41 protein-coding genes and 3 pseudogenes are annotated in these 56,207 nt (G+C 72.2%); 14 read left to right on the top strand and 30 right to left on the bottom strand.

Features of this window, described 5'->3' with window-relative positions; all coding sequences use genetic code 11:
* The 3 genes from ACFWBB_RS23050 to ACFWBB_RS23040 form a co-directional block, all read left to right on the top strand.
* On the top strand, nt 1-264 hold a 264-nt coding region (locus tag ACFWBB_RS23050; RefSeq protein ID WP_385275499.1), incomplete at its 5' end, for an ATP-binding protein.
* Nucleotides 265-565: 301 nt separating this feature from the next.
* Nucleotides 566-1,774 carry a sensor histidine kinase gene (locus ACFWBB_RS23045; RefSeq protein ID WP_385275496.1) on the top strand — a complete coding sequence of 403 codons (1,209 nt, stop codon included), beginning with the start codon at nt 566-568 and terminating at the stop codon, nt 1,772-1,774.
* A 52-nt stretch (nt 1,775-1,826) separates the two neighbouring features.
* Nucleotides 1,827-2,510: a response regulator gene (locus tag ACFWBB_RS23040; protein WP_385275493.1), complete on the top strand. Its 684-nt coding sequence runs from the start codon at nt 1,827-1,829 to the stop codon at nt 2,508-2,510.
* 314 nt (nt 2,511-2,824) lie between these two features.
* On the opposite strand, the gene ACFWBB_RS23035 is transcribed toward ACFWBB_RS23040, so the two are convergent.
* The 5 genes and pseudogenes from ACFWBB_RS23035 to ACFWBB_RS23015 all read right to left on the bottom strand — a co-directional run bounded on the left by ACFWBB_RS23035 (nt 2,825) and on the right by ACFWBB_RS23015 (nt 7,389).
* Nucleotides 2,825-3,124 (bottom strand): hypothetical protein, encoded by a 300-nt coding sequence (locus tag ACFWBB_RS23035; protein WP_385275490.1) that lies wholly within the window; start codon nt 3,122-3,124, stop codon nt 2,825-2,827.
* Nucleotides 3,125-3,541: 417 nt separating this feature from the next.
* Nucleotides 3,542-4,993 (bottom strand): HupE/UreJ family protein, encoded by a 1,452-nt coding sequence (locus ACFWBB_RS23030; RefSeq protein WP_385275487.1) that lies wholly within the window; start codon nt 4,991-4,993, stop codon nt 3,542-3,544.
* Nucleotides 4,990-6,270: a DUF3500 domain-containing protein gene (locus ACFWBB_RS23025; RefSeq protein WP_385275484.1), complete on the bottom strand. Its 1,281-nt coding sequence runs from the start codon at nt 6,268-6,270 to the stop codon at nt 4,990-4,992. The genes ACFWBB_RS23030 and ACFWBB_RS23025 overlap by 4 nt, the downstream gene beginning before the upstream one ends.
* Before the next feature lie 293 nt (nt 6,271-6,563).
* Nucleotides 6,564-6,902: pseudogene (locus tag ACFWBB_RS23020) on the bottom strand (alpha-glucosidase); the annotation flags it as partial.
* Nucleotides 6,877-7,389 (bottom strand): SRPBCC family protein, encoded by a 513-nt coding sequence (locus ACFWBB_RS23015; protein ID WP_385275480.1) that lies wholly within the window; start codon nt 7,387-7,389, stop codon nt 6,877-6,879. The gene ACFWBB_RS23015 and the pseudogene ACFWBB_RS23020, both read right to left, overlap by 26 nt.
* A 132-nt stretch (nt 7,390-7,521) precedes the next feature.
* On the opposite strand from ACFWBB_RS23015, the gene ACFWBB_RS23010 reads away from it, so the two are divergent.
* The 4 genes from ACFWBB_RS23010 to ACFWBB_RS22995 all read left to right on the top strand — a co-directional run bounded on the left by ACFWBB_RS23010 (nt 7,522) and on the right by ACFWBB_RS22995 (nt 11,806).
* The gene (locus ACFWBB_RS23010; protein ID WP_385275477.1) at nt 7,522-8,421 is read left to right on the top strand and encodes a helix-turn-helix domain-containing protein; all 900 of its coding nucleotides are present in this window, start codon (nt 7,522-7,524) and stop codon (nt 8,419-8,421) included.
* Between the two features lie 211 nt (nt 8,422-8,632).
* The gene (locus ACFWBB_RS23005) at nt 8,633-9,604 is read left to right on the top strand and encodes a hypothetical protein (RefSeq protein ID WP_385275474.1); all 972 of its coding nucleotides are present in this window, start codon (nt 8,633-8,635) and stop codon (nt 9,602-9,604) included.
* A gap of 653 nt (nt 9,605-10,257) precedes the next feature.
* Nucleotides 10,258-10,902, top strand: a complete 645-nt coding sequence (locus tag ACFWBB_RS23000) for a dihydrofolate reductase family protein (protein WP_385275471.1) — start codon at nt 10,258-10,260, stop codon at nt 10,900-10,902.
* 496 nt (nt 10,903-11,398) lie between these two features.
* Nucleotides 11,399-11,806, top strand: a complete 408-nt coding sequence (locus tag ACFWBB_RS22995) for an amphi-Trp domain-containing protein (protein ID WP_385275468.1) — start codon at nt 11,399-11,401, stop codon at nt 11,804-11,806.
* 357 nt (nt 11,807-12,163) lie between these two features.
* On the opposite strand, the gene ACFWBB_RS22990 is transcribed toward ACFWBB_RS22995, so the two are convergent.
* The 4 genes from ACFWBB_RS22990 to ACFWBB_RS22975 all read right to left on the bottom strand — a co-directional run bounded on the left by ACFWBB_RS22990 (nt 12,164) and on the right by ACFWBB_RS22975 (nt 19,222).
* The gene (locus ACFWBB_RS22990) at nt 12,164-13,579 is read right to left on the bottom strand and encodes an MFS transporter (protein ID WP_385275465.1); all 1,416 of its coding nucleotides are present in this window, start codon (nt 13,577-13,579) and stop codon (nt 12,164-12,166) included.
* 573 nt (nt 13,580-14,152) lie between these two features.
* On the bottom strand, nt 14,153-16,906 hold the full coding sequence (locus tag ACFWBB_RS22985; protein WP_385275462.1) for a bifunctional YncE family protein/alkaline phosphatase family protein: 2,754 nt from the start codon (nt 16,904-16,906) through the stop codon (nt 14,153-14,155).
* A gap of 4 nt (nt 16,907-16,910) precedes the next feature.
* The gene (locus ACFWBB_RS22980; RefSeq protein ID WP_385275459.1) at nt 16,911-18,266 is read right to left on the bottom strand and encodes an ABC transporter permease; all 1,356 of its coding nucleotides are present in this window, start codon (nt 18,264-18,266) and stop codon (nt 16,911-16,913) included.
* Complete coding sequence (locus ACFWBB_RS22975) at nt 18,263-19,222, bottom strand: ABC transporter ATP-binding protein (RefSeq protein WP_385275456.1); 960 nt, start codon at nt 19,220-19,222, stop codon at nt 18,263-18,265. Before ACFWBB_RS22975 ends, ACFWBB_RS22980 begins: the two co-directional genes overlap by 4 nt.
* Before the next feature lie 534 nt (nt 19,223-19,756).
* On the opposite strand from ACFWBB_RS22975, the gene ACFWBB_RS22970 reads away from it, so the two are divergent.
* The gene (locus ACFWBB_RS22970) at nt 19,757-20,269 is read left to right on the top strand and encodes a carboxymuconolactone decarboxylase family protein (RefSeq protein ID WP_385275453.1); all 513 of its coding nucleotides are present in this window, start codon (nt 19,757-19,759) and stop codon (nt 20,267-20,269) included.
* Nucleotides 20,270-20,449: 180 nt separating this feature from the next.
* Here ACFWBB_RS22970 and ACFWBB_RS22965 read toward each other — a convergent pair whose 3' ends face one another.
* From ACFWBB_RS22965 to ACFWBB_RS22950, 4 genes are all read right to left on the bottom strand, one after another.
* Nucleotides 20,450-21,484 (bottom strand): LacI family DNA-binding transcriptional regulator, encoded by a 1,035-nt coding sequence (locus ACFWBB_RS22965; protein ID WP_385275450.1) that lies wholly within the window; start codon nt 21,482-21,484, stop codon nt 20,450-20,452.
* A 76-nt stretch (nt 21,485-21,560) separates the two neighbouring features.
* Entirely contained in the window at nt 21,561-22,397 is an 837-nt protein-coding gene (locus tag ACFWBB_RS22960) for an ATP-binding cassette domain-containing protein (protein WP_385275447.1), read from the bottom strand.
* Nucleotides 22,394-23,389, bottom strand: a complete 996-nt coding sequence (locus ACFWBB_RS22955) for an ABC transporter permease (RefSeq protein WP_385275444.1) — start codon at nt 23,387-23,389, stop codon at nt 22,394-22,396. Before ACFWBB_RS22955 ends, ACFWBB_RS22960 begins: the two co-directional genes overlap by 4 nt.
* A gap of 471 nt (nt 23,390-23,860) precedes the next feature.
* Nucleotides 23,861-24,877: a sugar ABC transporter substrate-binding protein gene (locus ACFWBB_RS22950; RefSeq protein ID WP_385275441.1), complete on the bottom strand. Its 1,017-nt coding sequence runs from the start codon at nt 24,875-24,877 to the stop codon at nt 23,861-23,863.
* 380 nt (nt 24,878-25,257) lie between these two features.
* Here ACFWBB_RS22950 and ACFWBB_RS22945 point away from each other — a divergent pair, with 380 nt between their 5' ends.
* Nucleotides 25,258-26,220, top strand: coding sequence for a carbohydrate kinase (locus ACFWBB_RS22945; protein ID WP_385275438.1), 963 nt, complete (start codon nt 25,258-25,260; stop codon nt 26,218-26,220).
* 252 nt (nt 26,221-26,472) lie between these two features.
* The gene (locus ACFWBB_RS22940) at nt 26,473-26,775 is read left to right on the top strand and encodes a putative quinol monooxygenase (RefSeq protein WP_385275435.1); all 303 of its coding nucleotides are present in this window, start codon (nt 26,473-26,475) and stop codon (nt 26,773-26,775) included.
* A 456-nt stretch (nt 26,776-27,231) separates the two neighbouring features.
* On the opposite strand, the pseudogene ACFWBB_RS22935 reads toward ACFWBB_RS22940, so the two are convergent.
* The 6 genes and pseudogenes from ACFWBB_RS22935 to ACFWBB_RS22910 all read right to left on the bottom strand — a co-directional run bounded on the left by ACFWBB_RS22935 (nt 27,232) and on the right by ACFWBB_RS22910 (nt 34,280).
* Nucleotides 27,232-28,311, bottom strand: a pseudogene (locus ACFWBB_RS22935) (LacI family DNA-binding transcriptional regulator).
* Between the two features lie 196 nt (nt 28,312-28,507).
* Nucleotides 28,508-29,092, bottom strand: coding sequence for a class F sortase (locus tag ACFWBB_RS22930; protein WP_385275554.1), 585 nt, complete (start codon nt 29,090-29,092; stop codon nt 28,508-28,510).
* A 475-nt stretch (nt 29,093-29,567) separates the two neighbouring features.
* Nucleotides 29,568-29,963: a sortase-dependent protein gene (locus ACFWBB_RS22925; protein ID WP_385275432.1), complete on the bottom strand. Its 396-nt coding sequence runs from the start codon at nt 29,961-29,963 to the stop codon at nt 29,568-29,570.
* Nucleotides 29,964-30,232: 269 nt separating this feature from the next.
* Nucleotides 30,233-32,353 (bottom strand): sensor histidine kinase, encoded by a 2,121-nt coding sequence (locus tag ACFWBB_RS22920; RefSeq protein WP_385275551.1) that lies wholly within the window; start codon nt 32,351-32,353, stop codon nt 30,233-30,235.
* 25 nt (nt 32,354-32,378) lie between these two features.
* Nucleotides 32,379-33,170 carry a response regulator transcription factor gene (locus ACFWBB_RS22915; RefSeq protein ID WP_385275548.1) on the bottom strand — a complete coding sequence of 264 codons (792 nt, stop codon included), beginning with the start codon at nt 33,168-33,170 and terminating at the stop codon, nt 32,379-32,381.
* Between the two features lie 204 nt (nt 33,171-33,374).
* Nucleotides 33,375-34,280, bottom strand: a complete 906-nt coding sequence (locus ACFWBB_RS22910) for an LLM class flavin-dependent oxidoreductase (RefSeq protein WP_385275545.1) — start codon at nt 34,278-34,280, stop codon at nt 33,375-33,377.
* A 148-nt stretch (nt 34,281-34,428) separates the two neighbouring features.
* Here ACFWBB_RS22910 and ligA point away from each other — a divergent pair, with 148 nt between their 5' ends.
* A complete protein-coding gene (ligA, locus tag ACFWBB_RS22905) occupies nt 34,429-36,576 on the top strand; it encodes an NAD-dependent DNA ligase LigA (protein WP_385275429.1) in 2,148 nt (715 codons plus the stop codon).
* Between the two features lie 360 nt (nt 36,577-36,936).
* Here ligA and ACFWBB_RS22900 read toward each other — a convergent pair whose 3' ends face one another.
* From ACFWBB_RS22900 to ACFWBB_RS22865, 8 genes are all read right to left on the bottom strand, one after another.
* Nucleotides 36,937-38,004, bottom strand: coding sequence for a glycoside hydrolase family 5 protein (locus ACFWBB_RS22900; RefSeq protein WP_385275426.1), 1,068 nt, complete (start codon nt 38,002-38,004; stop codon nt 36,937-36,939).
* Nucleotides 38,005-38,547: 543 nt separating this feature from the next.
* Nucleotides 38,548-39,585, bottom strand: a complete 1,038-nt coding sequence (locus ACFWBB_RS22895; RefSeq protein WP_385275423.1) for a rod shape-determining protein — start codon at nt 39,583-39,585, stop codon at nt 38,548-38,550.
* Nucleotides 39,586-39,822: 237 nt separating this feature from the next.
* Entirely contained in the window at nt 39,823-43,584 is a 3,762-nt protein-coding gene (locus tag ACFWBB_RS22890) for an SAV_2336 N-terminal domain-related protein (protein ID WP_385275420.1), read from the bottom strand.
* A 37-nt stretch (nt 43,585-43,621) separates the two neighbouring features.
* On the bottom strand, nt 43,622-44,665 hold the full coding sequence (locus ACFWBB_RS22885) for an AAA family ATPase (protein WP_385275417.1): 1,044 nt from the start codon (nt 44,663-44,665) through the stop codon (nt 43,622-43,624).
* A gap of 161 nt (nt 44,666-44,826) precedes the next feature.
* Complete coding sequence (locus ACFWBB_RS22880; RefSeq protein WP_385275414.1) at nt 44,827-46,554, bottom strand: trypsin-like peptidase domain-containing protein; 1,728 nt, start codon at nt 46,552-46,554, stop codon at nt 44,827-44,829.
* Nucleotides 46,551-46,877 carry a CU044_2847 family protein gene (locus tag ACFWBB_RS22875; RefSeq protein ID WP_385275411.1) on the bottom strand — a complete coding sequence of 109 codons (327 nt, stop codon included), beginning with the start codon at nt 46,875-46,877 and terminating at the stop codon, nt 46,551-46,553. Before ACFWBB_RS22875 ends, ACFWBB_RS22880 begins: the two co-directional genes overlap by 4 nt.
* 83 nt (nt 46,878-46,960) lie before the next feature.
* Nucleotides 46,961-48,571: a carboxyl transferase domain-containing protein gene (locus ACFWBB_RS22870; protein ID WP_385275408.1), complete on the bottom strand. Its 1,611-nt coding sequence runs from the start codon at nt 48,569-48,571 to the stop codon at nt 46,961-46,963.
* Nucleotides 48,568-50,067, bottom strand: coding sequence for an acyl-CoA synthetase (locus tag ACFWBB_RS22865; RefSeq protein ID WP_385275405.1), 1,500 nt, complete (start codon nt 50,065-50,067; stop codon nt 48,568-48,570). Before ACFWBB_RS22865 ends, ACFWBB_RS22870 begins: the two co-directional genes overlap by 4 nt.
* Before the next feature lie 551 nt (nt 50,068-50,618).
* Here ACFWBB_RS22865 and ACFWBB_RS22860 point away from each other — a divergent pair.
* The gene (locus ACFWBB_RS22860; RefSeq protein WP_385275402.1) at nt 50,619-51,503 is read left to right on the top strand and encodes a RimK family alpha-L-glutamate ligase; all 885 of its coding nucleotides are present in this window, start codon (nt 50,619-50,621) and stop codon (nt 51,501-51,503) included.
* 72 nt (nt 51,504-51,575) lie between these two features.
* Here ACFWBB_RS22860 and ACFWBB_RS22855 read toward each other — a convergent pair whose 3' ends face one another.
* Entirely contained in the window at nt 51,576-52,196 is a 621-nt protein-coding gene (locus tag ACFWBB_RS22855; protein ID WP_385275399.1) for a hypothetical protein, read from the bottom strand.
* A gap of 163 nt (nt 52,197-52,359) precedes the next feature.
* Between ACFWBB_RS22855 and ACFWBB_RS22850 the strand changes: the two genes are divergently transcribed.
* Both ACFWBB_RS22850 and ACFWBB_RS22845 read left to right on the top strand, forming a co-directional pair.
* Nucleotides 52,360-53,133 (top strand): IclR family transcriptional regulator, encoded by a 774-nt coding sequence (locus ACFWBB_RS22850; protein WP_385275396.1) that lies wholly within the window; start codon nt 52,360-52,362, stop codon nt 53,131-53,133.
* Complete coding sequence (locus tag ACFWBB_RS22845) at nt 53,130-53,990, top strand: SMP-30/gluconolactonase/LRE family protein (RefSeq protein ID WP_385275393.1); 861 nt, start codon at nt 53,130-53,132, stop codon at nt 53,988-53,990. The genes ACFWBB_RS22850 and ACFWBB_RS22845 overlap by 4 nt, the downstream gene beginning before the upstream one ends.
* 427 nt (nt 53,991-54,417) lie before the next feature.
* On the opposite strand, the gene ACFWBB_RS22840 is transcribed toward ACFWBB_RS22845, so the two are convergent.
* Both ACFWBB_RS22840 and ACFWBB_RS22835 read right to left on the bottom strand, forming a co-directional pair.
* Nucleotides 54,418-55,950, bottom strand: coding sequence for a pyridine nucleotide-disulfide oxidoreductase (locus ACFWBB_RS22840; protein ID WP_385275390.1), 1,533 nt, complete (start codon nt 55,948-55,950; stop codon nt 54,418-54,420).
* A gap of 52 nt (nt 55,951-56,002) precedes the next feature.
* Nucleotides 56,003-56,207 (bottom strand): annotated as a pseudogene (locus tag ACFWBB_RS22835) (hypothetical protein); the annotation flags it as partial.

The raw sequence follows: 56,207 nt of genomic DNA, 5'->3' as shown, positions 1-56,207 counted from the left end.
GAAGCTCTCACCAACGTCATGAAGCACGCGCCGGCGGCGAACGCGAGCGTCACGGTGCACTACGACGAGGCCGCGGTCCGCGTCCGGGTGGTCGATGACGGACAGGAGGCGATTCCCCTTGGCACCACCGCGGGGTCCGCCGGCCATGGTTTGATCGGGATGCGTGAGCGGGCCGGTATCTACGGCGGGACGGTGACCGCCGGCCCCGGCCCGCAGGGCGGGTTCGAAGTCGAGCTGACCGTTCCGGTGGCCCGCGACAGGTGAGGAAGCGTCTCGGCTCCCGGCCGGGCAGCCGCGAGGAAGGCGACACCATGCCTGTCCACCGTGCTCGTCGATTTGCGCGGAGATCCGCGACCACGAGTCGTCCAGGCTGACCTCCGGCGAGGGGAGCGCGCACATCAGCCCTGGCCGCTTGACGGCCGGCGGCTCCACGAGGACCACCCCGCAGGCTCAGTCGTCCAGCGAATGCCGGGAGCCTGCCCGGACCGGTTGCCGGTGTACAACCTGGGGTGTAGCTGTGGTGGAAAGCGGGGTGGAGCGATCGCTCGGGGCCTACGCTCGGACGATGTTCGCGCAGCGCACGTGGGGCGGGGCGGTTCGCCAGGCCTTCCCGCAGGTGGCAGACATCGTCTACGCGATGGTGTCGGTCGGCATCATGGGCACCATGCTGCGCAACTGGCCGAACTCGCAGGGCTACTGGCGGCAGACCGATGTATGGGCCTACGTGCTGCTCGCCCTGGTCTACCTTCCGCTCGCCGTACGCCGCCGGGCTCCCCTGACCGTGCTCGTCAGCACGGCGGCCTGCACGCTGTGCTATTTCACCCTGGGCTACTACCACGTGGTCGTCGTCTGCGGACTGGGCCTGGCGTTCTACACCGTCGCGGCGTTGTGCCCGCGCAGGGTCGTGGCGAAGTGCGCCGCGGGGTCGCTGCTCGTGCTGCTGTGGGGCACGCGGCTCGCCGAGCCCGGGATCGGCCCGCTCAGTGTGGTCTTCGTGACCGTGACGGTCGCCGTCCTGTGGGTGACCGGCGACCGGTCCCGCCGGCTCGCGGAGCGCGGCGAGCGCCTCGCGGTGCTCAGCGAGCAACTGCGCCTGGAGCAGGAGGAGAAGGCGCAGCGGGCCGTCATGGCCGAGCGCATGAGCATAGCCCGTGAACTGCACGACGTGGTGGCCCACCACGTGTCTGCGATCTCTGTGCAGACCGGCCTGGCCGGATATGTCTTCACCTCCGATCCGGGGACGGCCCGCGAGGCGCTGAAGACCATCGCGGGCAGCGCCCACGAGGCCATGGCGGAGATGCGCCGCATGCTGGTCGTGCTCAGAGAAGGGACCGAGCGCGCCCAGGAGGAGGAAGGAACGGGTGACCACAACGCGAGCCCCGGACTCGGGCGGCTGGACCAACTGGCCCGGCGCGTCGAAGCCGCGGGTGTCTCCGTCGAGGTCCGGATCACGGGCGCCCCGTTCGCGCTGCCGCCAGGCGTCGGCCTGTGCGTCTACCGGGTCATTCAGGAAGCTCTCACCAACGTCATGAAGCACGCGCCGGCGGCGAACGCGAGCGTCACGGTGCACTACGACGAGGCCGCGGTCCGCGTCCGGGTGGTCGACGACGGACAGAAGCCAGTTCTGGCCGGCACCACCGCGGGGTCCGCCGGCCATGGTTTGATCGGGATGCGTGAGCGGGCCGGCATCTACGGCGGGACGGTGACCGCCGGCCCCGGCCCGCAGGGCGGGTTCGAAGTCGAGCTGACCGTTCCGGTGGCCCGCGACAGGTGAGGAAGCGTCTCGGCTCCCGGCCGGGCAGCCGCGAGGAAGGCGGAAACCACGCATGCCCACAGTGCTCGTCGTAGACGACCAGTTCCTCATCCGCTCGGGACTCGTCGCACTCCTGCGGGCCGCACCGGGAGTCGACGTCATCGGCGAGGCGGAGGACGGAGAGGAGGCGATCGAGCTCGCAGCGAAATCCAGACCCGACGTCATCCTGATGGACATTCGGATGCCGGGCATCAGCGGGATCACCGCCACCGAGCGCATCCTTGCCCAGGCCGCGCCTCCGCTCCCCAAGATCCTCGTCCTGACCACCTTCGACCTCGACGAGTACGTCTACGGCGCGCTGAAGGTCGGCGCCTGCGGCTTCCTGCTCAAGGACACCCCACCGGACCGGCTGCTCGCCGCCATCGACACCGTGCACGCCGGCGACATGCTGTTCAGCGCCTCAGTGATCAAAGGGCTCATCGAGACCTACACCCTCCGTCCGGCCGCGTCCGAGGCGCGCTTCGGGCTGGACACGCTGACTCCCAGGGAGTTGGAAGTCCTCGGGCTGGTCGGGGCCGGAATGTCCAACTCCGACATCGCCCAGCGACTCGTGCTCAGCACGGCGACCATCAAGACACACGTCCACCGCTGCATGAGCAAGCTCACGCTGAACAGCCGGGCACAAGCGGTGGTCTTCGCGTACGAGACCGGACTGATCTCCCGCGGCCCCGCAGCCCGGGGCACGGACAACACCTGAGGCCTTGGAACCGCTATGTCGTCAAAGGCGCCCGGGAGCGACAAAAGAGCGTGACCGAGGCCGGGCCCTCGTGGCCTGGCACGGTGAGTGGGAGATAGTCCTCGACGCCATCGAAGCGGGGCCCGACGCCGTCTCATGGACGGCCTCCGATACGAGGGTGCCCCGTTCCGGCATTCGAGCTGCCGGGACGGGACTCTTCGCACTCTCCCTGACCAGGGCTCCGGCAGAGCTCCGGGCGTCCCCGGCCGTCAGCGCCGGGCGGCGTCTGACGCGCGGGCCGACACGCAGTCGGCTGCCCTACTGCTGGCCCACACCTACGCCGGGCTTCCGCCCCAGACACGCGGGCTGGCGAGTGAGGAGTTGTAGCTCGTGCAGTATGCGTAGGACGTCGTCCCGGAAGCGGCAGTGGCGCCAATCGCGTACTGGTTGTTTTTGCACTTCGCGAACCCGTTGAAGGCGCTGCCGGTGCACCTGATCCCCGCCGTGTTGCCGTCGTCGAACACCTTCACGCACGTGAAAGCGGACGCGGCGGCGGAGGCGCTGTTCGCCGTGACCGCGAGGCCGGAGCCGGCCAAGGCCAGGATGGCGAACGTACTCATGAGCTGTCGCTTCATTCCTAGTTCCCTTCAGTTCCCGGATGCAGGGGAGCCCGTCCCCCAGCGGCGGTTCGGTTGCCCGCCCGGGGCGACGTTGTCCGGGTACATGGAAAACTAGCTGGCAGGACTGTTCCCTCTCGCCCAACCAGGGGTTGAACTGCGCCTGCAACCAGGGTGGTTGCCGGTGTGCAACCACGGGTGTAGCTGTGGTTGCACACCGGGTGGAGTGATTGCTCCTGGCCTACGTTCACCAAGAGCTACGGCGCGAAGATCACCGACGATCGGGAGGAGCTGCTGGTGTTCTACGACTTTCCGGCAGGACCCCTATGGTCGCGGCCGGGGGAATGTCCTGGTTCTCCACCCTGGAGACCGACAAGGGACCGCGAGGACGGGAACCAACCGACAGGGACCGCGCAAGACCGACCCCGGACGGCTCTACGTCGCCGCTGAGCCGGCGGTATCCGCCGACTGGTCCCGAACGTACGGCTCACACGTTGTCGCTGCGTGTCGCCCTTCGCACTCGGGGCATGTCGCTGCGGGGGGCTCGGCTGTTCCGGGCCGTGCTTTCCGGCGGGTGGCCAGCGTCCAGGCGGTGGCGGTGAGTGCGGTCACCGTGAGGACGGTCAGCAACAGCGTGGTGTGGGATCCGGCGCTGTCGGCGGCCCGGGCGACGGGGTTGGGCAGGCCGAGGCGGTCGGCCAGCCAGCCGACGGCCGCCGTGCCGGTGAGCCCCGCGCCGGTCAGCCGCAGCGCGGGCTGGATGCGCAGGCGCGCGAGGACCAGCAGTGAGGGCAGGGCGAGGCAGACCAGCAGGAGCTGGACCAGCTCGATGCCGAGGTTGAAGCCGAGCAGGCTGGTGACGAGCTGCCCGGTGGACAGCTGCATCTCGGCCAGGACGAAGGAGAACGCCATGCCGTGGCCGAGCCCGAAGAGCCCGGCCACGAGCGCCTCCTTGCCCGGGAAGAGGGGGCGGACGGCGTGGATCGCGCCGACGAGGATGCTCGCGGCGATGAACGCCTCGACCGGTCGGCCGGGGATGTCCAGGCGGCCGAGGGCGGTGGCGGTCAGCGCGACGGAGTGCCCCGCGGTGAAGGCGAGCGTGATGCCCCCGATCCGGCGGAGCGCGGACCGGGCGCCGACCAGGCTGTCCCAGCGCCGTCCGGTGGCCGCGAGCGGCGCGGGCAGGAGCAGGATCAGCAGGAACAGCAGGTGGTCGGTGCCGGTGAGGATGTGGTCGCCGCCCAGCTTCACCATGGCGAGGAAGCCGCGCCAGGCGCTGCCGTCGTCGAGGTCGACCTTGAGGGCCGGGACGGTCATGGTCCGGGTGTCGATCCGGATGGTGCCGACCTGGGTGGTGCCCTTGCCGTCGACCTGCCCGGTGGACCAGTCCTGACGTATCGTCACCAAAGCTGTGTGCGTGACGACTTGGTGGACTATGACGTCGTAGCCGAAGGTGAAGTGGCGTACGTCGGTGCCGGCCGGCGGGGTCAGTACGGCCTCTGCGACCAGCTCCCGGTAGGGGCCGGTGGAGGTCTGCTCGGTGTTGCTGAGGCTGAGGCTGCCCACGCTGACCTGCCAGGCCTTGCCCTGGGAGGTGGTCGGGCGGATGTGCTTGGCGAGATAGGTCCGGATGGCCTTGGCCTTCCCGGACAGCGTGGCCTGGGTGGCGTTGCTCAGATCTGTCCCGCTGGCCCGGGAGAAGTCGTCGGTCGGCAGTTCCAGACGGGCACTCACCGAGGCCCGGTACACGTCGAGCTCCACCACCGAGTGCGGCATCGGATGCGCGGCGGCCGGCGACGCCCCTGCGAGGAGCGCCGCCGGTACCACGATCGCGATTCCGGCCACCAGACGCAGTGCTGCGGTCAGCCAGTTTCGCGGTCGGGTCATGAGAAGGAGAACTCGCTGCCGTAGTCGCGGGTGTGGTCCCGGTACACGGTGTGGTAGTGCACCTTGCCCTGGTAGACGAAGCCGTTCTGGCAGACGAACTCGACCCACACGCTGGGGCCGTCGATGCGGACGTAGTCGCCCTGGGTGTCCAGGCCCGTGCCGCCGGAGTAGGCGACGAAGGTCTCGTCGAGCTCACGCGCGTACGTCTTCGTGAGCTGCTTGGCGGTGGCGTCGTCCACGTCGGCGATCCACGGGTGGATCGCCTCCAGGACCAGCTTCTTCTGCTTGGGCGACAGCGAGCTGGCCTTGATGCCTTCCTTGGTCGCCGGGAACTGGCCGTCCTCGCCCGGGCCCAGCAGCACGTCGCTGAAGGACTGGGACAGCTTGGCCTTGGCCAACTGCTCCGTGCTGAGGCTGCTGGTCAGCTTGAGCAGGCCGTCGCGGAAGTTCGCCAGCGGCTCGTACGTGGTGCCGTCCTCCGCGGTCCAGCTGGTGGGCTCGACGCCGGTGAAGAACGGGCTGGCGCCGGACACCTTGCCGTCCTTGTAGGTGATGTTCACGGCGAGGTGGTGGCCGCCGAAGTGCAGCTGCCAGGTGCCGTCCGCCGACGGGGTGCCCAGGAACGCCATGAAGTAGATGTCACTGCCGTACCCGCCACCGCCGGCACCGCCACCGGGGGCGCCGGACGGCGGAGCGCCCGTCGGGGCGTCGGTGGCAGTGGCGCTCGGGTCGGCAGAGGCGGTGGCCGACGGGTCGGCCGAGGCGGAGGGGTCGGCCGAGGTGCTGCCCGAGGGCGCGGAGGGACCGGAGCCGGAGCTCTCCGCCGAGGCCAGCTGGTCGTCGGCCAGGAGGGTCTGCAGGACGTGTTCGTAGCCGGTGTCCTTGCCGGTCCCCAGGGCCACCTTCAGCACGTTCTTCAGGGCGGTCAGCTGCGCGTCGCTCAGCGAGCCGGTCTGGATGCCCGGCCGGCAGGACGAGCCGCATGGCAGGTTCGACCACGAGGTCGCGTTCGCCTGGGAGAAGTCCAGGACCGTCGCCGCCTGCTGGTCGGCGTCCAGCGTGTTCAGGAACGCGTTGGCGGCGCTGACCACGGCGGCGACCCCGCCGGCCTTCTTGTTGACCGGGTAGTGGACGCCGGCCTTCTTCGCGTCGCCCGTGGTCGTCGCCGCGTTGGCCGCCACGAAACCGCCACCGACGAGGACGACACCGGCGGCGACGCCGGCTATCCCTCGCCAGGTCCGGCGGCTACGCGCCTGACGTGTTCTTTCTTTGCTCACGAACAGCTCCCTGAAGGCAAGAGTGGGGGACGGTGCGCCGACTCGGAGAGCGGCACCGTCCAGGACACGCGCGTGATGGCAGAGAACTATCAGCAACATTGTTGACACCTCAATGCGTGAGCCTCGGAGCGCGTCCCATTTGGATGGCGCACGCCGCATATTGAGGAGAAACACTGGGCTGGTTGACAGGTTGCGCTTATCGCGGCTTCAGCAGCCGAGAAGGACTCGCGGCGGGAGAAGACCGTCGTCCCGACCTCCGCTCCACCGGTTCGGCTCTGCCGCGACCTGGCCATGGAAGACCAGGGGAGGGGGACGCGGCGGCCGTCGCGACCTCGGATCGTGTGCCCGGAGCGTTCCCGGGTGGGGTCCTGAAGCGCGGACCCGGGGGAGGCCTTCGACCTCGTACAGGCCGGGTTCCTCGCCCTGGTAGATGTACGCGCCTCCAGGGAGGGCCAGCTCAGCAGGGCTGCCGCTCGGGCCCGGCGGGTGCCGAGGGTGAGGTCGGTGGGGTGGCCCTGGTCGCGCAGCGGGGTCGTGACGCCGGTGTGGGCGCGGCCGTAGCGGGTGACGTGGCGGCGGCGTCGTGTCGGAGACGGGTCCGAGTTGTCAGCGAGTGCGGTGGCCGGCGATCCACTCTGCCAGGGCGAGCAGAGTGGACTCCGCGCTGGCGGCCATGTGGTCCCGCAACGAATGGACGTCCTGGAGGGTGTCGCCCAGGACCGGATCAGTGCGCAGCAACTGCCAGGACTGCTGGACGACGCTGCCCCTGCCCCGCTCGTGGAAGTGCCAGTCCCAGCGCACGATGCCGTCGTCGGCCCCGCCGACGATGAAGGCGAACGCCATGCCCGGATCAGCCCGCACCACCTCGGAGTGGGTGACCCATTCGCGCCCGTCCCGGCGGTTGCGGCCGTTGAACCGGGCGCCGACCCATGGACCGTCGCCCGGCGCGTAGCTCACCCCGGCGGCGCTCGGACTCCACGTCTCGATCAGTGACACGTCGCTGATGAGGTTGTAGACAACGTCCGGCGTGGCGTCGACCCAGCACAGCCGGGTGAAGGTGAAGGGAGTGACGTCGAGCCCGGCCAGCGCGTGCCGGGGGTCGGAGGTGGTGGCGCTCATGGATTCTCCCGGAAAGCGGTGAAGAGGAACGCGGCCCATCCTGGAGACCGGAGCCGGGCCGAGCCAGACCCTGCCGGTCCCTACCCCAGCGGGGTGAGGCGCGGGTCGTCGGCGGTACGCATACTCGGTTCCATGAACAAGCACGGGCACCTCGCCGACTTCCTCCAGGCACGCCGTAGCCAACTGCGTCCCCAGGACGTCGGGTTGGAGACCTACGGCGAACGGCGCCGGGTGCCTGGGCTGCGGCGGGAGGAGCTCGCGATGCTCGCAGGCATCAGCGCGCCCTACTACACCCGCCTGGAGCAGGGCCAGTCACGCAACGCCTCGCGCGAGGTGCTCGACGCGGTGGCGAGCGCCCTGCGACTGGACGAGTCCGAGCGTGCCCATCTGCACACACTGGCCCGTGCACCAAGAAGGTCCGGGACGACCGGCCGGCCGCCTGTCGAACGTGTCACCCCGACAACGCTCGCCTTGCTGGCGGCCATGGAAGGCACACCCGCAGTCGTCGTCGGCCGCCGCAGCGATGTCCTGGCCTGGAACCGGCCGGGTCACGGACTGTTCGCGGGTCATCTCGATCCGGACGGTCCCGACGACCCGCGCCGACGGCCGAACATGGCCAGGCTGGTGTTCCTCGACGCGCACACCCGTGAGCTGTACACCGATTGGCCTGCCAAGGCCCGCGCCGTGGTGGGCAATCTGCGCCTGACGGCCGGCCGCTTCCCGGACGATCCGCTGCTTGCCGGACTGATTGGCGAACTGACCATGCGCAGCCCGGAGTTCGCCACGATGTGGGCCGATCACCGGATCCTGGCCTGCGATGTCGCCGACTACGAAATGCGCCACCCGCTGGTGGGGACACTGGCAGTCACCCAGCAGACACTGCAGAGCCCGCAAGGATCCGGACCGTCCCTGGTGGTGGCTACGGCCGCCCCCGGCTCCCCGTCGGCGGCAGCCTTGACCCTGCTCGCCCACACCACCGCACCGCGGGAATCGACCCAGCCGCGCCCCGGCGCCGAAACCCGCGTCCCCTGACCCGAGCCCTCGTCGCCCGGCGCGTGGGTATCCGCCGGGACAGCCCGCTGCCGGGCCGTTCCTCTCGCCGGAACGCTCGGCCGGGAAACCTCGCCACATGTAACGCTCCCGCGCCCGTCGGCCGGCATCACGATCACGGCCGCCCCCTCAGCACCTCTCGCCCACGGCACCGCACCGCGGCTGCCGCATGCCCGAAAACAGTGAAGGAACCATGTCCAAGCGAAGCATCAAACTGATCATGTCAGCAGTCGTGGTGGCCGCGGCCGCCTTTACAGCGGCTGTGCCTGCCGACGCGGCGTCCGCCAGAGGACCGCTGGCAGATGTGCGGATCGCCACCCACTTCGACCTGTCCGCGGGCCAGATGCCCGAGAACATCACCCTGTTGCCCGACGGCACGGCGGATGTCACCTTCGCGGCCAGCCGCCAGGTGGCTCAGGTCAGCCCCCGGGGCGCGACGCGTGTCCTGGCGACGCTGCCCGCGCCCGCCGACGGCGGAGCCGGCACACCGGTCCTCGGCTTCCCCCTGGCCACCGGCATCGTCCATACCTCGGACGGCACCGTCTACGTGCTGTACGCGACCGGCACGGCCGACCTGACGGGGTTGTGGCGGCTGCGCCCCGCACAGCCGCCGCAGCGCATCGCCGCACTGCCCGCGGGCGGCCTGCCCAACGGGCTGGCACTGGACGAGCGCAGCGAACAGCTCTACATCACCGACTCGGTACTCGGCACCGTATGGACCGTCCCCGTCACCGGCGGCACACCCACCGCGTGGTCCACCGCCCCTGAACTCGCCTCGACCGGCTTCCTCGGAGCCAACGGCGCGAAAGTACACCGAGGCGCGCTGTGGGTGACCAACCTCGACCAGGGCACACTGCTGCGCATTCCGATCCGTTCGGGAAACCGGGCGGGAGCACCGCAGGTCAAGGCATCGGGCATGGTCAGTATCGACGATTTCACCTTCACCGGCCGCGGGGACGAGATCCTCGCCGCCCTCAACGCCCCCAACAAGGTGGTGCGCATCCGGCCCGACGGCACCAGCACCACCGTTCTGGACGCCACCGACGGACTTCAGAATCCCACCTCCGTCGCGCTGCGCGGTAACGACGTATACGTACTCAGCGCCGCCTACACCACGGCCACCGACCCCAATCTCCTGCGCGCCCGCCTGAGCGGCCACCGGTAGGACCCGGCCCGATACGAGTAGAGGAGCCCGGCCCGACCGTATGCCCGTGCCGGCCGATTCCTGCCGGTACGGGCATACCGCGGCTCGGCTGATGTGGACAGGTGCGGCACGCGGCGGAGCGTCGGCGCCGTGAGCGGCAGTGCAGACGGAGAATGCTCGCGGGCGGACGGGACTTCGCCGTGCAGCCGGGCGACTTCGCCCGGCCGACCGAGGGCACGGCCGCTTGCGAGCCCGGGGAACGCGCCGCCCTCCGCGCCGCCCGTGGCAAAGGCCCGCCGAGGCCCGAGGCCCGCCCCACCCGGTCCCGCCGCTGGAACCCGCCGACGGGGACACCCCACCCCTACCGGTCGCGGGCCGGGCTGGCGACAGGGCGGTGCCGAGGACCTCGGGCGTCACCGCCCCGGCGCAGTGGGTCGAACGTCCGCGCGCCTACGTGCCGGCCTGCGTAAGTCGGCCTTGAGGCTCCGCTTTCGAGTACCGGGGCGGAGCCTCTGCGCGTTGCGGCGGAACCGACCGCGGGACAGGGTGGTGACCGATGCACCGGGCGAGGCGGTCGACGAGTACGAAGCCGGGTGCCGTCGCAGCGATGAGTCTGCCGGCGCCCACAGGTCCACCTTCCCGACCGGGACGACCAACTCATCGGGAGCGGGACAATGGGCCTCATCCACATCGAGCTGTTCGCAACCCTCGACCTCGTCGGGCAGGCGCCCGGCGGTCCCGACGAGGACCCGGTGGGGTTCCCGTTCGGCGGCTGGCAGGCACCCCTGCTCGACGAGGTCACCGGGGCGCAGGTCGCTGCCGCGTACGAGGGCACGGACGCCCTCCTGCTCGGCCGGCGGACCTATGACATCTTCGCCGCCTACTGGCCGCACCAGGGAGGCGGCGAGGACAACGAGATCGCCACGCTCTTCAACAGCGTCCCGAAGTACGTGGCCTCCCGCGGCAGGCCCGACCTCTCGTGGGCCGGGTCCACGCGGCTCGGCCCGGATCTGGCCGACGCGGTGCGCGAGATCCGTGAGCGGCACGAGCATGTGAAGGTCGTCGGGAGCCTGAACCTGGTGCAGACCCTCCTGCGCGAGAAGCTCTTCGACCGACTCGACCTCTGGGTGCACCCGATCGTGCTCGGCGTCGGCAAGAAGGTGTTCGACGGTGGCGCGGTGCCCACGAACGTCACGCTCCTCGAACCGCCCGTAGCCGGTCCGAAGGGCACCGTGCGCCTGCGCTACGGGCTCGCCGACGGCACGCCCGGCACGGGGGACATGAGCGCACCCGATCGCGGTGCCGGGCGCGACGCCTGAAGCCGCCCCGCGCCGGGCCCGAGGCCAGTCATCCCGTTCCGCGATCCGGCGATCCGGCAGGTGGAGGAGGACGTAGGCGGGGCCGCCCTCCTGGACACACCCTCCTGGACACACCTTCCTGGACGCACCGGGAGATGGTGCTCCAGTTGGCGCGTGAACGGTTCGCGGTCCTGAATCCGGCCACACGGCCGGCCCCGCGTCGGAGGCGTTGCCACCCACGCCCGGTGCGCACGGCGGTGGCGCTCTTCGGCTCTGCGGTGCTCGCCCGCGTCGACGACAGGATCCTGGCCGACCGGGACCGCCCGAGGATCGATGTCGACGGCCCGGGAGGAGACCGACCGGGTCTTTGCCGCATCGGTGAGGCGGTGTCGCCGCCCGGTTCAGGACCGGCGGTGCGGGTGCGGGCGCTTCGCCCGGCCATCCATGCGGATGTCCGATCCCGTACATGGCCGCAGAATTGGCGTTACAGCCTGTTTGTCCGGAATCGGAGGCGTCCATGAGGGATCTCAAGTTCGAGCAGAAGAGTTCGCTGTCCCGCCTGGAGGCGGCTGACCGGCTCACGGCACTCGCCACCGCGCTGAGGGAAGGCGGGGATGCCGAAGTGGAACTCGGCGCCGGGACGCTGAGTCTGCGCATTCCCGAGGACCTTCGCACCGAGATCGAGGTCGAGATCGGTGGCGGGGAGATCGAGCTGGAGATCGAGTTCAAGTGGCCGACCGCATCGACCCGGACCGCACCCACCCGGACGGCGGCATCGCGGACGGCCGAGGGCAAGGACACGGACACGGACACGGACGCGGCCACGGCCACGAGGCGGAAGACCGCGCAGGCGGAGCCCGGTCGAAGCGGCACGGCGACCAGCAGGAGCAAGAACGCGAAGCGGACTGCCGCGAAGACGTCCTGAGTCGTGCCCGGGACGGGACCCGGGCTGACCGTCACGCCCTGTCGCCGCGGACGCGCGTCGCCCCTCGCGGCGGCCTGCCGGCGCGACGAACAGGGCCGGCGCGACAGACAGGGCCGCCACCACCCGGGCCGACCGGGCGGCCCGGGCGGCCCGGTCGGCGGCAGAGTGCCCGCGGTCCCCGGACCGGATCAGACCGGACCAGACCCGGACCCCGGACCGGATCAGACCGGATCAGACCGGATCGCATCGGATCGGGGCTGACCCGCAGCCCGCATGAACCTCGCCCACCGTGGTACCTCGCCCACCGTGGGCTGGACACACCTCACGTGGGCTGGGCACACGTCACGCGGAGACAGCTCACGTGGGTTCGTGCGACGGGGAAGGAGTGGTGTTCGACGCCAGGCTCCGGGGGAGGAACACCGCGGCGGCGAGACCGCCGAGCCCGAGGACCGCCAGTGTGATCATCGCGGCGCCGTAGGCATGGGTGGTGAGGCCGGCGACGAGGATGGTGCCGGCGATCGCGGTGCCGAGCGAGGAACCGAGGTTGGACACGCTGCGGGACAGCCCCGAGATCTCGCCCTGCCGCTCGTCGGGGAAGCTCGACTGCACCACGTTGACCGACGGGGTCAGACTCAGACCGAGTCCCAGGCCGATCAGCAGCAGTCCGGGCGCGAAGGCCCAGGGGCTCGGAGAGCCGCTCGCCAGGGCCAGCAGGACGCCGATTCCGGCGATCGTCACGACGAAGCCCGTCACGATGAGGGTGCGCTGTGGCCACCGCTTCGCCAGGCGTTCGGCCGGCAGGGACGACGTGAGCAGGCCGAGCGTGGCGGCCGTGAAGATCACGCCGGTCTGGATCGCGTCGTATCCGCGTACCACCTGGAGATAGGTCGCGACGACGAACGACGTCCCCATGAGCAGCAGCCACTGGATGTTCTGCGTGACGAGGCCGAGGTTGGAGGTGCGGTTGCGGAACAGGCTCGTCGACAGGAGCGGCTCCTGGCCCGCCTTCTCCTTGGCACGTGCCGATCGGAAGAACCACAGCAGTACGAGCGCACCGAGGACGATCAGGCCGATCATCAGCCAGACGTTGTTGTCGGCTGCCAGGATCCCCATGACGATGAGGATGAGGCCGACGGCCGAGAGGACCGCTCCGGCGGTGTCGAAGTGGCGCGTGGGATCCGGTGGCAGGGGGTCCCTGATCCGGCGGCTCAGGATGATGATCGATGCGATCACCAGGGCCTGGAACACGAAGGCGGCCCGCCAGCTGATGGCGGACGTGATGAGTCCTCCGAGGAGCGGTCCCGCGGCCGCGCCGATTCCTCCCAGCGCCATGACGGCCCCGAACGCGCGGGCACGTGAGGTCACTTCCGTGAAGAGGAGCGTCGTGAGGATGTAGACGGGCGGGATGAGCAGCGCCGTGCCGACACCTTCGAGGATCGAGTTGCCGAGGATGAGGACGCCCAGGCCCGGGGCGGCCGCGCTCAGCAGGGCGCCGACGCCGTACACGGCGAGACCGGCCAGGAAGCACCGCTTGCGGCCGTAGCGGTCGGTGACCTTGCCGCCCGGGATCATCAGCGCCGCCATGACCAGGAGGAAGATCGTGATCGCGAGCTGCACTCCCTGCACGGTCGTGTCCAGGTCCTCGCTGATGTCGTTGATCATCACGTTCATGTTCGAGCCGGCGAAGCTGCAGATGAACTGGGCCAGGGCGAGTGGGACCAGCACGCCGCGCGTCGCACCGGACGGGCGTCCCGAGGTATCCGCTTCAGCCACCGGAGCTGTTCCCTTCTTCCTCGTCGCGCTGCTCACCACCCGTCGATCGGGCCCTCGGACGACGCCGGCGCGGCAGTCCGGAGGTCGCCGACCATCCCGCGATCGGCGACAGGCGGGCTGGCGAGCAGGCGGGCAGGCGTTCACGGAAGGCTCCCTCGCCCGACGGAGCGGACCGCTTCAGCGTCCTGCCGTCCCCTGTCCGATCCCGCGACGACCCCCGAGCGACCGGGTCCCACCGGGCCCGGGCCGTCACCTCGGTCTCCTGCCACAAGAGTGCGCCGCGGCTGGGCGCATCGCACTCCGGACAGGGAGGCCGTTCGGGACGCGCAGGGCCGTCCCGGCTTCGTCCCGGGCGCCCCTGGAGTGGTTCTTCCGACGCGACGACCGGTTGGGGCGACGGCAGCGCGCGGTCGGGCGGGGCCGGTCCTGCCCGCCCGCCGACCACGTTCAGGAAATCGTCCGGACCCGGGCGCATCGCGCATCGTGCGGGGCGTGGGGCGTGGGGCGTGGATCGGAACGGCCCCCTGGCCGGCGTCGACGCCGGCCAGGGGGCCCTGTGGTGATCGGCGGGGGTCAGCCGTCGGACTCCGGCGACGGGAGGTAGGCGCCCGGCACGTCGTTCGGCGCGTAGATCTTGCTGTCGCCCGGGTAGGGCTTGTTCCAGTTGTGCGTCTCGTACCACGTGAGGCGGTTCATCTGGACGGGGTTCGCGTAGTCGGGCACGGCGTCGGGGCCGGTCAGCCGCTGGTGCGACTCCCAGGTCTTCCACTGCGCCGCGACCTTCTGCCTGTCCGCCGGCACCTTCTTCGTCGTCGGCGCGGGCACCGCGTCGGGATCCTGCGGGGCCGGGACGTCCGCGCCGCACGAGGGCTGGGTGCTCAGCCCGTCGGTCAGCGAGGTCCGGTTGGCCACCGCCTTGAACGGCGCGTCGTCCGCCTTCCTGGTGAAGGCCCCGGACATCGGGGTGGCCGCGCTGTCCTTCTGGTTCATCGGGTGGATCCCGAGGATCTGCTCGACGGTGCGGATCATCGTGATCTGCGAGTAGTAGTGGTTGTCGACCTTGCCGCGCTGAGCCCAGGGACTGATGATCTGGACCGGGGAGCGGTGGCCGTCGACATGGTCGAGACCGGCCTGGGAATCGTCCTCGACGACGAAGATCGCCGAGTCCTTCCAGTACGTGCTGTGCGAGATCTCGTCGACCATCCTGCCGACCGCGAGGTCGTTGTCCGCGACCTCGGCGGCCGGGCTCGCCGGGCCACCGGTGTGGTCGTTGGAGAACCAGAACATGTTCAGGTTCGCCGGACCGTTCTTCTCGAAGTCCTGCTTCCAGATCTGGTACTTGTAGACGTCCGGGACGGTGAGGTCGAACAGCGGGAAACCGGGCACCGACACCTCGTTGAGCGAGGGGATCGCCGAGCCTGTCCGGATGGGGTAGGCGGTGTCCTGTCCCGTCGCGTCCATGTTCTTGGCGTCGCAGTACAGGTTCTGCCAGGTCGCACCGGACGGCTTGCTCTCGATCGACTGGAACTCGCCGAAGTCCTTGACCGACTTGCCGGCCGCCTGCGCACCGGTCCAGAGGAAACCGGACTTCTGGTGGCCGAGCGCATCGTCCTCGGTGTCGTAACTGCGCGCGTACTCACCGGCCGAGGACTCGGTGTACTCCGGGTCGTCGGCCTGCATCAGCCAGTTGTGGCCCTCGGCCGAGTTCGTGCCGATGTCGTAGAAGTTGTCGTACAGCCCGAACTGCTCGGCCAGTGCGTGCTGGTTCGGCGTCACGTTCTCGCCGAACTGGGTGAGCGAAGGGTCGCCGTCGCCCTGCGGCAGGTCACCGAGGACCTGGTCGTAGGTCCGGTTCTCCTTGACGAGCAGGAAGACGTGCTTGATCGTCGAGGGGTCGCCGAGCCGCGCCGGGACCGGCGCAGACCGGGCGCGGCTCTTGCCCCTGGCCGAGGTGACCGAGCCGGGCGTCCAGCCGTTCTGCCGGAAGACCCTGGCCGTCTGAGCCCGGATGACACTGTCGTCCGGCAGCGTGAACTGCGTCAGGCTCGACGTCGTGTCGTGGGTGCCGTGGCCGGCGCTGTCGGGGCGGCGGGCGTCGATGCCACGGGTGTGGGAGATCACCACCTTCCCGCCCACGGCTGTGATCTCGGCGGGGAAGTAGTCCGTGGGGAGCAGGCCGATGTAACTGGCGGGCTCCTGGGCGGACTTGTACCGGTAGACGGCGACCGCGTCGGCGCGGCCCAGCGTCACCAGCAGATGACCGTCGTCGGTGAGCGTCACCGCGTCGGGCTCGTAGCCGACCGACGCCTCCGGCCACGGCTGGGTGGCGATGGTCTGGACGACCTCGTCCTTGCGGGTGTCGATGACCGACACGTTGTTGTCGGCGGTGTTGGTGACGAACACCGCGCCCTTCCTGGCGTACACCGCGGTCGGGTGCAGACCGACGTCGATGCTCCTGACGGCGGCGGACGGGTTCGCCAGGTCGATGACGCCGACCGTGCCGGTGGTGGTCGCGCCGGTCTTCGGGTCGGCCGGCACCTGGGTGCCGTAGGAGTTCATCGTGGTGTCGCCGGCCCTGGCCGGACGCCCGCCCTCGTTGCCGACGTAGAGCTTGTTCCCGGCCAGGGCGATACCGCGGGGGGCGTTGCCCACGGCCCAGCTCTGCCTGACGGTCCCGGTCGCCGCGTCGATGGCGACCACCCGGTTCTGGCCGTTGACCGCGGAGTACACGGTGGAGCCGTCGGCCGAGAACACGGCCGCGCCCACGAGGGCGTGCTTGGAGCCGTCGGCCGGAATGGGGACGGCCGTCGGGTGGGAGAGGGTGCCGTCCGCGTTCACGGTGAACCTGGTGTAGCCGTTGCTCTGGCCCAGCCACAGCTGCGAGCCGTCGGGCGAGTACGTCGGGCCCTCCTGCCCGACGGCACCGCTGCCGATCTTCAGGTCGTCCGCCGAGGAGGTGCCGACGCGCTGCTTCACCTCTCCGGTCTTGAGGTCCATGACGACCAGGGACGCGTCACCGTCGGTGATCGAGGCGGCGAGATGGCCGCCGTCCGGACTGACCGAGGACGACATGATCTTGCCGTCGTCGATGAGGGTGCGGCTGCCGTACGGCTTGATGTACTGGTCGCTGGAGACGACCTGGCCGTCGGCGGTGCTCTGGCCGACCTGCTCGGTGCCGAACCGGTGCGTCGAGGCGACCGCGGTGCCCGTGACGCCGAGGGCGACCGCGATGCCCGCCGTCACCAGCGTGGTCCGGCGGCCGACGCGTCTGCCGAAGAGGCTGACCCACTGCTTCTCCCTGACCCGGCGCTGCCGTGTTACCTGCATGGAACTATCCCTCCGAGGTGGTGTCGAGCAGTTCGACGCTGCCGTCGATCTGCCAGAGCGGGTTGGGGGCGTCCTCGGTCGAAGTCCGCACCAGGAAGTAGCCGTTGACTTCCTTCGGACCGTCGCCGTCGGCCACGAACCGCCCGTCCGAGCCGATGTCGAGCTGGTAGACGGCGGTCCCCGCGACCGGGACGCCGGGGAGACGCCAGGTCACGACGCAACGCCAGTCGTTGCCCGGCCCCTCCTGGGCGCCTCGGCCGGCGCTCTTGGTGCACGCCGCCGTGGCCCGCAGCTGCGCCTCGGTGACGGCGGGACGGTGGAGCTGCTCGGTCTGCAGGCGGTAGAGGTGGGCGAATGCCGTGGCGAGGGACCGCTGTACCTTGTCCTGCCGGATTCCCGAGCCCATGGACGGTGTCGTCACGGCGACGACCGTGACCGTGAGGGCGAACAGTCCGACCAGCGGCAGGAGTCCGAGGGCGATCGCGCGGTGCCCCGAGCCGTCGTAGGTGGCGTTGGTGAAGTCGCGCCGCAGGAACAGCAGTCGGGCCAGCGCGGTCGCGGAGACCGCCCAGGTCAGGCTGACAGCGATGCCGATCAGGAGCGGGCCGATCTGCGCCGGGCCGGTGAACAGGCCGTTCCAGGCGATGAAGGCATGACCGGGCAGGGCGAGGCGCAGGGCGACGGGCAGCGGCAGCATCTGGGCGACCTGCATCGCGAGCGCGACGAGCGCGGGCAGCAGCAGCCCCATCGGGGACCGTCCGAGCGCGACCGACCCGAGGAACCCGATCGCGGCGAGGGCCAGGGTCGGGGCGAGCACGCAGGCCCAGGCGAGGAAGACCCTCCCGGCGGCGTCCGCCGGCGCCAGCAGGTGGCCGTCGAGGCCGACCAGCGGCCGGTTGCCGACCGTCACGATCCCGCCGAGCGTGCCGGAACAGGCCAGCCCGGTCACGAGCAGCAGGATGACGCTGAGGCCGGCCAGTACCTTCGCCGCGAAGATCCGCCGAGGCGACCGGACCGCGACGAGCAGATGGCGCCAGGTGCCGAGCCGGTCCTCGGAGGCGAACACGTCGCCCGCGACCACCGAGGTCAGCAGCGGGAGCGCCCAGGTTCCCGCGAAACCGAGGATCACCAGCGGTCCGGCCCACCCCGTGGCGTGCATCCAGCGGCCGAAGAGGGTGTCGGAGGGGAGCGTGCTCTGCTCGCTCACCGCGGCGACGAACAGCGCCGGCGTGATCCAGCAGGCCAGGACGAGCAACCGGATCCGCCACTGCGAGAGCAGCTTGACCAGCTCGAAGCGGTAGCCGCGCACCACCGTGACCCGGCGGGCGGTGGCGCGGTCGAGGGCCATGGCCGCGGTCATCCGCCGTCCTCCCGCCGCTCGGTGAGGGCGAGGAAGGCTGCCTCCAGCGGCGACACCACCGGGGCGAGCTCGCGCACCGCGATGCCCGCCCGGACGAGTCGCACCACCAGTTCGTCGAGAGCGGGCACCAGGGCGCGTACGACGAGCCGTCCCTCGAAGGCCCCGTGCCGGGACCCGGCGTCGTCGACGAGGTGGATGCCGGCCGTGTCGGAGGCCACCCGGCGGGCGGCCTCGGCGTCGGAGGTGAGCAACCGGTAGCCCAGCTCACGGTTCTCGGCGGCCAGCTTGCTCAACGGTCCGGAGAACACCACCCGTCCGGTCGCGAGGATCGTGACCTCGGAGCACAGGGCCTCCAGGTCGTCCATCCGATGACTCGAGAGCACGACGCTGGTCCCGTCGGCCGCGAGTCTTTCGAGGACGCCGTGTACGTGCCTTTTGCCGGCCGGGTCGAGACCGTTGGAAGGCTCGTCGAGCACGAGCAGCCGGGGCTTGGTGAGCAGGGCGGCGGCGAGCCCGAGCCGCTGACGCATTCCCAGGGAGAAGCCGCGGGTCCGGTCGTCGGCGACATCGGTGAGCCCGACCTGGTCGAGCACGTCGTCGATTCCCGTCACCCGCGCCTCTGTCCGCGCGTCGTTGCCGCGGAGGGCGGCCAGGGCGGCGAGGTTCTGCCTGGCGGTGAGCGAGGGGTAGAGCCCCGGCCCGTCCACGAAGCCGGCCACACCGTCGGGAGCGGCGAGGGTCCGGCCGGTCGGCGTACCCAGGATTTCCAGCCGGCCGCTGTCGGCGACGGCCAGACCCAGCAGGAGGCCGAGCAACGTCGTCTTGCCGGCGCCGTTCGGGCCCACCAGGCCGTGTATCTGACCCTGCATCACGTCAAGGTCGATTCCGTCGAGTGCGACGACGTCACCAAAGCATTTGCCGATCCCGCGAGCCCGGACTGAAAGGAGTGTGTCCATGGGTCCCTTCTCTCGAAGCCTTCAGGGACCTTAGGGACTGCATAAAGCGCTCACAGGAACGGTGAATTGAACGTTGCTGGAACGGGAGAAGATCCGGCCGCGGCTGGGCCGGTGACCTGCTGAAATGATCCGCACCTTTGCACGTCTGGATCGCGGGGAGATCGCTCCGTCGCATATCCGCAACCGCGGACGACGTCACCGCCCTGATCCTTGTCAGGGCAAGGCGACGGCAAATTCGAGTACATGGATCAGTCGGCAGAGAGCCAGGACTGGGCAAAGCCCGGACGGAGATGGTCCGTTCGAACTACCGTGCCGAAGTTCGGCGCGCCGGACGCATGGAGCGTGCGTGCGCGGCGCACTGTGCGGGTGCCGCGGAGGGCGGCGTCCACGGCGCCCCGCGCGGGGGGTCGCGCAAGCGCCGAGCGGCCGACCGCGGTGAGGTCCTCGCGGTGCTCCGTGTCCTCGCGGCACAGTGGGAAGGTACCGATCCCATCCGGAAGTTGGGCCGATCCGCCCCGGACGAAGGAGTCCACCATGGAGTACCCCGACCTGTCGGACCTGCCGGCGGAACTGCGGGATGCCGTCGTCGAACGCGGGTCGCTCAACGTCTACCGCATGATCATGCACTCGCCCGGACTCGCCCCCGGCCTCCTGAAGATGAGTGACGCGATCTTCCAGAACAACTCGCTCCCGGACCAGTGGCGCGAGCTCGCCATCGTGCGCGTCGGCCACGCCCACCGGGCGCCGTACGAGGTCCACCACCACCAGAACCTCAGCCGTCTGGTCGGCCTGAGCCAGGCCGCGATCGCCGCCGCAGCGACCGGTTCCACGGAGGGGCTGCCGCAGGAGGAGGCGTTGATCCTCCGCTGCACGGACCGTCTGCTAGCCCGGCACACCCTGAGCGACACCGAGCGCGCGGAAGCGCTGGAGTTCCTGACCGTGAATCAGCTCGCCGACCTCGTCATCACGGTCGGCTTCTACCAGCTCGTCACCAACTTCCTCAACACCTTCGACGTGACGACCGACGGCGAGACCGACCCGTACTGAGCCACCACGGAGCCGCCTCCCCCGCCCGAAAGCCCCGGCGCGGGCGGGCGGGGTCGAGTGCTGGTCACCGCCCCGACCGAGCGGGTGACCGGCGCGGGCACGAATGGCTGCCCGCTCCCGTATCCGGGATACCCCGGCGCGGGACGGCCGGTCGTCAGGCCGACCTCCCCGGCCCAGCGCTCAGGCCTCCTGGAGGAGTGCAGGGACGGGGAGTTCGCCCGAGCCTCGGACGATCAGGCGGGTGGGGACGGTGATGGTGCGGGTTCGGGTGCGGTCGCCGTCGAGTCGGGTCAGGGCGGTGGTCGCGGCGGCTCTGCCGAGTTCTTCCGGGTCCTGGGCGACGACGGTCAGGGCCGGTTCGAGTGCCTCGGCCAGCGATACGTCGTCGAAGGCGACGACGGCCACCTGCTTGCGCCTGCTGCGGGCCAGTTCGGCGACTATCCCCAGCGCCATGATGTTGTTGCCGGCGAAGAGGGCGGTGGGAGGATCGGCCAGGCCGAGGAGCTGGGCGGTCGCGGCCTCGGCGCCCCGCTGGTCGTGGGCGTTGGTGACGAGCGCGCGGTCCTGGGGGATGCCGGCCGCCTCCAGCGCCGAGCGGTAGCCGGCCAGCCGTTCGCGCCGGGTGTACAGCTTCGGGGGCAGGTCGCCGACGAAGCCGATGCGCCGGTGGCCGTGGGCGACGAGGTGGGCGACGCCGTCGTGGGCTCCGGCGCGGTTGGAGCTGACGATGCTGTCCGTCAGCAGGCCGACTCCGGGGCGGTCCAGGAAGATCACGGGTAGTCCCGCCGTGCGGTGGGACCTGAGGTGGGTGTGGTCGGCGCCGACGGACGGGACGACCATCAGGATGCTGACCCGGCGGGCGAGGAACTTGTCCGTCAGGGCGCGTTCGCGCTCGGGGTCGTCCGCGGAGGAGCCCATGAGCAGGGTCAGTCCGCGCTCGCGGACGGTGTCCTCGATGGCGCGGGCCACGGCTCCGAAGAAGGGGTTGGCGAGGTCGGGAATGACCAGGCCGATGGTGGTGTCCGGGCCGCCGACGCGGATGTTGCGGGCCATGAGGTTCGGCTGGAAGCCGAGCTTGGCCACTGCGGCCAGTACCTGTTCCCTGGTCTGCGCGGAGGCGGGCCCGTCCTCGTTGAGGACCCGGGAGACCGTCTTGGCGCTGACGCCGACTTCTCGGGCGACGTCGGCCAGGGTAGGGCGGCGGTTCGCTGCCATGGAGGAAACCGTCTCCTGAGGGCTCTCGGTTCCGGCCGCGGCCTCGGCCGGAATCCGCGAGAGCGGGTTCGTGCTGTCAGGTGGCCTGGACTCCGGCGGCCTTCGCGGCCTCCGAGTCCGCTACGACAGTATCTCCGGCCTCGTCCACGGTGAGAGCGCCGGTCATGATGGCGACGACCTCGGCCATGGAGTAGTCGGAGGGCTTGATCACGGCGGCGCGCCGGCCGAGGCGGTGCACGTGGATCCGGTCGGCGATCTCGAAGACGTGGGGCATGTTGTGGCTGATCAGAACGACCGGCATGCCCTTGTCCCGGACGCGCCGGATCAGGTCGAGAACCTGGCCGGACTCCTTGACGCCCAGGGCGGCGGTGGGTTCGTCCATGACGACGACGCTGCTGGCCCAGGCGACGGAGCGGGCGACCGCCACGGCCTGGCGCTGTCCGCCGGAGAGCGTCTCCACCGACTGTGTCAGCGAGCGCAGGCCGATCTTCAGGTCGGCCATGTGCTCGGCCGCCTCCTGGCGCATGCGCTTCTTGTCCAGCATGCGGAAGACACTGCCGAGGACGCCGGGGCGGCGCAGCTCCCGGCCGAGGAACATGTTCGAGGCGATGTCCATCGAGGCGGCCACGGCGAGGTCCTGATACACCGTCTCGATGCCGTGGGCGCGGGCGCTCTGCGGACCGGAGAAGGTGATGGGTTCACCGTTGAGCCGTATCTCCCCCGCGTCGGGGACCACCGCGCCGGTGAGGGCCTTGATCAGGCTGGTCTTGCCGGCGCCGTTGTCGCCGATGACGGCGAGGACCTCGCCGGGGAGCAGGTCGAAGTCGGCGCCGTCGATGGCGGTGACCTGGCCGTACCGCTTGACCAGGCCGCGGGCCTGCAGAACGGGCGTGAGGGCGGTGGTGGCGGTCATCGGGCCTTCCTCCGGGAGATCTGGTCGACGGTCACCGCGAGGATCACCAGGACGCCGGTGATCAGGGTCTGGTAGATGGAGGCGACGCCCATCAGCTGGAGTCCGTTGCGGAACACACCGACGATGAGGACACCGATGAAGGTGCCCAGGACCGAGCCGCGGCCACCGAACAGGCTCGTGCCGCCGAGGACCACGGCGGTGATGCTGTCGAGGTTGTCGGTCTGCCCGGCCTGGGGATCGCCGACCCCGGTGCGGGAGATGAGCAGCAGGGCGGCGATGCCGTACAGCAGACCGGCCACGGTGTAGATGCCGATGGTGAGGCGGGAGGTACGGATGCCGTTCAGCCGGGCCGCCTCGGCGCTGTTGCCCAGGGCGTAGACGTGCCGGCCCCAGCCGGTGCTGCTCAGCGCGTAGGCGAGGAGGAGGAACAGGGCGATGGTGACCAGGGAGCCGTAGGTGATGTCGGTGTGGCCGAGGGGGAAGGTCTCCCCGAGGGCGGTCAGCGAGCCGGGCAGGCTGGTGACCGTCTGCTCCTCGGAGTAGATGTGGGTCAGCGCGAACGCCACGTTGAGCATGCCGAGGGTCACGATGAACGGAGGCAGCGGGATCTTCTGCACCAGCAGCCCGTTGAGCAGGCCGAAGCCGCCGCAGACGACCAGGCCCAGCGTGATCGCGACGAGCGGCGGGACGGAGCCCTCGGCCGCCATCTTGGCGATCACGATGCTGCCGAACGCCATCACCGCCCCGCACGACAGGTCGATCCCCGCCGTCAGGATGATCAGGGTCTGTCCGATGGCGAGGGTGCCCACGACCATGACCTGCTGCACGATCAGCGAGAAGTTCCCGCCGGTCAGGAACTGGTCGGTCGAGAAGGAGAAGAAGGCGCAGGCCAGGAGGAGGGCGACCAGGGGTCCGGTGGTCGGCGCCGTGAGCAGTCTGCGGGCCGTGGTCGGTGCTTTGAGCTCCGAGTACGGCGTGGTCGTGGCTGTCATGCGAAATCCTTGTCGGAAGACAGATGTCCTTGTCGGGGGCGGAAGCGGTACTCCCTGCCGACGGGGGCGAGGGCATGAGCTCCCGCCGTCGGCGACGGGAGCCCAGCCCGGTAGCCGGGCGGCGGGGGAAAGCCGAGCCCCCCAACCGGACGGCGGGAGGAGCCGATCCCCGCAACCGGACGGCGGGAGCCGAGCCCCGCAACCGATAACGGGAGCCGAAGTCGTCGTCGTCCGGGGCGGGCGCCGAAGTCCCTGCCGTGCGGGGACGGGAGCCGTGGCCCTCGCGCCCCGGGGGCGGGAACCGTAGCCCTCGCGTCCCGAGGGCGGGAGCCGAAGTCCTCGCCCCCCAAGGCGACGGCGTCAGGTCCGTCGCCGGGACGAGGGGGCGGTCGTTCCCCGTCGGGGGAGGGCTGGGGTGACCGCCCCGCCGAGGGGAGTGGCGGTGTCGTGTTCACGGTCCCAGGGGGCGGCTCAGCCCCAGCAGTTCTCCAGGCCGTAGCCGGTGTCCTTCGAGGTGACCCCGTCCTGCGCCTTGTCGGTGATCAGCGTGACGCCCGTGTCGGTGTAGCCGGACGCCTTCTTGCCGTCCTTGGCGTACGTCACGACGGCCTTCACGCCCTCGGCGGCCATCTTCAGCGGGTACTGCTGCGAAGTCGCGGCGATCTTGCCGTCCTTGACGGCCTGGGTGCCGGTGCAGCCGCCGTCGACGGAGACGATCAGGACGTCCTTCTCCCGGCCCTTGGCCTTCAGCGCGGTGTACGCACCGAGGGCCGCCGGTTCGTTGATGGTGTAGACGACGTTGATCCCGGGCGACTTCTGCAGACAGTTCTCCATCGCGGTCTGGCCCTTGGCCTGGTCGCCGCCGGTGTCCTGGGCGCACACGACGTCCTTTTCGGTGGCGCCGAAGCCCTTCAGGAAACCGTTGTGCCGCTGGACGCCGACGGAGACGCCCGGCGCCAGGTCGAGGGCGGCGATCTTCGCCGTCTTGCCCTTCATGGCAGCCTTGGCGTACTCGCCGATCAGCTGGCCGGCCTTGAGGTTGTCGGTGGCGAAAAGGGCGTCGACCGCGCTCTCCGGCTCGGTCGGGGTGTCCAGCGCGATGACCAGAACACCCTTGGCGCGGGCCTTCTGGATCGCGGGCACGATCGCCTTGGAGTCGCTCGGGGTGATCAGGATGCCCTTCACCCCGGCGGCGACCATGTTCTCGATCGCGGTGACCTGCCCGGCGTTGTCCCCGTCGAACTTCCCTGCCGCGGTGGACAGTTGGGCACCGTTCTCCTTGGCCGCCTTCTCCGCGCCCTCCTTCATCTTCACGAAGAACGGGTTGGTGTCGGTCTTGGTGATCAGACCGACCTTGACCTCGTCCGAGCCGGAGCTCGAGGAGCCCGAGCCGGAGCCGGAACCGCAGGCCGTCAGGGTGAGGGCCGCGACGCCCGTGACCGCGGCGGCTCTGAGGAGGGACGAGGACAGACGAGTGGTGCGAGACATGATCGACTCCTGTGGGATAGCGAGCGGCACGGGGTTGGGATCAGAGCGTGCTGCCCGGGGTGTCATCGTTGACTTATGTCATCGTTGACACTGCCTGGCCAGGATGATGGACTCCGGATCCCGGCAACGTCAATGCCTTCCACCCGTCACAAATCGGCAACGTCGGCAGCCGTCGTCTCCACGCGGCCGGTCAACGACCGTGCCACCACGCCGCCGCATTGCCGACTTTGCGCCGCCCCTTCGCCCGGTCTTTCCCAGTCCTTTCAGTCCTTTCCGAGCCCGTCGAGCCCGTCGAGCCCCTCGAGCCCTCCGAGCCTTCGGAGCCTTTCGAGCCTTCCGAGCCTTTCGAGCCTTCCGAGCCTTTCGAGAGAGAGCAGCCCATGAGCACGCGTCAGATCACCGTTCTGGGAGAGTGCGTCGCGGACGCCTTCACGGAACCGGCAAACGCCTCGAACGAACTCGCTCTGCGGGTGCTGCCGGGCGGCGGGCCCGCGAACACCGCGGTCGCCCTGGCCCGGCTCGGGACGCCGGCCCGCTTCCTCGCGCGTCTGTCAGGCGATGTGTTCGGCCGCCTGTTCAGGGCCCATCTCGAGGCGTCCGGTGTGGACCTGTCGTACGCCGTCGCCGCCGCCGAACCCAGCACGCTGGCCGTGGCGGAACTGGACGCCACCGGGCAGGCGGCGTTCTCGTTCCATGCGCAGAACACGGCCGACTGGCAGTGGACTCCGGGCGAACTGGCGAGGGTGGATCTGTCCGGGACGGCCTGCGTGCACACCGGGTCGCTGGCGTTGGTCCGTGAGCCCGGCGGGGCGGTGGTGGAGGAGTTCCTGGCGGCGGCGGCCCCGCGGGCCACCATCAGCATCGACCCCAACGTCCGGCCGCTGCTGGTGCGCCCCGAGGCCTACCGCGCCCGGTTGGCGCGCTGGTGCGCTCTCGCCGACATCCTGCGCCTGAGCGGGGACGACCTGGAACTCCTCCTGCCGGGCACCCCGCCCGAGCAGGCGTGCGACACCTGGCATGCCGCCGGGGTGCGGCTCGTCGTGATCACGCTCGGCGACGACGGCGCCCTGGCCTCGCTCGACGGCGAACGGCTGCGGGTGCCCGCGGTGGCCACGCGGGTCGTCGACACGGTCGGCGCGGGGGACTCCTTCACCGCCGGGCTGCTGCACCAGCTCGGCTCCCGTGGACTTCTCGGTGGCCGGCTGGCCGGACTCGGTCTCGACGACGTCGCGGAAGCCTGCCGGTTCGGCGCCCGGGTCGCGGCGCTGACCTGCTCGGTCGCCGGTCCGAATCCGCCGTGGCGGGACCAGTTGGCAGACCTCACGGCCGCCGGCGGCGCCTGACCGTCCTGGCCGGCCGGGCGGGCCCCGACGGACGATTCCGCCGGAACCGTTGACGCGTCGGCAGGATGTCGTTCATCATCGGGCCACTCGATGTCATCGATGACATAAGTCAACGATGACATGGCATCACCCCTGGTCGGCGGAGTGGACGACCGAACGGCGACCAGGGCGTCACCTGCCGGCCGGATCGCGTGGTCCGGCACCTCGGCCACGGCCACAGGTGACGTCCGCGACTGACAAGGACACGAGACCGTGAAGAAGACCCTGCTCGCCGAGTTCACCGCCCGTGAGGGAGCGCAGGACGAGGTCGCCCGCCTGATCGGCGACTACGCCCTCAAGGTGCGCGAGGAAGAGGGCAACATCGCCTTCGACGTCTACACCAGGGAAGCCGACCCGCGCGCCTTCTGGATCTTCGAGGTGTACCGGGACGAGGACGCCTTCCAAGCGCACCTCAACGCCCCGTACGGCGGCCCCTTCAACGACGTCCTCGTCCCGCTGATCGAGGAGGACGCCTCCGTGCTGACGTTCCTGAACCCGCTGTCCGCGGAGCTGTGACCGGCATCCGACCAGGTAGCTATGGGGCGGGGCGGGACGAGCCGGGCGGCGGTGCGTGCACTGCTCCACGGTCGGCGGTCCGCCACGTCGGTCGCTCCGCCGCCCCGACTCTGACCCCGGAACGGCGAAGCCCCACCGGTACAGGCGGCCGTCACTACCGGCCGCCGGCGCGGTCTGCCAGGACCGTGCCCAGTGATTCGGAGGACGACCCTGGCCGGAATCGAGAACCAGGCGCCTCGCGCTGACGAGCATAGTCGCGGCGGGTCCGTCCCCGTCGTCGGCCAGCCGCGAGTTCGGAACTGAGCGCGCTGCGGCTTCGGAAGGCTTCATCCCTGTGAAGTCGCCGTCGTCGCAGGCGATCAGCCAAAAGCGCGTGAAGCACCTGAGGGCTCACGCGAAGCCCCGTCGTCCCACGCAGAAGCCCCGCCGTTTCCGGCGCGGCGATGGCCGACGGAGTCACGCGGGCGCCGGGCCCGAGCTTTCGCGGAGGATCAGCTCCGTGCCTGCGAACGTCGGAGCGGGGGGCCGGTAGCCGGACTCCAGCTGGGCCCGCAGGAGTGCGAAGGCGTCGCGGCCCAGGCCCTGGAAGTCCATCCGGACGGTGGTGAGGGAGGGGGTGACGAACCCCGAGTGCGGGGCGTCGTCGAAGCCGAGGACGCTGACGTCCCCCGGCACCGACCGCCCCGCGTGGTGCAGAGCGCGCAGCACGCCCAGCGCCAGATCGTCGTTGCCGCACAGGATCGCCGTGACGCCCGGGTCGCCGGCGAGTGCCCGTCCCTGGTCGTAACCGACCTGCGCGTCCCAGCCCTTGCCGCCGTGGGGTTCGGTCGGGTTGATGCCGGCCGCCTCCAGGGCCCCTCGCCAGCCCTGCGCCCGTGGGCCTTCCGAGCGCCGGGTGTCCGTGCCCCCCGAGGTGGGGATCGCCACGTAGTGAACCGTCCGGTGCCCGAGTTCCAGCAGGTGCGCGGTGGCGGTGCGGGCCGCTTCACGGTCGTCCGCTCAGACGGCCGGACGGGGAGGTGTCCGCCCGTGGGACGGCGCTTCGACGACCGCGGCGCACGGCACGTTCTCCGGGACCCGGTCCAGAGCCGCGGCGGCGAGCCGGTCGAAGCCGATGACCATCAGTCCGCCACCGTCGGCCGCGGCCGAGGAGATGGTGCGGTCCAGGTCGTCCTCGGGCGTCAGCAACTTCACGCCCAGCGAGTAGCCCGCGGCGCGGGCCGCTTCCTCCAGGCCCTGGAGGGTGGCCGCGTAGCCGTAGAGGGTCGTGTTCGACGTCAGGACGGTGACCGCCCGGGTCACGCCGCCGGCCAGCGCGAACGCTGTGGGGTTGCGCCGGAATCCCAGCGTCTCGATGGCCGCCTCGACCCGTTTTCGGGTCTCCTCGCGGACGTTCGGGTGACCGTTGATGACCCTCGAAACCGTCTGGTACGAGACGCCCGCGACCTGAGCGACGTCCCGGATGCTGGCGGCCTTGCGCGGTCCCTGTCCGGGGTCCGAGGGGCTGCCGGGGCGTGTGTGACCGGTCACATCCATCCTCTCAGTGTGAGCGGTCACAACGTCGGCCGTCAACACGGGCCGGTGATGTGCCCGGCGGTCGTAGCGACGCACCTCGCACGCCGCCGGTTCCCTCGGACGCGGTGTGCGGGCTGGGCCGCCCGTCGAATCGCGTGCCGGTCTCAGCTCGGCGCGGGTCTCAAGTTCAGCGTCGTTCTCAAGTTCAGCGTCGGTCTCAGCTCAGCGTCGCGTAGACGATGAGGTTGTTCACCGGGTGCCCCTGCGCGTCGAAGTCGCCGTCGCAGGTGATCAGCCGCAGGGCGCGGTCCCCTGTCGGGCCGTAGACCCTCTTGGTGGGGAAGGCGCTCTTGCTGACGCTCTCGGTGCTCGTGACGGAGAAGTGCGCCGCTTTTCCCTGCCGGTCGGTGACGGTGATGTCCGCACCCTTGGCGATCTTGTTGAGGTCGTGGAAGACGGCCTTGCCGAACCGGGTGTCGTTGTGGCCGATGATGACGGCGGCACCGGGCTCACCGGGCACGGCACCGCCGGTGTACCAGCCCGCGGTCATGCCCCTTTCGGCCGGTGGGACCTCCACGGTGCCGTCCGTGTTGAGACCCAGTTTCATCAGGGAACTGCTGATCCCGATCGAGGGGATGGACACCTTGGCGGGGGCGGGGAGCCGCTCGGTCCGCGGGGCGCCGCCGGACGCGGGGGTGCCCACGGCGGCGGGGGAGGCCGAGGTGCCGGCGGAGGCCGGGGCGGCCACGTCGGAGGCCTTCCCGGGGTCGGACGAGCAACCCGTGAGGACGGCCAGGGTCACGGGTACGGCGAGGGCGAGGCGGGTGAGGTGGGTGAGGCGGGTGAGGTGGGCGAGTTGGGTGCCTCGGGTGAGGCCGGTGAGGTGGCCGACGGCCGGCGGGGTGGCGACGCGGGGCCGTACCGGACGGGGTGCAGGGGACACGACGGGCTCCAGAGCAGGGTTGGTGCGTAAGCGGCGGTGGGTCGGGCCGCGCGTGGTGGACGGCCTGGCCGGGGTCGGACGGCGAACGGTGGACGGCGGACGGCGGACCCCAGACGGCGAACGGCGGACGGCGGACCCCGGACGGCAGACGGAAAACGGCGGACGGCGGACGGCGGACTTCAGACGCTGAACGGCGGACGGCGGACGGCGGACGGCGGGGTGTGACGGTGATGCGCAGCGGTTCGCGGTGATGTGCGGTAGGCCACGGCGATACGCGCAGGCGCCGCCCGTTGAGGGGCGGCGCCACGTTGTGCCGGTCGGGATTTGTGCGGGGTCAGCCGTTGCGTCGGTCGGCCGTGCGGCGGCGTATGACGTAGGTGCCCGCGCCGGCGAGAAGCAGGGCGCCGGCGGCCGAACCGGCGAGAGCGGTGGTGCCGGCGCCGCTGTTCCCGCCGTCGGCCACGGCCTCGCCCGCGGCTACGCCGCCCCGCGGCAGCCCCTTGGCGGCCTCGGCCTTCCTGGCCGCGACCGCCGCGTCCTCCTTCGCCTTCTTCGCCTTGGTCACCTTGTCGGCTTCGGCCTTCCTCTTGGCCACGGCCGAGTCTTCGGCCGTCGTCGCGCTCGCCGCCGGGGTCGGGTCGTCGGCGAAGGCCGCGGTGGCGGGGGCGAGCATCACGCCGCCCGCGAGGGCGGTCAGTACGGCGAAACGCAGGGTGAGACGGCGGGACATGTGTGACTCCAGTTCCAGCCCGGCCACGGTGACCAGGCTTGGCCGAAGACTGGCCGCCACTTGTGAAGAAGCTGTCAGAGGCTCATGGTCATCGAGTCATCGAGTCATCGAGTCATCGAGTCATCGAGGCGTCAGGCCATTGATGCGTCGGGCCGTCGGGCCGTCGGGTCGCCAGGCCGCAGGCTCGTCGAGTCGTCGAGTCGTCGGGGGCACCGAGTGGTCGGGTCGGCGGGCCAGGGGGTCAGGTCAGGGGTGATGGGGGCGTCGCCTCAAGGGCGGCCTGTGGTTTCCTCGCCGTCCGTCCGCCGACCGGTGTCCCCGCCGGGCAGGCCGGACAGGGCGGACAGGCCGGGCACCGCGGGTACCGCGGGTACCGCGGGCACGGCGGGCAGGGCGGGCAGGGCGGACAGGGCGGACAGGCCGGGCGCGGCGGGCAGGGCCGGCAGCCGCAGGGTGAAGACCGAGCCCTGTCCTTCGGTGCTCACCACGCTTGCCGTGCCCCCGTGTGCCTCGGCGAGCTTGAGCACGATCGCCAGCCCGAGGCCGCTGCCGCCGGTGCTGCGGTTACGGGACTTCTCCGCCCGCCAGAAGCGGTCGAACACATGCGGCACGTCGACCGCCGGGATGCCGCTACCGGTGTCGGCCACCTCGACGGCCACCTCGTCCCCGGCCTCCGTGACGTACGAACGCAGCGTCACCCTGCCGCCGGCCGGGGTGTGGCGTACGGCGTTGGAGAGCAGGTTGCTGACCGCCTGGCGCAGCCGGACCGGGTCGGCCTCGATGGGCGGCGCAGGAGGGGAGCCGGGCGCCTTGGAGACCTCCAGGGTCACGCCCCCGGTCTCGGCCGGCCCCTGGTGTGCCGCGGCGACCTGGCCGAGCAGGTCGTCGACGGACATCGGCTCCCGGTGCAGCCGCAGCGCGCCCGCGTCGGCCGCCCCCAGGTCCTGGAGATCGTTGATGAGGTGCTGGAGCTGTATCGCCTCGTCGAGGAGCGAGGAGACGAACGCCGGGTCCGGCTCGGCCAGACCGTCGTGCGCGGCCTCCAGCCAGCCGCGGATGTTGCTCAGCGGGGTGCGCAACTCGTGGGCGACGTCGCTGACCATCACCTTGCGCTGTTCCTCGAGCCGGGTCCGGTGTGCGGCCATGTCGTTGAAGGCCGCCGCCAGCCGTCCGATCTCGTTGTCCGGGCCGACCGGCACGGGCGCCGAGTCCAGGCCGTCCCGCATCCGCTGAGCGGCGCCGGTGAGCGCGTGCAGCGGCCGTACGAGCCGGGTCCCGGCGATCACCGAGGCGCCTACGGTGAGAGCGAGGACGAGGGCCGTGACACCGGCGATGCGCGCGGTGTTGGCCGGCGAGAGGTCGAGGCCGGCCGCGCTGACGGCGCCGGGGCCGTCGATGAACAGCAGGGTGGGCGCGGCGACATAGGCCGTGAGTTGTTCACGCCGGGCGCTGCCGACACAGGCCGCCACGGCCCGGTCGTACCCGCTGTCACGGGCCCGCGTCCTGCGGTCGGCCGGAACGCCCGCCGCTGCCGCCGCCTCCTCGTCCATCCGCCGCTTGATCGCCTCTTCGTCGGAGATGCCGGACTCGGGCACGGGGACCGGCGCCGCCGAGCCGGTCTCCGCACCTCCCTGTCCGTATCCCCGGTCCCAGGACAGGTCCAGGGTCAGCTTCACGCCCGTGCGGCCCTGCCGCTTCAGGCACGCGTCGGCGAGTTGCCCGAGGGCGCGCAGCGCCTTCTCCTCGGTCGCGGTGGTACCGGCCCCGCCGACGGCCAGACACTTCAACTCCCGTTCACGGTCGGTATTGTCGCTCACGAACCGGACCCAGGGCCGCCCGCTGGGGCTGTCGACGACGTCCGCGGCGATGCCCATCCCCGCCAGGCACTCCGTGCTCCGGGCAGTGGCCCTGCGCAGGACCGTACGTTCCTTCGCCGGCAGCAGGAACGGCCCCACGGCCCGTGGATCGACGCGGTCCGTGCCGACCGGGACGGCGTCGGGCACCAGCACGGTGTCGACCGACAGCGGGTCGAGGACCGCCGACGCCTGCCGTGGCAGCGAGGCGGCGGGCGAGGTGCCGGCGGCGGAGTCCAGGAGCGGTCGCCGGTCCTCGGTGGTCAGTACGATCCGGCGTCCGGACTCCCGGGCCAGATCGCGCACGGTGCCGTCGGCGCCCGCCCAGTCGGGATGGCCGGCCGCGTAACCCAGCAGGGTGTTGTAGATTTTTGCGTCGGCACTGAGGTTGCGTCCCTGCTCCTGGCGGATCGCGACGGAGGTCGTCTGCACGGCGAGCCAGGCGGTGGCGGCGACCGAGCACGACGCCACCAGCGCGGAGACGGTCAGCATCCGGCCCAGCAGGCTCTTGCGCAGCGGCGGTCGCGGCCGCTTCATCCCCTTCATGCGCTTCGTCCGTTCGTCATGACGACGCACGGCGGGCCCCCTTCGCGGGGTCGGTCAGCTTGTAGCCGACGCCGAACATGGTGAGCAGCCGGACCGGCCGTCGCGGCGCCCGTTCGATCTTCTTGCGCAGATGCATGACATGTACGTCGACGGTGCGGCCGCTGATGTACTTGTCGAAGCCGTGCAGCTCCGCCAGGAGCCGCTGCCTGGTGAAGACCCGGTCGGGTTCCGCCGCCATGGCGGCGAGGATGCGGAACTCGCCGGGCGTGCACACGACCGGTGTCCCGCCCACCGACACCTCGTGCCGGACGGGGTCGATCCTCAGCGTGCCGACCGTCAGCGCCTCGTCGGCCGGGACGGACACGGGCGCGGGCGCGAGGCCGGGCAAGGGGCCGGGCGCGGGGCCGGGCACGGTCACGAAGTCGGCGGCGGGGGCGGAGATCCCGGTCCTCGTACGCCGGTCGCGGCGCAGCAGCGTGCGTACCCGGGCCACCAGCTCACGTGGGCTGAACGGCTTGGTCATGTAGTCGTCGGCGCCGAGATCCAGCCCGAGCAGGAGATCGTCCTCGGTACTGCGGGCCGTCAGCATCAGGACCGGTATCTCACGGTCCTCCGCACGTAGGATCCGCACCACGTCGAGGCCGTCGGCCCGGGGCATCATCACATCGAGGACGATCAGGTCGGGTTCCCGGTGCCGGACCTCCTCGAGAGCCGCACGGCCGTCCTCGACGACCGTGACCGCGTGTCCCTCGTGCTCGAGGTAGCGGCGCACCAGTTCTGCCTGCTTCGCGTCGTCTTCGGCGACCATGATGTTTGCGCACACGCCGAGGATCGTAGCGAGCGTCCCACCGGACATCCCGGTAAGTTGTCCTGCCGCTGGGGGAGTTGGGGCGATTCGGCACCCGAGCCGCTCACCGGGGGCCGGAGGACCACTCCAGTTGGCGGACGAGTTCGTCGTCGCCGGGGCGGGTCACGGCCGTACCTCCGGCGCTGCTGGACGGTGGCACGCGGCTCACCCGTTCAGCGACGGAAGGCCGTCAGCACGGCTGGGACGGAAGGCCGTCAGTACGGCTTCGAGCTGGCGCAGCGGCTCGGGGCCGACGACGCGCAGGACGACGGTGTCGGCACCGGCGGCCGCCAGGGCGTGGATGTCGCCGACGGCCTGCGCGGCGGTGCCCGACACGGTGAACACCTCCTCCTGGGGACGGCCGAGCCAGGCTCCGTGGCCCTCGGTGTGCGGGTGCAGGATCCGCGCGACCTGGCTCGGATCGTCGCCCACGCACGCGAAGGACAGCACGGTCAGCGTGTGTTCGGGGCCGGCCCCGCCCTTGGCGGTGAGGGTCCTCGTGTTCTCCAGGTCCTGCGGGCCGTGGCCCTCGGCGATCAGGGTGCCGTCCGCGACCCGGCCGGACAGTTCGAGGGAGCGGGCGCGGACCACGCCCGCCACCACCGGCGGCACCTGGACCGGCGGATGCACCAACTTCACGCCGTCCAGGCGCACTTCGCGGCCCTCCAATTCGACCCGCTCACCGCGCAGCAGTGCGCGCACCGAGGTGATCGTCTCCTCCAGGAGGGCCAGCGGCGACCGGGGGGCGACGCCGACCGACTCCATCCACTCCCGCACCCCGTGCCCGATCCCGGCCACCAGCCGCCCGGGGAACACCCGGGCCAGCGTGGCCAGTTCCATCGCCAGCAGCGCCGGGCTGCGCAACGGGGCGGGTGTGATCCCGATGCCCACCCGCAACCGCTCGGTCGCCCCCAGCGCCACGGCCGCCGCCGACACCCCACCGTTCCAGCCGAGGTCCTCGACCACCCACAGGTCGTCCACCCCGAGCGCCTCGGCCCGCCGCGCGAACCCGGGCAGGTCCTCGGGCGCCCAGTCGCGGTCGTACATGACACCGACCCGTACGTTCGTCACGTTCGTCATGCCCCCGGAACCTACGGGGTGGACGGCGAGTGGATCAACGGCGTATCGAGGCCCGGGGCGGTCGCCCCTGTGCTCCTGGAAGCCCGGTCCGCCCGCATCGTCCCGGGCGTTGTCAGTGGTGGCAGGCAGGATGTGAGGCATGACAACACCCGGTGCAGTGATCGAGGATGCCGTCGCCTACGCGCAGGCGATCGAGGATGCGGTGCGGGCGTCGGCCGCCTACTACGCCGGTGGCACTTCGGTGCTGGACGACGACGCCTACGACCGGCTGGTCCGCTCCATCGCGGCGTGGGAGGACGAGCACCCGGAGCAGGTGCTGCCCGACTCGCCGACCGGGAAGGTCGCAGGCGGAGCGGTGAAGGGCGATGTCCCGCACACGAGAGCCATGCTGAGCCTGGACAACGTTTTCTCCCCGGAGGAGTTCACCGCGTGGACCGCCTCGCTCGCCCGGCGCGTCGGCCATGAAGTCACCCCGTTCAGTGTCGAGCCGAAGCTGGACGGTCTGGCGATCGCGGCCCGTTACACCCGCGGCCGTCTGACGCGGCTGATCACCCGCGGCGACGGGACGGCCGGGGAGGACGTCTCGCACGCCATCGGCACCGTCGAGGGCCTGCCGGCCGTACTGTCGGAACCGGTCACGGTCGAGGTGCGCGGCGAAGTCCTGATGACGACCGCCCAGTTCGAGCACGCCAACGAGGTACGCACCGCGCACGGCGGCGCACCCTTCGCCAACCCGCGCAACGCCGCGGCGGGCACCCTGCGCGCCAGGGAACGCGCCTACACCGTGCCCATGACCTTCTTCGGCTACGGTCTGCTGCCCCTGGAAGACACCGATCCCGCGCTGGCCGCGCTGCTCGAGGAGAGCGCGCACAGCGACCTCATGATCCGGGCCGGCGCGTACGGCGTGCACACCACCGCGGCGACGGCCGTGCCCGGCATCACCGCGAGCACGGCCGAGGAGGTGCTGGCCCGCGTCACCGAGATCGCCGCGTTGCGGGCCTCGCTGCCCTTCGGGATCGACGGGATCGTCGTCAAGGCCGACCTGGCCGCCGACCAGCTGGCCGCCGGATCGGGTTCGCGGGCCCCGCGCTGGGCGACCGCCTACAAACTGCCCGCCGTCGAGAAGATCACCCGGCTGCTCGCCGTGGAGTGGAACGTGGGCCGGACCGGCATCATCGCCCCCCGAGCCGTCCTGGAACCCGTGCGGATCGACGGCTCCACCATCACCTACGCCACCCTTCACAACCCGTCCGACATCACCCGCCGCGACCTGCGCCTGGGCGACCACGTCATGGTCCACCGGGCCGGGGACGTCATCCCCCGCATCGAAGCGCCCGTCGCCCATCTGCGCACCGGCGACGAACAGCCCATCGTCTTCCCCGAGGCGTGCCCGCGCTGCGGCTCGGACATCGACACCAGCGAACAGCGCTGGCGCTGCGTCAACGGCCGCAACTGCCACCTCGTCGCCTCCCTGTCCTACGCCGCCGGACGCGACCAGCTCGACATCGAGGGCCTCGGCCACACCCGGGTCGTCCAACTCGTCGAAGCCGGCCTGGTCGCCGACCTGGCCGATCTGTTCGCCCTCACCCGCGAACAGCTCCTCGGCCTGGAACGGATGGGGGAGACCAGCACCGACAACCTCCTCACCGCGCTCACCACGGCCAGGAACCAACCGCTGTCCCGCGTCCTGTGCGCCCTCGGCGTCCGCGGCACGGGCCGCTCCATGTCCCGCCGTATCGCACGCCACTTCGCCACCATGGACCACCTGCGCGCCGCCGACGCCGAAGCGATCCAGCGGGTCGACGGCATCGGCACGGAGAAGGCGCCGTCCATCGTCGCCGAGCTCGCCGAACTGGCCCCGCTCATCGACAGACTCGTCGCCGCCGGCGTGAACATGACCGAGCCCGGCGCCACCCCGCCCGCCCCGGCGACGCCCGACGGGACCGACGCGGCCGACGGCGCCGGTGGCGGGGAAGGCGCGCAGGACGTTGGTGCCGGGCCGCTGGCCGGGATGACCGTGGTCGTCACCGGGGCGATGACCGGAGTACTGGAGAAGCTCAGCCGCAACCAGATGAACGAGCTCATCGAACGTGCCGGCGGCCGCTCCTCCTCCAGTGTCTCCAAGAAGACCAGCCTGGTCGTCGCCGGGGAAGGCGCCGGGTCCAAGCGGGCCAAGGCCGAAACCCTCGGGATCCGTCTCGCCGCGCCGGACGAGTTCGCCGAGCTCGTCGCCGACCACGTGGACGCGGGTACCGGCGGGGAGCCGACGGTCCAGGACAGGTCGTAGACGCGCGTGGGGCCCGCCGGCCCTCGGGTCGGCGGGCCCCGTGGCGGTGATCGGTCGGCGAGGCGCGGTGGGGGCCGCTGCCTGGGGCCGATCACGGGGAGATGGTCACACCTGGTCTGTCTCGGTTGCGGTTGCGGCTGCGGCAGTTCTGACCGCCGACCGCCGACCGCCGACCGCCGGCCTCTGACCGCCGACTGCCGGCCTCTGACCGCCGGCCTCCGGTCGCCGACGACTTCAGCCCGGGGTTTCAGCCCTGACTGTCGCGGCCTTTCCGTCGCGGCCGTCGCTGTCGCTCGTGGCCCCTTGGCGGTCTCAGCCCTCGACCGTCTCAGCCCTCGACCGTCTCAGCCCTCGACCGTCTCAGCCCTTGACGGGCTTGCCGTGGCCCCAGGCCCAGGCGAGGCGGTCGGCGCCGGACTGGTTGGTGGTGGCCAGCCAGGGACGGGCGGTGGTGCCGGTGAGGGTCTGGATCGAGTACGTGTCGTCGGTGCGCAGACCCGGCCAGTACACGGAGCCCATCTTCAGCTCACGGAAGGTGTCGGTGACGGCCTGGACGTAGTTGACGAAGTTGTCGTCCGGCGTCTTCACGTTGTAGTTCAGGCCGGTCGTCATCGGAGCGCCGAACTCGTCCGCGACCGTCCGGTTCGCACAGTCGCCGATGCGCACCTTCAGGTCGGCCACCCACTGGTCGTAGGTCGCGTAGTCCTTCCAGAACCCGTAGTGGTGCAGGGAGAGGTACGTGCCCTTCAGGCGCGGGTCGGCGCAGACCGTGGTGACGTGGTCGTTGTAGCCGGCACCGCTGACGAAGACCCGGTTGCGCGGGACCTTCGAGTACGTCGACAGCCACTTCGCGGCGATGTCGGCCCACTCGGTGTCGGTGTAGCCGTGCGGCTCGTTCATCGGCTCGAAGTAGACGTGCTTGTCGTTCTTGTACGCCTTGACGACGGTGTCCCACATCGGCCAGTACGTGGCCGTGTCGTCGATGTAGCCGTCCTTCTGGGCGCCCGTGCCCTCCCAGTAGGAGACGATGACCTTGAAGCCCTGGTCAGAGGCCGCGTCGATGACACCGCGGTAGGACTTCCAGTAGGCGCCGTTGACCGTGTACGGGTTGATGGGCAGCCGCACGGTGTTGGCACCGAGGTTCGCGCGGAACGCCGCGATGATGCGCGTCGCCTTCGCGTAGGTCTGCCGGTAGGTGTCCGTCGTCGACAGCCCGGACAGCTGGAGCAGGTCGTCGGCGAAGTTGTCCCGCGGGTCGGCCCAGTTCACGCCCTTGAACTGGGTCGTGTCGGTGGCCGGCGCGGAGCCGGAGGACGCGGAGGCCGGGCTGCCGGCCAGGGTCGCGCCGGTGACGGCGGCGACGGCGACCGCGACGAGGGCGGCGCGCAGGCGGGGGGTACGGGAGGCTCTGGTGGGGGTCTTGCGCATGGACGTGCCCTTTCAGGAGAGGCGGCTCGGCGCAGGGGGACGCACGGGCTGGGCGGCGACCGCCACGCGATGTTTGCGTAAACATGAAGCCCCGGAGTGGCTGGATGTTTGCGTAAACATGGCGGCGCCGGAATCGTGGCACCCGGGCTTGTGATCGTCAAGGTTTCGGGCGCGTAACGTCCGATGCGCGAGTGGCGGACGGGGTGGGGGCGGTGGGTCCGTGGGCGGAGTCGGGGGAGGCCCTCTTCACTCGTCCTGTTGCCGGGAACGAGCGTGACGCACGCGGAAATCCCTGTTCAGGCGGGTACGCGGGTACTGCACTCGACCTCTGTCACCAGAAAAAGCTGGAGGTCACCGGATTCGCCACCTCGCTCCAGGAATTCGGGTTCGGCGGCACGCAGGCGGCACCGGTGCGCAGCACAGCCACGGCCACCGGCGCGTTGTCCCACGAGTTCTCGCGCAACCCCTCCGGCCGTCCGGGAGGGGGGAGGCGTGGGGGAGCGGGTGGGCGGTCGGTCGGGCGGTCGGGCGGCCGGTCCCGGCTCAGGCGCCCAGCGGGGCCAGGGTCAGTGGTTCGATCTTGCCCTCCAGCATGGCGCCCAGGCCCTGTGCGGCGCAGATGTCGGGGCGTTCGGCGATGTGCACCGGCATGCCGGTGGCCTGGCGCAGCATCTGGTCGAAGCCCGGCAGCAGGGCGGAGCCGCCGACCATCATGATCCCGCGGTCGGCGAGGTCGGCGACCAGGTCGGGCGGGCACTCGCGCAGCACCCTGCCGATGCCGTCGAGTACGGCGGTCAGCGGGGTCTCGATGGCGTCCCGGACGGCCGCGGTGTCGACCTGTACGGAGCGGGCGAGGCCGGTGGCGACGTCGCGTCCGTGGATCTCGGTGGACGCGGGCCCCTGCGAGGTGAGGCCGTTGCCGGAGAGGGCCACCTGGAGGGGTCGCACGGACTGGCTCGGCAGCATCAGCTCGTGCTCGTGGCGCAGGTGCTGGACGATCGCGTGGTCCACGGCCTCACCGCCCACGGGGATGCGCTCGGCGGTCACGATCGAACCGAGGGAGAGCACGGCGACCTGGGTGGCGGCCGCCCCGCACACCATGATCATGGTGGCCTCGGGGCGCTCGACGGGCAGCCCGCAGCCGACGGCGGCGGCGATCAGGGTGTCGACGAGTTCCACGCGGCGGGCGCCGAGCCCCACCAGCGTCTCGATCGCGGCGCGCTGGGCGAGCGGGTCGGCGTCGTGCGGGGTGCAGGCGGCGGCCCGCAGGAACGGCTTGCGGCGCAGCTGACGACGGATCTTGTCGCCGAGGAGATGGCGCAGCATGCGTTGCGCCATCTCGATGTCGACGACCGTGCCACCGGAGACCGGCCGCACGACACGGATGTAGTGCGGCGTGCGCCCGGTCATCTTCTCGGCGAACTCGCCGACCGCGATCAGCGCGCCGGTACGGGTGTTCACGGCGGCGGCGGACGGCTGGTCGACGACGAGCCCGGCCCCCTTCACGTACACCCGCGTCCGCGCCGCTCCCAGGTCGACGGCGAAATGGCAGCGGCGCAGCTGCTCCAGACTGGCGGTCATGGCAGGTCCTCCCGAGAGCACAGACCGTGGGGGCTCGCCGGGCCGGCGGGCCTCTCGTGCGTGGGCCGCCGGGCGGTCGGCCTCCTTCGCATAGTGCGGGGGCGGGGAGAGGGCCGCCTTTTCGGATGGGCCGGGCGGGGCGCCGCCGAATGGGTGTTTTATCCCATATCCCCGAAGTAGGCAACAGATAAGTGATGACGTGGAGGTGCGTGGCGACGCCGGGCGGTCTCGCCGCCACTACAGCGCGCGTGCCGCCTCCAGCACCGGTGTGAGGGAGGAGACCACCGCGTCGCAGCCCGCCCCCAGCAGTGCCTGCTTGACGGTGGGATTGCGCGCGAGACCGACGAAGCGCAGGCCCGCGGCCCGGGCGGCCGCGAGTTCGGCGGGTGTGGAGCCGATCAGGACGGCGGTGGCGGCGGGCGCCCCGAGCGGCCCCAGGGCGCGCAGCAGCCGGTGCGGGTCGGGCGTGAGGTGGCCGAGGTCGTCGTCGCGGCCGTGGACACCGGCCGGGAGCGGAAGCCGGTACGACTCCAGACAGCGGTGGACGGCCGGTGCGCAGACGTCCGTGGCCACCCCGACCCGGCGGCCGGTGTCGTGAAGGGTGCGGACGAGGACGATCGAGTGGTGCGTCCTGGGCGCGTCCGGTACGGCGCTCAGCTCCAGCCGGTCGAGACGGTCCCGCAGCAGAGGGCCCAGCCGGTCCCGCGCGAAGGCCCGCAGCACGTCCAGCGGGTGCACGAACAGCTCCCGGCCCGCAGCGCCCGGGTCGCCCAGTGGCCGGCCCGCCAGGGCGTCCTCGGGGTGGCGGTGCTCGGCGACGAGCCTGAGCAGGTCGAGTGCGGCCTCGCGGGCGGTCGTCGCCGTGAACAGCCGGACCAGCGGGCCGTCGAAGCCGAACAGCACGGTCTCGGCGTCGGCCAGCAGGTCCAGCAGCGGGCGGGCGGAGGGGCCGGCCGGCCGACGCACCTCGGGCGGCGGGGCGTAGTCCGGCGCGAGCGTGACCGCGCAGCTCACCGCCAGACCAGGCACCGGCCACCTGCCGAGCTGGGCGTTGACGGCCCGCTGCGCACCCGCCGCCCGGCGGACGGAGTGGTGTCGGGTGACCCGGGAGCCCGCCTCGCGCAGATGCGCCAGCAACCGCTCGGACACGCCCGCTGCCTCCGTCCGCACGAACGTCACCGGGTCGTCGACCCGCCAGGTCAGCTCTACGGCGGCGGTGAAGACGCCCTTGCCCGAGCTCGGCAGGGAGATCCGGTGGACGGCGTGCCGGGGGGTGAGGTCGACCTCGTAGTACGTCGCCGGACGTGACGGGCCGCCGTCGTAGGGCGAGACGGGGTCCAGGAGGGTGAGGGGGCGGTCGGGGCGGGTGTGCACGATCGCGGTGCGGCCGGGCGCGGGAATGCCCAGCTGGCGGAGGTCACGGGTGAGGAAGGGACCGCGCACCAGGTCACCGACCTCGTCCGGGCCGCCCGCCGCGTCCGCCGCGCCCGCCCCGGCCTCCTCGTACGGCGGCAGCGGGCAGTACCAGGCGAGCGGCGGGGCGTCCGGAGCGTCGCCGAACAGGGGCCGGAAACGGTGCGGGCCCGCGGCGGCGGAGCTGTCGGCGAAGGACGCGTAGAGGGCCGGCGGGACGGTGAGCAGGACGGGGGCGGAGCTGGGCGGGGGCGCGGGGAAATCGGGTCCGGGTCCGTCCCGGAACGTCACCCGCAGGCGCGGCAGTTCGGCCAGCTCGGCGAGCGGACCGGGCAGCCCCCGCAAGGCGGCGGCGAGCACCGGAAGGAGGTACGCCTCGGGGTGGATCCGCACGACATAGCCGTTCTCACGGACCCGGACCTCGTACTGCTGGGGCGTGAGAGCGCCCCGGGCGAGGACTTCGTGGACGGCGTACTCGAGGGTGATGCGGGTCTCGGGACGGGCGGCGAGGTCGGCGGCAGCCTCGAAGAGGAGACTGGGCTGCGCCCTACTGCCGCCCGCCGTCCGCCCGTCGCCCGCAGCCCGTTCGGGCTCCGGCGCTTCGGCTGTCGTTCGTTCGGGCTCCGGCGCTTCGCCCGCAGTCCGTTCGGGCTCTGGCGCTTCGGCTGTCGTTCGTTCGGGCTCCGGCTCTTCGGCCGCAGTCCGTTTGGGCTCTGGCCCTTCGGCCGCAGTCCGTTCGGGCTCTGGACCTTCGCCCGCAGTCCGCTCGGGCTCCGTCCGTTCGACCGTCGTCCGTTCGGGCTCCGGCTGGTCGGTCGCTGGTGGGTCGGGCACCTTCGGTTCGGGCGTCGGGTGTGCGGCCGTCGGTCGGTCAGGCGGCAGGTGGTCGGATGTCGGGTGGTCGGCCGTCGGGCGTTCGTGCCGCGGGCGTTCGTGCGGCGGGCGTTCGTGCGGCGGGGCGTCGGTCGTCTCGCCGGGGGGTCGTACGGGGGACTCCACGGCCCCGCCCAGCCTTCGTACCGTCTCCTCGCTCACCGTCGCGAACGCCGGTGCCGTGCCGTCGGTCCCGCCGGTCCGCGCGCGGAAGTCGCCCGCCGCGAGGCCCGCCCGTTCGTCGATCAACCCGCCGATCCGGTCCAGGAGTTCGCGGGTGCGGCCGCGTGCCGTGCGCGGCAGGGTGCGGAGCAGCAGATCGCGTACGCCGGGGCGGAAATCGTACGAGCCGGGCGGGCCGGGGGCGGTGGTCAGCAGGCCGCTGAGGATCACCTCGGCCAGGTGCTGGGGGCGCGGGTCGCGGTTCACGGCACGCTGGACGAGACGCATCACCGGGACCGAGGGGACGGCCAGGGCCAGATGGCCGGCCAGCCGGAAGGCTTCGCGGGAGGCGGTGGCGCGGAAGTGCAGGACCAGGTCCTGGGCGGACAGGGCGGCCGGCGCGGGGCCCTGCGGCTCGTCGGACGGGGGTGGTGCGGGCGTCGGCGGCAGCCAGGCAACCGCCCCCGGGATGCGGGTGCCGCCCGGGTCCGCCACCAGCGCCGCCCAGTTGGCCAGCCAGGGCGCGCCCGGTTCCAGGACGGGGAGCGGGACGGCTCCGTCGGGCCGGGACGCGGTCGCGGGGTCGTACGAGGTGAACGTGAGCGCGCGGAGCGGGGCCGCCCGGGTGGCGGAGGAGAGCAGACCCGGCTCGGCGGGGAGGGCCGTCGTGGGCCACAGATGCTCCGGGAGTGGCTGTACGACGGCCAGCGGCATCCGGGTCGCCCAGTGCCGCAGGACCCGGTACCAGCGCTCGCCCGCCCGGCCGGGGCGCCACTGCGGGCCCATGCAGTCGCTCACGATCAGAGTGACCGTCCGGCCGTCCGCCGGGTCGGGGACCTGCCGGGCCTCGCCGTCCGGCCCGGCCGGGCGCAGGGTGACCGCGCGGAAGACGCCCGACTGGACCAGGACGGTGTGCAGTTCGCGGACGAGGGGCCGCCAGACCGGCATCGTCGGGCCGGTGTCGTGGACGAGGTTGAGCCGCAGCCAGCGATCGCGCGCGGGGCGCAGCACGGGCAGCCAGACGTCCGGGTGGGCCCCGAGCCGGGCGATGCGGTCGGCCGTCGCCCGCTCGTCGAGCAGGCGGTCGCGGGCCGAGGGCACCGTGCGTTTCAGCGGGCGCAGGGTCCGCTGCAGGGCGAGGGGGTGGGGCAGCATCGGCGGCGCGGGCGCGAGGACGGGACTGTTCCCGGCGGTGCCGTCACCGGGCGCGGAGAGCGCGGGTGCGGGCGCGGGGAGGTGGAGGGGGATGCGCGCGGCGGGGGCGCCGGGCGCCGGCTTCGGCGACGCGCTCCCGGCCGCGCGGTCGGGCCCGCCGACGGCAGTACCGTCACCGTCAGGCGGGCTGCCGTCCGTGCTGCTGTCCGTGCCACTGGGTGTACCGCCGGTGTCCGCAGCCCGCTCGGCCGCCGAGGCCACCGTGCTCGGCCCCTCCCGTTCCACCGCGTCGCCCGACAGCTGTGCCAGCCAGAGCAGTTCGGCCAGCTCGCGAGGTGTGGGCGTCGAGTCCGCCGCGGCCGTCAGCAGAGCGCTCAGCCGCTCCAGGGCGGACATGTCGTCCCCTGGTCCTCCTCTCGGCCCACCCCTCTCCTCAGAAGCCATCGCCGTCCGCCGTGGCGCTGAGGTACGGCATCAGTCGTTCCGCGAGACCGTCGCGCGAGTCGGCGTCCAGACCGGCGACTCCGGTGAGGTAGAGGGCGTTCAGCAGCTGGTCGGTGGCGAGTTCGCCGTCGGCGGCGCGGGTCAGGAAGCGGTCGATGAGGTGTTCCGCCTCACCGGGCGGGGTGTCGAGGTGGGCCCGGACGATCTCGGTGAGCTGTTCGCGGCCGGGGCGGCGCAGCTTCAGCCTGACGCAGCGGCGCAGGAAGGCGGGCGGGAACTCCCGCTCGCCGTTGCTGGTCAGGACGACGAACGGGAAGGCGCGGCAGCGGATCCGGCCGCGGGTGACGTCGACGGGGGTGTCCGAACCGTCGGCCAGGACCTCGGCGGTGACGTCCTCGGCGGAGTGACGGGCCGCGCGCATGAGTTCGGGGATCTCGTACTGGCCCTCCTCCAGGACGTTCAGCAGGTCGTTGGGCAGATCGAGGTCGCTCTTGTCGATCTCGTCGACGAGGAGCGCGCGGGGACGTTCGTAGGGCAGCAGGGCCGTGCCGAGGGGGCCGAGGCGCAGATGGTCCTCGACCCCGCCCCCGGAGTCCCCGCCCCCGGAGTCTTCGTCCCGCTCGCGCCGGGCCGCCTGCCGGGCCGCGTACAGCCGGGACAGCGGGTCGTACTGGTAGAGGCCGTCGGCCAGGGCGGAGCGGCTGGTGATGTTCCAGCGCAGCACCGGGCCGAGGCCCAGCTCGCGCGCCACGGCGTACGCCAGGGAGGACTTGCCGGTGCCGGGCGGGCCGGTGACCAGCAGGGGGCGGCGCAGCACGAGGGCCGCGTTCACGAGTTCGACGCTCTCCGGGGTGGCGACGTACGAGCGGGCGCGGTGGACACGGTCGGGGGACACGGCCGCCTCGTCGTCGGCGTCACGCGGCGGCGGCACGACGGGCTCGCCGTCGAACGCCCGCCAGGGCGGCGGCGCGGGCAGCCGGGCGATGCCGTCGTGCGGCTCGCTGTTCCCGGTGTAGACGGACCAGTGCGGCATGGTTCTCCGAAACTCGGGGTGACTCGGTGCGGCTCGTGCGACTCGGTGGTGGGTGGTGGGGGCGGGCTCAGGACACGGGCGAGGCACCAGGTCACTGGTGAGGGATCAGGGATGGGCGAGGACTCCGGGCATGGTCAAGGGATCAGGGCATGGGCGAGGGGTCAGGTCACGGGGGAGTGGGGGTGGGTGGACGTGCCGCCGTGCGGGTCGGCGAAGAGGCGGGGGTCGTCCCACAGCAGCTGGATGTCGTGCGCCCAGTGACCGTCCTCCGCGTCGGCCTCCTCGCGCAGCGCCAGCACCCGGCGCGGGAGTTCGGCGGGCGGTACGCCGGACACACAGCTGTCGAGCTCGTCCAGGAACGTCTTGCCCGCACAGCCGTCCCCACCGGCGCAGGACTCGTCCGGCCCGGTGTGACAGCCCTCGCGGGACCAGACGACCATCGGGGCGGGCGCGTTGACCGAGGTGTCGAAGTGGGGCCGGGTGTGGGACGCGGCCGGGGCGGTCGCGAAGCCGGCGAGGCAGGCGTCGTCCCGGCGCAGCCGCATCCGGAGCCGGCGGGGTTCCTCGGGGCTGCCGCACTCGACCCGGTGCACCCGGGCGCCGGGCGCCGCGTCGAGCCGGTTCCACACCCGGGTCAGCTGGTGCCGGACGCCCGCCCTGCGGCGCGCCTGGTCGGTGACGACGAGCGGGTACACACAGCCGAGCGGGGTGTCGTCGTCGGGGGTGCTCGCCCAGCGGTCGACGGGCAGGTCGATCCAGTCGCGGGGCAGCGCGAACGCGAGCAACTCGTCGCAGCCGGGCGTCAGATACCGGAAAGCGGCCTCGATCCGGTCCTGCACATAGGCGCGCAGCCCGGCCTGCGGGACGGTGTCCGAGCCGACCGGGTGCCGGCGGCCCCCGCTGTACGCGGACACCTCCACGCGGACGTGCCCGTCGCCCGCGCCGCTGTGCTGGAGGTCGACGAGGATGGGTGACCAGTCGGGTGCGCCGGCCGGCTCGGCGGCCGTCTCGACGGGGGCCTGGAACAGCGCTTCCACATGGGCGGTGAAGCGGGCGACGGTGGCCGCCGCGTCGGCGCCGTCGACCTCGCACAGCACGAACAGGGCCGCCGACCACAGCGAGTCGAACCCCTCCTCCGGCGCGTCCGGGTCCAGCGGCCCCCTGGCGGACTCGTAGAGCCTTACGCGCCGCCCGGGATCGCCGTCCAGACCCGCGCGGACGGCGCGCTCGACGAGCCCGCGCAGCCGGGCGCGGTCGGCGGTGCGGTGGTCGGACGTGGGGACCAGGCCCTCCAGATCGGGCCAGTAGCGGGCCATGACCTCGGTGGGCATCATCCGCCCGTTGTGCACGCCCCGGTCGCCGGCCGCCGCGGTGACCATGCCGACGACCTCACCGGTGTCGACGAGCGTGACCGCGGCGCCGCTGAACCCGGGGGCGAGCGGCTGGCCGCCGGGCTGCCAGGCCTCCAGCTGGATCCACTCGCGGTTGAGCAACTGCGTTGCCGTGATGCGGTATTCGGCGAGCGTGCCCTCGTCGAAGCCGACCGGGAAGCCGTAGACGACGAGCTTGCGGGGCCGGTCGGGGCGCCGGTCGTGGGCGGCGTCCACGGGGGCCAGCGCGGCCGGGGCGACCGGGACCTCGTGCGCGAGCTCCAGGACGGCCAGGTCGCCGAGGTCGGCGGTGCCGCCGCCCCAGCCGCCGTCGGCGACCACCCGGGCCGGCACGGCGGGGGAGCCGGGGCGCTCGGTGAAGGTCACCGCCAGGGCCTCCGGGTCGGCCGCGCGCACGACGTGGGCGCAGGTCAGCACCCTGCGTGGGGTGACGAGGAAGCCCGCGCCCGCCACCTGGCCCGCGCTCTCGATCCGGGCGTGCCATTCGGCGCTGTTCATGAGGTCGGGGAGGGTGACCAGGTCAGTCGCACGACGAGGTGTCCCTCGGCGGTGCCCTTGGCGATGATCGCGCCGGTCTCCGCCGACAGCTTCACCCCGAACTCGATCTCCACCCCGTCGGGCCGTAACGTCCCGTCCCGGAACACCCGCAGCGCGGACTCGGCGGCCGCGCGCACGCCCTCCAGGGCGCCCTCGAAGGTGCGGGTGGCCTGGACGGTCCCGTCCCCCCTGGCCACCAGCCGGGAACCCGGCCGCCCCTCCGTGACCGCTTCGACGGCGACCACCGCACCGTCGTCGGTCCTGAACTCCACCAGTCCGTCCACGTGCCCCCGTAACCCCTTACTCATGTGGCCTGCGGCTCTGCGCGCATCCATTGTCACGGACGGTACTGGAGATTGTCCTGCGTTCAGCGCGCCTCCGTGATCCGGATCACCCCCAGCTCCTCCAAGTCCTGTGGCCGGATACGGAGTTGATCGGCCGTCGCCTCCACCTCCCGCTGGGGCCGCTTGAGGATCGCCGCCGCCGACTCCGGTGCGATGACCGAGAAATAGCTGTCCGGGGTGGCCCAGGTGCGGCCGGGCGCGGCCAGGGCCAGCGCGCCGCCGGAGCCGCCCTCGCCGATGACCAGCGTGGTGAGCGGGGTGCGGGCGGTGGCGACCACGCCGAAGAGCTCGGCGATCGCCGCGCCCGCCCCCTGCCGTTCGGCCTCGGCGTCGTTGGCCGCGCCGGGGGTGTCCACCAGGGTCAGTACCGGGATGCCGAGCCGGTCCGCGAGCCGGATCAGCCGGGCCGCCGTGCGGTACCCGGCGGGCCGGGTCGCCGCCCCGGTCTGGGCGGCGTAGGCGACCGTACGGCCCTCGCGGGCACCGAACCCGCACAGCATCCCGTCGGGGTCGACCCCACCGCAGCGATCGCCGGAGATCGCGAGCCGGTGGGTGAAGTAGGCATCCAAGTAGGCCCGGGCACGCGGCCGTTCCACCGCCCGCGCCCGCCGCACCGCCTCCCACCCGGTACCGGGCAGATCCGTGACACCGAGAGCGGCGGGAACGGGGGCGGGCTCACGGAGTGACCCCGGGCGGGGCTCGGCCCCGGGGTCCTGTGTGCCCGGTATCGGACCGGCCTCGGCGGCGGTTGGTCCGCCGGGGGTGCCGTGCGTCTCGGCCGGCACCGCGGCGGCTCCGCGAAGCGACCCCGGGCGGGGCTCGGCCCCGGGGTCCGTCGCGGCTCGCGGCGTGTCCGGCCCGGCGGTGCCCGGTTCGTCCGGGGCGCCGGGTGTCCCGGGCGGGTGGTGGGCCACCGGTGTTCCGTCGGTCAGCAGTCGTAGCCAACGGCCCAGTACCTCCCTCAGCTCCGCCGGAGGCACCACCGCGTCCGCCGCTCCCGCCGCGACCTGGGCCTCGGCCGTGTAGGCGGCCGGGTCGGCGTCCGGTGGGCGGACCCGGGAGCCCGCGAAGCCGACCTGGGCGTCCGGCAGCGCCAGTACGACATCGGCGCCCGCGCCCAGGGTGGCCCAGCCGCCGCCGGTCGTCGGGTCCCGCAGGACCGCGACCTGCGGCAGACCGGCCTCCCTGGTGAGCGCCGACTGCCGCGCCACCCGCTGGAGTTGGGTGAGGGCGAGCATGCCCTCCTGCATCCGGCTGCCGCCCGTGGCGACCAACGGCACTACCGGGAGCCGGTGTTCGCGGGCGTATGTGTACGCCGCCTCCAGACGGTCGCCGGTGCGCCGGCCCAGCGAACCGCCCAGGAAGCCGAACTCGAAGGCGATCAGCACGGCCCGGGTGCCCAGGACGCTCGCGTTGCCGCAGACGACGGACTCCGACTCACCGGTGCGCCGGGCGGCCCGCTCGCGCGAGGCGTCGTAACCGGGCCAGCCGAGGGGCCCGTCCGGAGCGGACGGCCGCTTCCCGCCGGTCCCGGCCCCGGCGACGGCGCCGAGGTCGGCCGGGTCGGGGAGCTGGACGAAGTCGTCGGCGACGAGGGCGATGACCTCCCGCGCGCTCGCCCGCCCCGCCGTCATGACGGCAGCGCCCGCTTCATGATCTTCCCCATGTCGTTGCGGGGCAGCGCGTCGAGGTACCGCACCACGCGGGGCCGCTTGTGCGGCGCCAGCCGACGGGCGACATGGTCCGCCAACTCGCCCTCGTCCGGCGGCGATCCGGGGTCCGCCGGGACGACCCACGCGACGATCCGCTCCCCGAGGTCGGCGTCCGGCTCCCCGGTGACCGCCGCCTCGCGCACCCCCGGATGCTCCAGCAGCGCGTTCTCGATCTCACCGGCCCCGATCTTGTACCCGCCGCTCTTGATGAGATCGGTCGCCTTACGCCCCACGATCCGGACGTAACCGTCGGGATCGCGCACGGCCACGTCGCCCGTCCGGAACCAGCCGTCGGAGGTGAAGGCGGCGGCTGTCGCCTCGGGCCGGTTGAGGTACTCCGTGAACAGGTTCGGCCCGCGCACCTGGATCTCGCCGACGCTCTCCCCGTCGTACGCCTCGACGGCCGACCCGTCCTCGTCCACGAGTCGCAGCTCCACGCCCGGCAGAGGCACCCCGACGGTCCCCGCCCGTGCCTCCCCGTCCGCCCGGACGCTGGTGTTCATCAGCGTCTCCGTCATCCCGTACCGCTCGATCACCCGCCGCCCGGTCGCGGCGGCGATCCGCTCGTGGTCGTGCACGGGCAGCGCCGCCGAACCGGACACCAGCAGCCGCGCCCCGGCGAGCGCCTTGGCCAGCGCGGGGTCGGCGGGCAGCGCCTCGGCGATGCGGTGGTACATCGTCGGCACCCCGAAGAGCATGCTCGCGCCACTGCTCAGCTCCCGCGTCACGCCCTCCGTGCCGAACCGCCCGAGATGCCGCACGGACCCGCCCCGCCGCAGCGGCCCGAGGATCCCCAGCACCAGCCCGTGCACATGGAACAGCGGCAGCCCGTGCACGAGGACGTCCTCGCCGGTCCACCGCCAGGCGTCGGCGAGCGCGTCCAGGGTGGTGGCGATCGCGCGACGCGGGATGACCGCGCCCTTGGGCGGCCCGGTGGTGCCCGAGGTGTAGACGACGAGGGCGGGATCCTCGTCGCCCACGGGAGCACCGACCGGCACCCCGCCACCACGCACACCGCGCGGGCCGCCGCCGCCCCGGGCCTCGCCGCCGACCGTGACCTCGCCCCTCACCTCGACGTCGATCCGTTCCAACTCACGCAGCGCGGACGGAAGTTCGTCGCCGGGAGCGGCCAGCACCACCCCGGGCGCGCTGTCGCTCAGAATGTGCCCCAGTTCCTTGTCGCCCGACTTCGGGTTCAGCGGCACGGCGGCCACCCCGGCGAGCAGCACGCCCACGATCCCGACGGCGGTCTCCAGCGACGGAGTCGCCCACACGGCGACCCTTCCGGCTCCCCGCACCCGCTCACCGACGGCGCCGGCCGCCGAGGCGAGCTCCGCATACGTCAGGGAACGCTCGCCGAAGCGCAGCGCGGGGCGCCCGGACGGGTCGTCCGTCAGAGCCGGGAAGAGAGAGGACACGGAACGGGCTCCTTGAGTGGCTGCGGGACACAACAAAGCCGTTCATACCCCACGCGCCAAGCCCTCACCTGTCGGGCCGCCGCCTCCCCCACGTCCGCGACCACGCAACCGACGATGTCCGGCCCGCCGGCACCGTTCGCGGCGCTCACCACCGCGTGCACGGCGGCGTCCGGGGCCGCGGCCGTGGTGAGGAGGGCGCGGATCTCGTCGTCGGGGACGACGGTGGAGAGCCAGTCGGAGCACAGGAGGCAGCGGCCGTCGCTTCCTCGGTCCCGCCACCGATGCCGGGGCTTCACCGAGGGTGAAGGTCAAACACCTTGTCCCGGCCGAGGGGACGCCGGATAGCCTGCCGAGGCACGAGACAGACGTACAGGCACGCAGACGTACAGGCATGCAGGCGTACAGGCGTACAGGCGTGCAGGCATGCAGACGTGCAGGCACGCAGGCATGCAGGCATGCAGACGTGCAGAGATGCAGACGTACGGCCGTACGGAGATGCAGCCGTACAGTGATGCAGCCGTACAGCAGAAGTACGAGAACGGAGTCCCGCCGTGCCCCGAGTCGCCCTCGTCACCTACGACCCCCGGCCGGAGCCGAGCAAGGACCGCGATCTTCCCGTGCTGCGGGCCGCGCTGACGGCCGCCGGGGCCGAGGCGGAGGTCGTGTGCTGGGACGACGCCGACGCCGACTGGGCCTCCTACGACCTCGCCGTCATCCGCTCGACCTGGGACTACAGCTGGCGCGCGGCCGAGTTCACGGCGTGGGCGGAGCGGTGCGGCAAGCTGACGAGGCTGGCGAACCCGGCCGCCGTCGTGCGCTGGAACACCGACAAGCGGTACATCGGGGAGCTCGCGGCGGCCGGGGTGCCCACGGTCCCGACGCACTATCTCGCCCCGGGCGACACCGTCGGCCCCGCCGATCTGCCGGGCGACCACGAGTACGTCGTCAAGCCCGCCTCGGGCGCGGGCGCCCGCTATGCCGCGCGCTACACGCCGGACCGGCGTGAGGCGGCCGTACGGCACCTCGCGCGGATGCACGCCGAGGGGCTGACGGCGATGGTGCAGCCGTACATGCGGAGCATCGACACCGGCGGTGAGCGGGCCCTCCAGTTCGTCGGCGGGCGCCTGCTGCACGCCAGCCGCAAACGGGCCGTACTGGCCCCCGGAACCGCCTTCGACGCGGACAAGGTCGCCCACCCCGGTCTGGAGCCCTGGACCCCGGCCCCGGCCGAGCTCGCCGTGGCCGAACGCGCCCTGGCCGCCGTACCGGACGCGCCGGAGCTGCTCTACGCCCGGGTCGACCTCGTGGACGGCGACGACGGGGAGCCGCGCGTGATGGAACTGGAACTGGTCGAACCGAACTTCTTCCTGTTCCTGCACCCGGAGTCGGTACCGGCCGTCGTGACGGCGATCCTGACGGCGGCCGCCACCCCCTGACGACCGCCCCGCCCCCTCACGGCAGCCCCCGCTCCCGCCCCGGTTCCGGTCGGGCCGGTGGCCGGGCCGCCCCTACTCCCTGACCGCGATCCGTTGCAGCAGCCCCCAGGTGAACTCCGCGACGACCTCCCGTCTCACGCCCAGCGCGTCGGGTGCGGCGAAGGCCAGCCCTGGGGGTCCCCCCACGCCCTTGAGGCTGTGGGGGAGGGTCGGGGCGGTGCCCTCCAGGGGGTGGGCCGGGGCGAAGGCGTGGGCGGCCTCGTCGACCGTGCAGGACCAGGGGGTGAGGTCTTCGAGCGTGGTCAGGCGCGGGGGCACGGCTCCCGGGGCGCGGACCAGCCACTCGTTCCAGACGCCGCCGTTCGGGGCGACCAGTAGCTCGAAGCGCAGGTCGGGCCAGAGGGGCAGCGGCCAGAGCCAGGCCTCGCAGTCGAGGTCTCCGACGCGGCGGGGCGTCCGGGACTCCGGCTCGCCGAGGACCGAGCGGTAACGGGACAGTGAGCCCCGGGCGTGCGGTGAGTGGAGCATCGCCTGCCATCGCTTGTTGGCCTCCCGCGTCTGTGCGAGGGAGACGCCCAGGGCATGGCGGGCATCCTCCACCAGATCGGGGTTGTGGTCGGCCATGCGGCGCAGCAGTACCTGTTGGAAATCGAGCGCCGCGAAGGAGCCGGCGAGGCGTTTCTGGGTCGGCATGCCCTCCATCCTGGCCCACCCGGCGTCCCGTCCTGGGCCACTGTGCGTTTCCGGACCATTGCCCGTCGCAACGTCGTATGACAGCCTGTGTTCGTCATGCCGATCGCCTGTTGAAATCTCGAACGCAGGCACTGAGACGACCAACTAAGGGAGGGGGCCGGTTGTGGGACGCCTGGTACCTGCCGTGACCCGAGCGCTCGACATCCTCGAGCTCTTCCTCGACGGGGACGGTTCGCTCTCCGCCCCCGACATCGTGCGCAAGCTCCAGCTTCCGCGCACCACCGTGCACGAACTGGTGACCACGCTCTCGGCGCGGTCGTACATCGTCGGCGTTCCGGGACAACCCGGACGGTACCGCCTCGGTGTGCGTCCGTACCAGCTCGGCAGCCGCTACGCCGAGCAGCTCGACCTCGCCGCGGAGGGTCAGCAGGTCGCGCGCTCCGTCGCTGAGACGTGTGACGAGACGGTCCACGTGGCGATCCTCGAGGGCACCGACGTCATCTACATCGCGAAGGTCGACTCCACCCACGCGGTCCGGATGGTCTCGGCCGCCGGACGTCGGCTGCCCGCCCACTGCACCTCCGTCGGCAAGATGCTGCTGGCCTCGCTCTCCGAGCCGGAGCTCAGCGCGCGCATCCCCGACGACGCCGACCTGATCCGGATGACGCCGAACAGCATCACCGAGCCCGGCGCCCTGCGTGAGGCGCTGGCGGAGATCCGGGAGCGGGGCGTCGCCGTCGAGAGCCGCGAGTCCAATCCGGACGTCAGCTGCGTGGCGGCTCCGGTGCGCGACCGCACGGGGCAGGTCGTCGCCGCGCTGTCCATCTCCGTGCCGATGATCCGCTGGAGCGACGAGCGCCGGGACGAACTGGAGCAGCTCGCCGCGAAGGGCGCCGCCGAGCTGTCCGAGCTCCTTGGCTACCGGAGCGTGGCGTGACGGCGACCGGCACGGCCTACGAGGTGGCGGTCCGGGCCGGGGCGACCCTCGGCGAGGGGCCGACCTGGGACCCGGTCACCGGCCGCCTGCTCTGGCTCGACATCCTGGGCTCCCGCCTGCACGGCTACGACCCCTCGACCGGCCGCCGCACGGTCCGGGCCACCGACCAGCACGTGGGCGCGGCCAAGCCCCGCGCCGGGGGTGGTCTGGTCCTCAACCTGCGGGACGGCGTGGGTCTGCTCGACCCGGACGACAGCTTCCGCTGGCTGCGCCACGAGCCGGTCCCCGGCCGCCGCGCCAACGACGCCGCCGTCGCCCCCGACGGCTCGCTCTGGGCCGGCACCATGCGCTACGACGAGGCCCCGGGCGGCGGCACCCTCTCCCGGATCACCGGCGACGGCTCGAGCGAGCCGGTCCTCGACGACGTGGCGGTCAGCAACGGCACGGGCTGGAGCCCGGACGGCACGCTGATGTACTACATCGACTCGCCGACGCGCCGGGTCGACGTCTTCGACCACGCGGCGGACGGGCGGGTGAGCGGCCGCCGCCCCTTCGTCACGATCGAGGACGGCGCCGGCTTCCCCGACGGCCTCACCGTCGACGCGGACGGCTGCGTCTGGGTGGCGCTGTGGGACGGGGGAGCGGTACGCCGCTACACCCCGGCGGGCGAACTGGACCGGGTGATCGTCCTCCCGACCCCCAGGGTCACGGCCTGCGCGTTCGGCGGCGCCGACCTGACGGACCTGTACATCACCACCGCCCGGGTGGGCCTGGATTCCCCCCACCCGGTGGCAGGCTCGCTCCTGGTGATACCGGCAGCGGGCAAGGGCCTACCCCAACCGGCGTTCGAGGGCTGAACACGGTCCCGCCGCCGGACGGGCCGGTGCCGTCTCCCGGGCGGGCTACCTGCCGGGTGGGCCAGCCGCCGAGCGGGACAGCCCCCGGACCGGGCTACCTGCCGGGCGGGCCAGCTCCCGGACCGGGCTAGCTGCCGGGCGGGCTACCTGCCGAGCGGGCCAGCCCCCGGACCGGGCTACCTGCCGGGTGGGCTACCTGCCGAGCGGCCCAGCCCGGACGGGCCGGGCCCCGGGCGGGACAGCCTCCGAGCGGGCCGCGCTTCGAGTGGGCGCGGGGCAGGGAGGCGTGGTCCGGCGCCGGGCTGGTGAGCGGTCGGTGCACCGCGCAAGCCGGCCCTGACGGCCCTCGGTAGCCGCGCCTGCGCCGCCGGCCAGGCGGTCCGGGCGAAGGAACTCGGCGCCGCTCGCCCGCTCGGCACCGCCCGGTCTACTCCAGCCCCGCGCGCTTCAACTCGTCCCCGGTCAGCGGCGGTCCGGTCAGCGCCGGTTTCAACGGCCCCATCGCGGCCGCCAGCAGCACCGACGGAGTCAGCAGCACCCCGGGGCCGCGCTCCAGGGACGTCACGTCCGTCACCCGGCGGGCGATCCGTCCGTTGCCGGTGGCCGTGAGCATCAGGCGGCCCACGTACGCGGCCACCAACCGGTCCCGCAGCGTGGGCCCGTCCTCCGTCGCGCCCTCACAGAACACGTCCTGACCGACGGCGAGGTCCCATGCGGTGCTCACCGGCCGGGCCACCGCCTTCTGGACCCGTCGGGACAGCCCGGCGGCTGCCCACCCCTGCCGGCGCACCACGTCCCGCAGGATCACCGCGCTCTGGGCGGCGACGGCGAGGCCGTGACCGTAGAGCGGGTTGTACGCGGCGAGGGCGTCACCGAGGACGACGAAGTTCTCCGGCCAGGCCCGCATCCGTTCGTAGAAGTGGCGGCGGTTGACGGTGGCCCGGGTGTACGACACCTCGGACACCGGCTCGGCCTGCTCGAGCAGCTCCCCGATGACGGGGTGGCGCAGCTCCTCGCGGGCGAAGCGGACGAAGTCGTCGTCGGCGGGGGAGGGCTCGCCGCCCCGGGTGCCGTTCAGGGTGACGATCCAGTGCCCGTCCTCGATGGGCAGCAGAAACCCCGCCCGCCCCGGCGTCCCGTCGCGCGGGTCGGGCTGAACGTTGACGATCGGATACCCGGAACGGGCCTGCTCGGGCGCGCGGTAGAGACGACTGGCATACGCCAGCCCGGAGTCCACCTCCCGCCGCTCCACCGCAGGCAGCCCGAATGCCTCCAACCACCCCCCGGCCCGAGACCCCCGCCCGGTCGCGTCCACCACCAGCCCCCCGGAAACCACCCACTCGCCGACCGTGCCCGCGTCCGCGCGCCGGCTCCCGTCCACGCCCGGGTCCGCCGGCCTCGCGCCCGCGCCCGCTCCCGAGCCCGTAGCCGATCCGGAGCCCGATGCCGGTGCCGCGCCCGCGCTCGAGGGCGTCGCCGAACGGGAGTCCCCGCCCCACCTCTTGCTCAGAGCTGCGGCAGCGGCCGGTGCCAGTCCGCCCCGGGCCCTCACCCGTACCCCCGTGACCGCTCCCGCGTCGCCCTCCAGGCCCAGTACCTCGACGCCGGAGAGCAGTTCGATTCGGTCGTCCGTGAGGACCTGGGAGCGGATCGTCGCGTCCAGGAGGTCGCGGCCGGCCAGGATCACGTGGTGGGACTCGGGCCAGCGGCGGAACCAGCCCCGCGCGCCCATGACGACCATGTCCGTAGTGACCGGCGTCCGGCGGGCCCCGGCGGCGCGGAGGGCCCCGGTGACGCCCGGGAGCAGTTCCTCCACCGCCCGTACCCCGCCCGACCACAGCATGTGGGCGTGCCGGGCCTGGGGCAGCCCCTTGCGGGGGGCGGGGCCCTCGGGCAGTACGTCCCGTTCGATGACGACGACCCGGTCGGCGAGGCCGGCCAGGGCGCGTGCGGCGAGCATGCCCGCATGGGATCCCCCCAGGACAACGGCGGTTCTGGCGGGGTTGGAGGGTTCACTCATGCGTGGACATGCTCTCTGCCGGGGCGACCGCGTGGGCGCGGACCGCCTGTATGTCGTCGGGGTGGCGAAGGATGCGGGACACGGCCTGGATCTCCCGCAGGAGGTAGGTGGTGTCCGGACCGGCGGAGCCGGACAAGGAGGCGGGGGAGATGGGAGTGGTGGGAGTGGTGGGAGTGGTGGGGCACTCGCCCTCGGCG

The sequence above is a fragment of the Streptomyces sp. NPDC060000 genome (genome assembly GCF_042737375.1).
In the GTDB taxonomy this organism is placed as follows: Bacteria; Actinomycetota; Actinomycetes; order Streptomycetales; family Streptomycetaceae; genus Streptomyces.
Note: the sequence above shows the minus strand (reverse complement) of the source record. Positions and strands in the feature narration are given on the sequence as shown.

Bases quoted from the DNA above. Each gene is read 5' to 3' on its own strand.
- ACFWBB_RS23045 (WP_385275496.1), top strand. From the start codon at position 566: ATGTTCGCGCAGCGCACGTGGGGCGGGGCGGTTCGCCAGGCCTTCCCG.
- ACFWBB_RS23040 (WP_385275493.1), top strand. From the start codon at position 1,827: ATGCCCACAGTGCTCGTCGTAGACGACCAGTTCCTCATCCGCTCGGGA.
- ACFWBB_RS23035 (WP_385275490.1), bottom strand. From the start codon at position 3,124: ATGAAGCGACAGCTCATGAGTACGTTCGCCATCCTGGCCTTGGCCGGC.
- ACFWBB_RS23030 (WP_385275487.1), bottom strand. From the start codon at position 4,993: ATGACCCGACCGCGAAACTGGCTGACCGCAGCACTGCGTCTGGTGGCC.
- ACFWBB_RS23015 (WP_385275480.1), bottom strand. From the start codon at position 7,389: ATGAGCGCCACCACCTCCGACCCCCGGCACGCGCTGGCCGGGCTCGAC.
- ACFWBB_RS23010 (WP_385275477.1), top strand. From the start codon at position 7,522: ATGAACAAGCACGGGCACCTCGCCGACTTCCTCCAGGCACGCCGTAGC.
- ACFWBB_RS23005 (WP_385275474.1), top strand. From the start codon at position 8,633: ATGTCCAAGCGAAGCATCAAACTGATCATGTCAGCAGTCGTGGTGGCC.
- ACFWBB_RS23000 (WP_385275471.1), top strand. From the start codon at position 10,258: ATGGGCCTCATCCACATCGAGCTGTTCGCAACCCTCGACCTCGTCGGG.
- ACFWBB_RS22995 (WP_385275468.1), top strand. From the start codon at position 11,399: ATGAGGGATCTCAAGTTCGAGCAGAAGAGTTCGCTGTCCCGCCTGGAG.
- ACFWBB_RS22985 (WP_385275462.1), bottom strand. From the start codon at position 16,906: ATGCAGGTAACACGGCAGCGCCGGGTCAGGGAGAAGCAGTGGGTCAGC.
- ACFWBB_RS22980 (WP_385275459.1), bottom strand. From the start codon at position 18,266: ATGACCGCGGCCATGGCCCTCGACCGCGCCACCGCCCGCCGGGTCACG.
- ACFWBB_RS22975 (WP_385275456.1), bottom strand. From the start codon at position 19,222: ATGGACACACTCCTTTCAGTCCGGGCTCGCGGGATCGGCAAATGCTTT.
- ACFWBB_RS22970 (WP_385275453.1), top strand. From the start codon at position 19,757: ATGGAGTACCCCGACCTGTCGGACCTGCCGGCGGAACTGCGGGATGCC.
- ACFWBB_RS22965 (WP_385275450.1), bottom strand. From the start codon at position 21,484: ATGGCAGCGAACCGCCGCCCTACCCTGGCCGACGTCGCCCGAGAAGTC.
- ACFWBB_RS22960 (WP_385275447.1), bottom strand. From the start codon at position 22,397: ATGACCGCCACCACCGCCCTCACGCCCGTTCTGCAGGCCCGCGGCCTG.
- ACFWBB_RS22955 (WP_385275444.1), bottom strand. From the start codon at position 23,389: ATGACAGCCACGACCACGCCGTACTCGGAGCTCAAAGCACCGACCACG.
- ACFWBB_RS22950 (WP_385275441.1), bottom strand. From the start codon at position 24,877: ATGTCTCGCACCACTCGTCTGTCCTCGTCCCTCCTCAGAGCCGCCGCG.
- ACFWBB_RS22945 (WP_385275438.1), top strand. From the start codon at position 25,258: ATGAGCACGCGTCAGATCACCGTTCTGGGAGAGTGCGTCGCGGACGCC.
- ACFWBB_RS22925 (WP_385275432.1), bottom strand. From the start codon at position 29,963: ATGTCCCGCCGTCTCACCCTGCGTTTCGCCGTACTGACCGCCCTCGCG.
- ACFWBB_RS22920 (WP_385275551.1), bottom strand. From the start codon at position 32,353: ATGAAGCGGCCGCGACCGCCGCTGCGCAAGAGCCTGCTGGGCCGGATG.
- ACFWBB_RS22915 (WP_385275548.1), bottom strand. From the start codon at position 33,170: ATGGTCGCCGAAGACGACGCGAAGCAGGCAGAACTGGTGCGCCGCTAC.
- ligA (WP_385275429.1), top strand. From the start codon at position 34,429: ATGACAACACCCGGTGCAGTGATCGAGGATGCCGTCGCCTACGCGCAG.
- ACFWBB_RS22900 (WP_385275426.1), bottom strand. From the start codon at position 38,004: ATGCGCAAGACCCCCACCAGAGCCTCCCGTACCCCCCGCCTGCGCGCC.
- ACFWBB_RS22895 (WP_385275423.1), bottom strand. From the start codon at position 39,585: ATGACCGCCAGTCTGGAGCAGCTGCGCCGCTGCCATTTCGCCGTCGAC.
- ACFWBB_RS22890 (WP_385275420.1), bottom strand. From the start codon at position 43,584: ATGTCCGCCCTGGAGCGGCTGAGCGCTCTGCTGACGGCCGCGGCGGAC.
- ACFWBB_RS22885 (WP_385275417.1), bottom strand. From the start codon at position 44,665: ATGCCGCACTGGTCCGTCTACACCGGGAACAGCGAGCCGCACGACGGC.
- ACFWBB_RS22880 (WP_385275414.1), bottom strand. From the start codon at position 46,554: ATGAACAGCGCCGAATGGCACGCCCGGATCGAGAGCGCGGGCCAGGTG.
- ACFWBB_RS22870 (WP_385275408.1), bottom strand. From the start codon at position 48,571: ATGACGGCGGGGCGGGCGAGCGCGCGGGAGGTCATCGCCCTCGTCGCC.
- ACFWBB_RS22855 (WP_385275399.1), bottom strand. From the start codon at position 52,196: ATGCCGACCCAGAAACGCCTCGCCGGCTCCTTCGCGGCGCTCGATTTC.
- ACFWBB_RS22840 (WP_385275390.1), bottom strand. From the start codon at position 55,950: ATGCTCGCCGCACGCGCCCTGGCCGGCCTCGCCGACCGGGTCGTCGTC.